This window comes from Desulfobacter sp. (genome assembly GCA_028768545.1).
GTDB lineage: Bacteria > Desulfobacterota > Desulfobacteria > Desulfobacterales > Desulfobacteraceae > Desulfobacter.
In genome coordinates, this window is sequence record CP054838.1 from 2,715,001 (window position 1) to 2,772,671 (window position 57,671).

The following is a 57,671-nucleotide window of genomic DNA, read 5'->3' on the forward strand; positions in this document are numbered from 1 at the left end:
GAAGACTACGAGGTTGATAGGCCAGGTGTGTAAGCATGGTAACATGTTCAGCTAACTGGTACTAATAGGTCGTGAGGCTTAGCCACTTTTTTCCATAAACAAGATTAAACGCTTTAATGCAGACATATTGAATTTACTACAACAGATAACAAATTAGGATTCCTGGGACATGTAGAAGAACATCATTCAGAAGTTCCAAGATCCAGCCATTTTAATCCGGTGGCAATGGCAAGGCGGCCACACCCGTACCCATCTCGAACACGGAAGTTAAGCGCCTTAGCGTCGATGGTACTGCATGGGAGACTGTGTGGGAGAGTAGAACGCCGCCGGATTATTCTTTAAAAGCCCTGATCATAGAAATATGGTCAGGGCTTTTTTAATTTAAATTATTGTATATTTTTTCGATTCTTGCAAATACCTTTTCCCAGGTATAGGCATTTGAAATTTCATTGGCCTGTTCCATATCCGGCTGTCTATTTTTTTTTGCCTTTTTAATACTGTTTGTTATCGCGTTTGAAAGTGTTTGCACCAACGCAGGCATATCTTTATCAAAGGGTTGATCTATTCTCTTTAGAGGCGGTAGTTCTAAAAAATCAACCATTGAGGATTGCGCATGGCCAAAAATTTCCCTGGTTCCTGGAAGGGCCGTGGTCAGAATCCGGCAGCCCGAGGACAATGCTTCCATGAGCACCAGAGGCAGGCCTTCAAAAAAGGAGGGGAGAACAAAAAGATGGGATTGTCTCATCAGACGTGCCAGGTCATTGTGGGGCAAAGGGCCGTGAACAATAACCCGGTCTCCAAGGGACTTTGCAAGGTCTAAGCACTCTTTTTCTTCTCTGCCGTTACCGGATCCGGCCAAATGGAGGCGATAGTTTAGGGACGAAATTTTTTTTAGGGATTTCAGGAGCCATGGCACTCCTTTAGCGCGGCTCAATTTCCCCGCATAAAGAACATCAATCGGTCCTTGGTTCGTCTTAGGTCCCGGGTAAAACAGTTTATTGTCAAATCCTGCGCCAATTAGATGAAGTTTTTCCAAATCCAGCCCTTGGAGGGCTAAAATTTGATGCCTCTGGTGCCGGCTCAGACAAAGGATACCATCACTTTTTGTGATAAATTTTCTTATTTTAGGTTTTAGATCTGGACACAAAGAAACTTGGCGCAGGCAGGTACCGTGACAGGAGGTTACCACGGGTCGGTCATGAAACACTTCTCTAGCAATCATGGAGACAATCCAGAGGTGATGAGTATGAATGATGTCCGGTTTGAATGTATCCCGGGCATTTTGAATAGCCGTTTTAAAGGCTGTTTCATATTTTTTTAGACGTTCTGGTCCCATTGAGGCAAACACCGTGCTTGGGTAGGGCATGATATCGCTCATGCCTGGCAAGGGGAAGTTCAGGGCTTTATTGTTGAACCGGACAAATTTAGTATGGCCCGGTGGAAGTAACGAGTGATCCATTTCAAATTTGTCCTGGATACCGGCGACCAAAAAATTTTTGTGGCCTTTGGCTTCTGCCTGCTTGATGATGGCCTGGGTAGTCTTTCCAGACCCTGTAAAATCTGGCATCTGACTTAAAATATGAAGGATTTTCATAAGGCTGACCCTACCATATGATTTTGCATCTTAAAAGAGGAACCCACTCATTTTGCAGGAGAGATGTTTTTTGGTAATATTTTGTAAATTGTGGAATGATAATTCGACAATGTCTATACATTTTGAAAAAATTCAAAAATGAACACAAGAATAAACTAAGAAAGGCTTTAACCTAAAAGCTGAAAAACCTTGATATCATTGGCGCGCCCGGCAGGATTCGAACCTGCGACCCCCTGATTCGTAGTCAGATACTCTATCCAGCTGAGCTACGGGCGCGCAAAAATACAAACAACCAGACATATATATCAGCCTTTTATGGAGATATCAAGGAATTTTATTGGTTATTTCCAAAGGATATTTTTAGTTCAGGCAATGCCAGAAATATTGATTCATTTGGTCAAGATCAATGGAGCGCCATTGGGAGCAGCGGACCCATTTTTCTCGACGCTCTCCTTGTTCACGCCGTTCTGCTGACCGTCTTTCAGATTTGGGTGAAAGAGCCATATGGCGCCGGTTGATATTGCTTCGCCGGTCAATACCGGATCGTAGAATAGTCAATGGTCTTGAGTCCCTGGATGGTTTGTTTTGTTCAAAGAAGTGTGTTCATAAAATTAACAAACCCAATTTTAAAGTTCAATCAGGGGAAATTGTATTTTATTATTTTTTTCTACCTAGTTGATAATGATTTGACCTCAAGGGAAAAGGCTTATATAAAAGAAGGTTGGAATATGAATGATGAATACTACATGATGCTTGCCATTAAAGAGGCAAAAAAAGCAGAAGCAATTGATGAAGTCCCGGTGGGGGCTGTTGTTGTGGATGAGAGCCAGGGGGTCATTGGTCAGGGGTTTAACTGCCCCATATCAACCCAGGACCCCACAAGCCATGCGGAAATAGTTGCCATACGCCTGGCCTGCGGTCGTGTGAATAATTACCGCCTGACACAGACCAGCATTTATGTGACCATTGAACCTTGTATCATGTGTATGGGGGCCATTATTCATGCCCGAATTGGCCGTGTGGTTTTTGGTGCATCCGACCCAAAGTGGGGGGCCGCCCTTTCTTTATACCAAATGGGATCAGATCATCGGTTAAACCATAACCCTGAGGTGGTTTCAGGCATATGTGAACAAGAAACAAAAGCGCTTATGAAAGATTTTTTTAGAAAAAAAAGGAGACATCGTGACTAATACAGTTGTTGTCGGAACCCAGTGGGGGGATGAGGGAAAAGGAAAAATTGTAGACCTGCTCAGCGAACATGCTGATTGCGTGGTCCGATTTCAAGGGGGGAATAATGCAGGGCATACCATGGTGGTCAATGGAAAAGAAATTATCAGCCACTTGATTCCTTCCGGCATCATCCAGCAGAAAAAGTGTTATATTGGGAACGGGGTGGTTGTTGACCCCTTTGTCCTTTTAGATGAAATTGATTATTTGACCGACAATAATATTGATGTTTCTCCTGAGATGCTTGAAATCAGCAACCGGGCCCACATTATCATGCCCTATCACCAGGAAATTGATAAGGCCAGGGAAGAGAAAAAAGGAAAAGACAAGATCGGCACCACGGGCCGGGGTATTGGTCCATGTTATGAAGACAAGGCCACCCGCAGGGGAATTCGGTTTTGCGACCTTTTGGATCTGGAGTTGTTCAAGGAAAAAGTAAGAACCATAATGGAAGAGAAAAATTTTTACCTTAAACATTATTTTAAAACAGACCCCATGGCGCCTGAACAGGTGATTGATCAGTTCATGGATGTCAGAGAAAGACTTCTTCCCTATATCTCTGATGTCTCTGTTTCCTTGTTTGAAAATATCGGCCAGGGTAAAACCGTGTTGTTTGAAGGTGCCCAGGGAACTCATCTGGACATTGAACACGGCACCTATCCTTTTGTGACCTCCTCTTCAACTGTATCTGGAAACGCGGCCAATGGCTCCGGTGTCGGTCCGGGACAGCTAAACGAAATTATCGGTATTGTCAAAGCCTATACCACACGAGTCGGGGCAGGCCCGTTTCCAACGGAACTCTTTGATGAAATCGGAGACAAAATTCAGAAAACAGGTTCAGAATTCGGTGCCACTACCGGACGTAAACGGCGGTGCGGATGGCTGGACATGGTGGTCTTGAAAAATGCCGCCCGTTTGAACAGCCTGACAGGTCTTGCCATCACCAAACTGGATGTTCTGGATGATCTGGATGAAATAAAAATCTGCACCGGGTATGAAAACAATGGAAAACTCATTGAAAATTTTCCACCTGAAATTAAGGTGCTTGAAAATTGCACCCCGGTTTACGAGACTCACCCCGGATGGAAGCAGGACACCTCAAGCATTACCGAATATGAGAAACTACCTGAAAAGGCAAAGGCATACCTGGATAGGGTTTCAAAATTGGTCAACGTTAAAATTAAGATTGTATCTGTTGGACCCGGCAGGGAGGCAACCATTATAAAAGAAGATATTTTCTAAATTGACTTTTGTAGGATTTTAGTATATTTAAAACTGTCTTTACGTCGGGATGTGGCTCAGTCTGGTAGAGCACTGCGTTCGGGACGCAGGGGCCGGAGGTTCAAATCCTCTCATCCCGACCACGTTAAGATGCTTTTTTTTTGTATTAGAAGGGTTCATCTGTGAACCTGCCCTCATAAATCCGGCCATCCGCAATTTAGGATATCCGGATTTTTTATTGACAGAATTTTGCTGTGTTACTATCCTTCTCTTATCAGTCTCAAAAGAAAAATATTATGGATACATACTTTGCACCTGCCAAAAGAACAGATCGACGAGAATTAAGAAATCAAGTTATCGAGATCAGTCACAGCCCGGTGATGAATGCCCTGCTTGAAACATCCGGCGGGATTCTGGTCGTGCTTAACCAGGATCGGCAGATCGTTGCTTTAAACCATGCCTTTTTGGAAAGTTTGGGAGTTTCTGACATTGCCGATGTCCTGGGCCTTCGTTTAGGGGAGAGCTTACACTGTATCCATGCCCATGATCAGCCGGGAGGCTGCGGCACAACCGAGCATTGTGAATCTTGCGGTGCGGCCATTGCCATGATGTCTGCCATCAGTCATGAAAAGGAAGATGAACAGCTCTGTGCTTTGGTATCTGACAAGAATGGTCAGGTCTCTGACATCTGCCTCCAGGTCAGGGCAAAGCCCTTTGGGGTGGATGGAAACAAATGGATATTGTTTTATGCCCAGGATGTGACGCAGCAGCAATTCTGGCTGAATGGGGACCGGGTGTTTTTCCATGATATCAACAATACCCTTACCGCGCTTTACGGCAATGCCCAGCTTTTGGAAATGAGATGGCCAAATCGGCAGGAAATTACATCCATACGTAAATCCATTAAACAGCTTGTCAGTGAAATTTTCATTCAAAAAGATTTTTCCCACCACAGGGATGCCACATATCGCCCCTCCAATTGCGCCGTATCCTTGAGTCAGGTTAAAAAAAGTCTGGATTCGGTCATTCGTGGGCACAAGGCCTCCTACGGTAAAAAAATCGTGTCGTCCTGGCCGGATTAGGACCATATTCTGGATACCGACCCTTTGCTTTTGTCAAGAATTCTGGGCAATATGGTGATCAATGCACTTGAAGCCACCCCTGAAAACGGAGAGATCAAAATTGAATTAGAGGCAGGCGTCAATGGGCAAATGATCTGGCGTGTCTGGAATCAGTCCCCCATTCCAAAGCCGATCCAAAAACGGATATTTCAGCGGTATTTTAGTTCCAAAGAGGGAAACGGCAGGGGGTTGGGTACCTATTCCATGAAATTGTTCGGGGAATCCTATTTAAAGGCAGTAGTGTCCGGTTAGGTTGTTGCATATAAAAAGCATCTAAAATCATTGAAAAAACAGTCTGTTTTGTGTTGACAAATGTGCGTAAAAATTTTTGTGCGCCTTGAAAACTTAACTCAAGGAGCTCAAATGACGCACATCTCAGTCCCTAAAAAACAACTACGGTCCCTGAACTTTGACAATTTCAGGTGCCCTCTGATAAAGTCACTTTCAAAAGCACCGGAATTACAATCTCGAGGAGACCGCCCTTTAAAAATGACATTCGAAGACCAGATAAATGCTTTGGTTTATTTCCATCTTCAGGAGCACAAGTCTGCCCGACATTTAATTCAGGATCTCAAGGAGAATGTTTTTGCTAAAGAAAATATTGCGCCAGACGGTGGTATCAGCCGTAGTAGTTTCTGTGAAGCCATCAATCACAGGGGACTCGAACAACTGCAATTTATCTTTGAGGATCTTTATAAACAGGCTCTTGAGTGTCATCCGGGTGAACACGCCGAGTTAGGAGAGTTGGTTTCCATTGACGGTAGTCTCATAAATGCAGTCCTTTCAATGCACTGGGCGAACTACAGAAAAGGAAGTAAAAAAGCCAAAGTACATTGCGGATTTGACATTAATCACGGAATCCCAAACAAAATCTTTTTGACTGAAGGCAACGGCGCTGAACGCACCTTTGTTCCCAAAATACTTTCCAAGGGGCAAACAGGTGTTATGGATCGTGGATATCAATCCCATAAAGAATTTGACCTGCTTCAGGAGCAAGGCAAACATTTTGTCTGCCGTATAAAAACCAGGACAACAAGAACAATTATTGATAACCACGAGACCCCTTCCGACAGCTACATTTTTTATGATGCACTGGTTAAACTTGGTACTCCGAATCAAAACCAGACGAAAAGGCCTGTTCGGGTTGTTGGCTATAAAATTGCTGGCGTCAAATACTATGTGGCAACTGACAGGCATGATTTAACAGCGGAACAAATAGCAACAATTTATAAACTCCGGTGGACCATTGAGGATTTTTTCAAATGGTGGAAAGAACATCTGAAGGTATATCATCTCATTGCCCGCAGTGAATACGGCCTTATGGTTCAGATTCTTGGCGGCCTTATCACTTACCTGTTACTGGCAATCCATTGCCAAAAACAGTTTAATGAAAAGGTCACGATCAAAAGAGTTCGGCAGCTGCGAACCGCCATTCTAAATGACCTGTTTGGCTGCGAGGAGCAGGGCTCTCATAGTTCAAACAGGGACAATATTGTCAAAGATCAAAAAATTATTGAGCAAGCAAAAACCTAACCGGACATCACTGATTTAAAGGGAAAGATTTCCTTTGTCTCATCTCAATCCCAGGGAACCACCTTTACTTTTGTTCTGCCTCCTGTAAAATCAAAACAGCCCAAAAGATTAAGTTAAATTTAGGGCAATCGGTTTTGGGCTTTTTGTTCAAGGGCTTGTATCAAATATAATGATTGCCCTGGCAGATGTTCTGCCCTGTTTTGTTCCAGACCGTCATCTGGTCTCTGAAATTTAAAAAGGAGTCATAAACTTTTCTGGTCAAAGGATCAGACGAGGCCATCTGTTCTAATACCTCCAAAGATATTTTTTCCAGATTTTTGAGCACCGGGTCCGGGAATTTTTTGAGTTGAACCTGATGACGGGTGACAAGCTCATGAAGTGCCCGGGTATTTTTGGATTCAAATTCAGAGAGCATCCAGATATTGGATTTGTATGCCGCTGCCTCAACAATGGCTTTTAAATCCTGTGGCAGCAGGTTCCAGGCATCCTGGTTTACCATGGTTTCTATACCGGTGCCGGCCTCGTGCCAGCCCGGGTAGTAATAATACTTGGCTGTTTTGTGAAACCCCATTTTTAAATCATGGAAAGGTCCGAGCCATTCTGCGGCATCCATCGTCCCTTTGGTCAGGCTGGCATATATGTGGTCCCCGGCTGCTATCATTGGTTTTCCGCCGGCTCGCTCAAGCACTTTGGCTCCCAGGCCCGGGATTCTCATTTTTAATCCCTTGAAATCGGCCATGGAATTGATTTTTTTGTTAAACCAGCCGCCCATTTGAACCCCGGTATTTCCAGCAATAAAAGGCTTGAGATTAAATGGGGCATAAATTTCATTCCAGAGCGCCATTCCGCCTCCGGAATAGAGCCAGGCATTCATTTGCTGGGCATTGAACCCAAAGGGGACACTGGCAAAAAATTGGGCTGCCAAAGAGGTCTGGGTCCAGAAATAGGCGGCCCCATGTCCCATCTGGGCATTGCCCTGGCTGACCGTGTCAAATACCTCCATGGGGGCAACAAGTTCACCGCTTCCATAGACCTTGATTTTGAGCCGGCCGCAGCTCATCTCGTCCACCCATCTGGCAAACCGGTCTGCACCCTGTCCGAGGATGGGAAAGTGAGCCGGCCAGGTTGTGACCATTTCCCATTGAATGGATTTTGGTTTGCAGACATTTAAACTTGCCGCCTTTGGTGGCAAGGAAGATTTGGTTTTTGTTTGGCCGCCTAAAACCCCTGCAACACCTGCAACGCCGACTGAAGCTGCCCCAAGGCCTACCTTTTTGATGAATTCGCGCCGTTTGTTTTCTGCTATGAAAATCTCCTTTTTCCGGTTCAGCAGGTTATTTTGCATATTATCCTGGTGCAGATCAACGCCGGCCCAAAATCGCCATATGAATGGGAACGAGCAAATTTTGTGACCTTGTGTATTTTGATACTATGCAAAAAAACCTGGGCAGGTCAAGAGATCTTCTTTTAATACACAGATTATCTGATAGGATCGAAAAAACGGATTTCAGATTTCTGCCTTAAAATGTCCTGGTCAAAAAGAGAATCGAAAAACAGGCCCATGGCTTTTATTTTTAAAGAATCCAGGTCACAGATGAGCAGATCATAATAGGTCTTTATCAAATCATAGGGCAGTGCCAGTTTTTTTTGTCCGGCCCCAATAATTGTTTCCAGGTTTTCATATCCTTTTGTTTTGGATGCCAAAAGCAGATCATGGGCTGCCCTGACCCGTTCAGGATGCTGTTGGGCAAAGGTTTTTCTCACTACCCAAAGGGCAAATACAAATGGCAGGCCTGTCATTTCATGCCAGATACTGCCCAGATCAAGCCTGTATTTGAACCGCTGATCCCATGGCTGGGTCAGGGCGGCATCCCCGATTACCATGACCGCATCAATGTCATCGGGCACCTTGGTGATATCCCCGACATTGCCTATCTTGAACCGGGGAACAATGTTGCGCTGGGCAAATATCATTTTTAGAAATGATGCCCCGGATGCGGATTCATTGGAAAACATGATAGATTTTTCGGTCAATTCATCCAAAGGATAATTGCTGGCGCAGATTACGCTTAAAACCTTACCGTGGCAGGAGATTGAAAGGTTGGGAAGGATCAGAAGATCCTTGTGGTTCATGGCGTAAAAGGCCGCAGATATTGGGCTTATGTCAATTTGTCCGGTTTTGATCTTATGGTTCAAAGCCGCAGGCACATCCGGCACAAGGGTCATCCATGGGGGCTGCATGCCATTGTCAAGGCCGTAGTAAACAGGGGAGGCGTTGATATAGGTAATTTTACCCATTAAAAGTTTAGATTTCATTCCAGGTCAGTCTTTCTAAAAGTTGATTTTTGTTGGGAACATCCATGTCCAGGTATACAAAACAGGACGCTTTTCCCGGGGCAAGGCAGCCAAATTTATGGTCAAGGCCAAGGGCTTTTGCCCCGTTGATGGTTGCCATATTGAAAATGGTTTCAGGTTTGATATTTGGGTAGTGGGTCCTGACAAATGCCATTTCGTCAAATAGGCTCAAGGATGCGCAGGACGCAAGGCTGTCTGTTCCAAGGGCAGGGTCAAGACCTTTTTTCAGCATTTTTTCTATATCCGGGAGCCGTTGATGAAGATTTTCATTGCTTCTGGGGCTAAGACAAATTTGGGTGCCCGTATCTGCCAGGATGTCAATATCTTTGGCATTTAAATGAAGCAGATGCACTCCAAGGGTTGCTGAATCCAGAATTCCAAGTTTATGTAAATAGCCCACCGGAGTGGTATTGCCCACAGGCCAGTTCCGGATGTCAATTTTCCGGGATAATAAAAAATCCGCCCACAATCCTTTTCCTTTATCCAGAAATTCGGATTCCTCGCAGGATTCAGCCAAGTGGATGGAAAAGACAAGGCCCTGGGCCGCGGTTTGGGTTTTTAATCGGCCCAGCAGATCAGGTGAACATGTATGGGGGGCATGACCTGCCATGGAAAAAAAAAGATTGTTTTTGATAAGATCCTGGGCCTTGGGAAGGATATCTTTGGGTATGGCCCCGCCCAAGCATTCTTGAAACCAGATACCGGACAAGCCGTTTTTTTGAACCAAATCCCGGGTAATGCCCAGGGTGGATATTTCCCCGATAATTCCAGTGCCAAGCGCTTTGAGACCTTTGGCTGCCCTATTGGCGGCTTGTCTTAATCTGTTTTCGCCCAAATTATCCCGTTTGTTCAGCAATTGCCGGACCCAGGCAGTAAACCCCTGGTCAAATGCCAGGTCAGTTTCAAGTGCGGATAATTCCAAGTGCACATGGGCATTGACCAGTGCCGGAATAATCACCCCATTGCCAAGCTCTTTTATTTTTCCTTTGGGTTTTGTTGCCAAAACAGACTTGATGCGGTTGTTTTCGATCACAATATATCTGTTTTCAAATATTTTGCCTGATCCCTGGAGTATCCATCGGGAATGAAAGCATCCCTCAACAGGGTTAAAAAAAGATATGAAAGACCCTGGCTGGTTCATAAAAGAGTGTAATAACAGTCCCGCTGACAGGCTTCAAAGCCTGCGGTTTCAATCAGGCGGCGAAGCTCTTGTTCCGGGAGCATGAAATCCACCCCGGCGGATTTCACCACATTTTCTTCAATCATGGTGGATCCCATGTCATTGGCCCCGAAAAATAAGGCCAATTGTGCGATTTTGTCTCCCTGGGTGACCCAGGACGCCTGGACATTATCGATATTGTCCAGAAAGATACGGCTTAGGGCCAGGACCTTGAGGTATTCTGCACTGGTGGTTTTGGGTACATTGATTCGGGTATTTTGGGGTTGAAAGGTCCAGGGGATAAAGGCGGTAAATCCTTTGGTTTCATCCTGAAGCGCCCTTATTTTTGCCAGGTGTTCAATGATGTGGATATCTTGTTCCAGATGACCGAACATCATGGTGGCAGAGGAGCGCATACCCGCCTTATGGGCCTTTCTCATGACCTCAAGCCAGGCCTTAGCCCCGCATTTGTTGGGGGAGGCTTTTTGACGTATCTCATCACACAAAATTTCAGCCCCCCCACCCGGGATGGAGTCAAGCCCGGCCTTTTTAAGGATTTCAACGGTCTGTTCAATGGTCAATTTTGATTTGCGGGCAATAAAATTAATTTCAGGAGGGGAAAATCCATGAACGTGGATGGGATAATTTTTTTTGATAAACTCGAGCATGTCCACATAAAAATCGATCTCCAGGTCCGGGTGCATTCCGCCCTGCAAAAGGATCTGGGTTCCACCCAGATCCAGGGTTTCCTGGATTTTATCCCCAATTTCTTTTTGGCTCAGGATATACCCGTTGTCTGAGCCCGGAACCGCATAAAAGGCGCAGAATCTGCACCCGGAGACACAGATATTGGTATAATTGATATTCCGGTCCACCACAAAGGTCACTTGGTGTTCAGGGTGATGATCAAAGCGTTTCTGGTTGGCCAGTCGGCCCATGGTTAAAAGATCAGCCCCATGAAAAAGGTCAAGGGCCTCCCGGGCGTCTATTCGCTGCCCTGCATTTATTTTGTCAATAATTGGTTCTAGTCTCATCGTTTGCTTCGCTTTTTTTGGGGGTCATCCTTTGACGGGGTTATAAAAGGAATCCCGCTGGACAGGTTCAAATCCGGCGCGCCTGATCATCTTTTCCATCTCTTTTTGGGGCAGGCCTTTGGCTGATTTAGCACCGGCCGTATGGGTAATGCGTTCCTCAATGATGGTGCCGTCCAGGTCATCGGCACCAAAGTTCAGGGCGACCTGGGCCAAGGCTTCTCCGATCATCACCCAATAGGCTTTGATATGATCAAAATTATCCAAAAGCAGCCGGGCAACAGCTATGTTTTTGAGATCGTCCATGGCAGTGGTGGGAGGCAGGTGGTCAAGTTTTGTATTTTGAGAATGAAAGGCCAGGGGAATAAAGGCTGAAAACCCTTGGGTCTCATCCTGGATTTCTCTGAGGGCAAGAAGGTGATCCACCCGTTCCTCCATGGTTTCAATATGGCCGTACAAAAGGGTAGCATTGGTTTTGATACCTGCCTGGTGAACCGTTTTGACAATTTTAAGCCACCTTTTGTGGCCTATTTTTTTGGGGAAAAGGGCATCATGGATTCTGGTGTTCAGAACCTCGGCCCCGCCTCCCGGCATCATGTCCAGTCCGGCCTGCCTTAATTTTTCAACGGTCTGTTCAAGGCTTAATCCGGACAAATTTGATAAATAGTCAATCTCAACACAGGTAAAGGCCTTGATGGTGGCATTGGGACGGACCTGCTTTACGGTTTTGAGCAAGTCTATGAAATAGTTGAAATCAAGGTCTTCGTTAAGGCCGCCCACAATGTGGAGTTCAGACACAGGCTCGTCAATTCGTTCCAGCAGTCGTTTTTTGATCTGTTCTGCAGACCAGATATAAGACCCTTTTTCGCCGTTGTCCTTGGCATAGGCGCAGAATTTACACCGGTTTTTACAGATATTGGTGTAATTGAGATGCTGGTTATAAATATAAAAGGCTTTTTTCCCGTGTCGGGCCTGCCTTGCATGATCTGCGATTTGTCCAAGCCCCAAAAGATCCTGGGTCTCATAAAGACAAATCCCGTCTTCCTTTGAAAGACGGGAGCCCTGCCTGACTTTTGCATAAATATGCCCAAGCCGGTCATCCATAAATGGCATTTCCATTACCGCCTCTTTTTTCTTCTTACGATTTTCTTTTTCTTTTTGGGTTTTGCCGCCTCTGCTGCCGCTGCTATATGCTGGCTGGGTTCCAGCAGGTTGTTTTGGGTATAGGCACAGGCGGCTCTGGGACATTTTAAACCTTTTTCTCCCGAAGGGGTAAGGGTTTCAGTTAAAAATGGATTTTTACACAAGGGGCATTCAAAATGATAGGGCTTTTCCCAGGAAACAAATCTGCAGTCCCTTTGGGTGCATGAGAAGAACACCTTTCCCTTTTCAGTGGTTTTTTCCTCAACTTTTCCAATTTTGCACAGGGGGCAGGGCATGGCCAGATCCTGTTCAAAGGCGGCGATTTTGGATTCAATATCCTCATCTTCTTGTGACGCTTTTGCTTGTTGGCTCTGTTGCTCTGCCTTGAGCTGCTCTTTTTCCTCCATCTGGCGGATCCGCTCTTCCATGGCTTTGAGCTGGGCCTCTTTTTCAGCCATTTGGGCTTCTTTGGCCTCTAATTGCGCTGCCTTTTCCTTTGCCTGCCTGGCCTCTTCTCTGGCTGTTTCTAATGCTTTTTCCTTTTCTTCCAGACGTTTAAGCTGCTGGGCCAGTTCCTGGGCTGCATCCTGGGATTCTTTTATTTTTTCATCTTTTTCAGCCAACTGCCTGGCCAGGTCTGCGGCTTTTTTTGCCTCTTGTTCAGCCTGGAGAATTTCACGCTTTTGAGCTTCTATTTCCTCTTTGCTCGGCCCTTTGTCAAAGACATCCTGAATTTTGAGCTTTTCCCGGTATTCCCCGGTTCTTTTTTTTCTGGTTTTGATCAGTTTTGACAGCCGGTCCAGGTTTTCACCTTTAAGCTTGGCGGAAATTTGTTTTGATTTGGCAGAAGATTCCTGGTGAACGCCTTTGACCATCTCGCTTGCCCGTTTTTCAGCATGGTCGCGGGTGACCGCAACCCCCCGGGTTTTCAGGGAAGTTTCAAAGCTTTGTTTGGCAAGTTCCAGGCTTTTTCGCCCTGAATTGACCTCATGATTCATCTGAAGAACAAAGGCGATCAGGTTCATTCCCTGCATCCCAGGAAACATGGAATCGAGAAATCCTGCCATCATAAAGGCGGCCATTTCCGCCTTGAGTTCTCCAGCCTCATTCGTGCTGATAAATCCTGCGCTCATGCTGCTGGTAATGGCATTTTTAAGGTGATCGTCATTTTCCAGTCCAATATCCACAAGTTCCGAAGAAAAGCTTTCCCGATGATACCGCTCAGGTGGAAAATCTGCGTATTGTTTAATTTCCCTCTCCCGTTCCACAATAATGGTGATGCAGGAAATGGTGGCCAGGTTAAAAGACATCATCGCCATATTGGAATCCACGTCAATAAATGCTGTGATTTCCCTGGCAAGGATTTTATCCAATTGATTTCTGACAAACTCCTGGCTGGCGTCGCTGCCCGGTACGGGTTCCATATCCTTTATTCTCCTTCCTGATTGATTTCAGATACCATGGCTGCAATCTCAGATGCCATTTTGTCTGGCTTGTTTTTTTCTGAAGATATTTGAGGCAGATCTTCAATTGGATCAAAATCGTCTTCCATGGGTGCCATATCATTTTCCAAGGGCTTAACATCATCCCCCTGTGTGGATATTTCCATGCATTCTCCGTTTCGGTTAAAAATAACAGAGAGGGGCACCTTGATTTCAAATTCAAATTTATAGGCAATCTTATTATTGTGAACAATCAGGTTTCCGTCTTTATAGTCGACATCTTCTTGAACAGCAAATCCGTGTTTGTCCAGCAGCATCTGTTCTATGGCATCCCAGTCAAGCTCTGCATTGATGGTATCAATAAACTCTTTCTCACTTTCCTGAATGGATTCTGGATTTGTAAGCTTCAATGGTCACCTCATTTGGGGTTAGGCCCTGATATGATTTCCCGGGCCAGTGCCAGATATGCCTGGGCAGCCGGGGATTTGATATCATAAAGGGCAAGGGGGTTTTTTTGGTCTATGGCTTTTTCAACCGCCCTGTCGCCCGGGATCATGGTGGCATAGACCAAGTCACGGGTGTCTGAAAGGTTCTGATGGGATAATCCAATTTGGAAATCCTTGGTGGCATCACACCGGTTAAACAAGATTCCTGCAATTTTTAAGGGGGTGTCATGGGTGTGCCGGATATACTGAATGGATTTGAGCAGGGCGTAAAAATCTTTGATCCAATTCGGGCGCGGGACCAGGGCTGCAACAAGCCAGTCAGATGCGGTTTGTGCTGCAATGCTTAAAAATCCATAGGAAGAGGGGCAATCCAAAAGAATGAAATCATAATCCATTTGGATCTCTTCCATCAGCAGCCTTAGAATTTTTTCGTTGGCAGCCAGCCTGGACAACTTTAATGATACCCCAAACAGGCTGAATCCGGCCGGTAAAATGTCCAGGTTGTTGAATTCTGTTTTTGAAATGGCCTCCATGAGAGAGGCTTTGCCGTTGAGTACCGAAGCCAGATCAAAGGGATAGTCCGTAGTGTTTACCCCGGACCATTCTGATACGCATCCCTGGGGATCGCAGTCAACCAGCAGTACTTTTTTTTCATATAGTCCCAGGGAAACCGACAGGTTTAAGGCGGTTACGCTTTTACCCGATCCGCCTGTCGGTCCTGAAATTGTCAATACTTTGCTCATATCTGTATATTTTTAGCATATTTTTAAAAAAATTCAACGGAATAGTTTGAAACCGCTGTTTGCACCTGTATTTGACAGGTGCTGTTAAGATATATCATAATAAACCACTTATAACATAAATCATAATAAACCACTTATAACATAAAGATTAAGGAGATTCTCTTTTTTGGGCAATGTAACCATCACATTAGCAGGTATCAGCGAGGTTGTTGAGAATCTTGGCTATAGATCCGGATCTGTCAAGCAAAGGGCCATCCAAGCCATTCAATTCTATTATCGCTCTGAAGAAAGTATCAATGAGGTCGTGTCCATTGATACCGACACCCTGATCCGGCAGATATGGGATGTTGGGGACGATTTTTCTAAAATCAGATCAAAGCGGAGAAATTTTTCCAGTTTAAAGTCTTCAATCAATTCAGACTTAAAAAAACTGGCGAAAAAAGAGCTTAATTCTGAAAATCTGACCCTAACCGAGACCAATACCTTTGACATGACCGAGGAGGCAAAAACCAGCCTGCTCCACTCCTTTACCGATGCCGTCCAGACAGGAGATCTGGATTTGGCCAAGGCCACGGATATTTTAAAGGCCGTGACTGATTTTTTAAAAGATATTGATATTTCCGCTTCCCAGGATGAATCCATTGATATCATTAACCAAATTAAACAGGTCCTTGGTAAACTTGGCACCCGTATTTTAGAAGAAGACCAAGATGTTGAAGAAATTGAGGTGGATGAGGATGCCGAAGAAATTGAGATCGACGAAGATGAAGAGATAGAAGAGGTCGAGATTGACGAGGATGAGGACCTTGAGGAAGTTGATGAGCTGGATGAAGAAGAACTTGAGGCGCTGGAGGCCTTTCGAAATGCCAGGGAGCTTGCCGAACAATTTGATGATACCCTGGGTGAAAGAGAAAAAAAATTCAACGCCTATGTGAAGATTCCAGAGGGGATTTATACCATTGGCACTCAAAAGGCCCTGAAATCCAGCCTCACACTTCAGGAATTTGAGATGCCCCTGGTCTATATGGGAAAATATCCAGTGACCAATGCCCTGTTTGAAATTTTTATCGAACATACCGGATACGTGATCACGGCTGAGAAAAAAGGCTTTGGCGTGGTTTACTACAGCCGTTATGAAAAAAAGGGGGATACGGCATCCTGGAAAAACCAGGCAGGATCCAAAGATGTCAAAGGCGCCTGCTGGTACCAGCCGTCAGGTCCGGGGTCCACACTCCACGATAAAAGAAATCATCCGGTTGTCCAGGTGAGTGTGGAAGATGCCTTTGCCTATGCCTCATGGATCGGGCGCAGGCTTCCTTCCGAGGCGGAATGGGAAGCTGCTGCAAGGACGGATCTGGGGTATAAATATCCCTGGGGAAATCAATTTGATATCAAGGCTTTGAATATTGAAAAAACCGAACGTTCCCAAACAAGCCCTGTGGACTTTTATGATGCCCATGCCAATGAATTCGGCATGACGGACATGCTGGGCAATGTTATGGAATGGACCGCTGATATGGAATTACCCCCCTTTAAAACCAGGGAAAAGCGGCCTTACAACGTCGCCAAGGGAGGGGGCTGGAATGGGTTGGAAAACATTACCATAAGTTCCCGGGGATTATTTGTTCCAGATTTTACCGCCAATACCATCGGGTTCAGATGTCTTTCTGAATTATTTCAATAGAGATGAATATGAATGACTTGATAGACGGGTATATTGATTATCTCATTGTTGAAAAGGGCTTGTCCTCTAACAGTATTGAGGCCTATACCTCAGATTTGGTCTCGTATGTGAATTTTCTTGAAAAAAATAAGATCCAGGATATTGCCATGGCTGAAACCACCCTTATTTTGGCCTGGCTTATTTTTTTGACGAAAAAGGGATTATCTCCCAAATCAAGGGCAAGACACCTCATAACGGTCAGGGGGTTTTATACCTATTTGGCCGGGGAAAAAATGATCGAGAAAAATCCCATCAAGGATGTGGACATCCCCAAAATTGGCCAGAGCCTGCCAAAGGTGATTTCTGTATCTCAGGTCGAGGCCCTTTTGAATGCGGGCAATCCTGAAAACCCTAAGGGGTTGAGAAATATTGCCATGATGGAAATCATGTACGGCGCAGGACTTCGGGTCTCAGAGTTGATTCATTTGAAATTATTGGATGTCAATCTTGATTCAGGTCTTGTGCGGGTGATGGGAAAAGGCGCAAAAGAACGCATCATCCCCATTGGTTCCAAGGCCAGAGAAAGGATTCGCCAATGGATTGAAACTGGGCGGCCAAAGGTGTTAAAACAAATTGTTTCTGAGTATCTTTTTGTGGCAAGGGCGGACCGTCCAATGACACGCCAGGCTTTTTGGAAAATTATCAAACAATATGCCCAAACCGCGGGTATATCGACCCTGGTCACCCCCCACACCCTGCGTCATTCGTTTGCCACCCATCTTTTGGAGGGCGGGGCAGATTTACGATCCGTCCAGACCATGCTGGGCCACTCTGACATTTCAACCACACAGATTTATACCCATATTTCCAGGGATTATCTGGTGAGAATGCACCAAAGATACCATCCGCGAAATTGATTTTCCGGCAAGATTAAACGCCGGGCTTTCCTGGCCACCGGCAAGGGGCCATATTGCGGCGCCAAGCGAGCGACCAATGAGGCGTATAAGTCATACTCCGCAGTGAGGAGCAAACCAAGGCAACCAAGAAGATGGTGCTGAATGGTAGATCAGGGTCATCCAAGTTATGATTTTAAATTGCCTGTAATTATGATATGTTTTATGTTCTTAACTCTATTTTATCCTTGGGTAAACGCTGGTTTTTCTGAAATTTTGGCAGATCTTAATGTCATGAATACGGGCATGGCAAATGACTAAATTTACCGATTATAGATGGCTGGCCCTTTTTTTCGGGGCATTCTTTTTTTTATCCGGGTGCCAGGCTGGCCTGGCAGGAACAGATCAGCGGATATATCCTGAAACCTATGGTCTGCTGGTTTCTTCTTTAGATCAACAAGAAATGACAATGGACCTGGATCTTAACAGCCCCGGCGTCCAGAAGTATGTGTCAGGCCCCTTGCCCCAGGGGCTTGACAACGATGCCTGCTTGTTTTTTTTCTGGGATTTTGACATCCCGGATTTTTTTAAAAATACCCCATTGCTCTTGTTTGTTCCGGCCACCCCATACCCCCTGGAAATAAGGGTCAACGGATATTTGGTTTTCTCAAGCGGTGTGATGAACTCCAACACCCGGCTTGACAAATACTATGGAGAGCGTGAATTTATTTCCCGGACAATTCTCAACCTTGACGGTAGGAACAGATTAACGATTAAGGCTGTTCCAAGAAAAATCAGAACAGCCCTGCCTAAAATTTTTATGGGCAAGGCCACAGACGTATCCTCCAAAACAGTCTGGTACTCCATTGGACAATACAGCCTGCCCTTTGGATTTTCTTTGCTCAGTTTTTTTTCTGGTTCATGCTTATCATCCTCTGGGCCGGAAACAAGTTTAAAAATTTAAGCCATTTTTATTTTTCCCTGACCTGCCTTTTCTTGGGCATGGCTTATTTGCATATGGGGTTGACCTCCCCTGACCGGGACGGACTTTTTTTATGGCAATTATCGCGGTTTAGTTTTTCAGCGGCTGGGGTTTGCATTTGTTTTTTCATTTTGGATTTTATCCAGCTCAAAACATGGACCCGGAAATTTAAAATAAATTTGGCCGTTCTGAGCCTGGTTGCCTTTGCGGGTATCCTTTTTTTTACCCGGGAAAGTATTTATGAGGTTAAGGCGCTGTTTTTTATTATTTCAAAATGGTTTTTGGGGCCGGTGATGATCATCATCCCCTTGATTCTGATTGTTGATTTTTTTAAGAGCAAACGAAAGGAATCTTTCATTATTTTAGTCTCTTTTTCCATCACGGCCATTACCGCGTTTCGAGATTTAAGGTTTGATCAAAATTTTATAGAGGCAGAGTTTTGAATGATTCCCTTGGGATTTATGGCCATGGAAGTCGGGGTTATCCTGGTGTTGGTTCTTGAACAAAAAAAAATGTTTACCACCATTGCCTCCCAGAAAAAAAATGCCGAAGCCATGAACCAGCAGTTAATTCAGGCCAAGGAAAGGGCGGAAACCGCCAATGCGGCCAAAAGCCGGTTTCTGGCAACCATGAGTCATGAGATCAGAACGCCCATGAACGGTGTCATGGGAATGAACCGGCTGCTTTTGGACACCGCCCTGACCTCTGAACAGGCCGGGTATGCCATGGCAGCGAAGGAGAGTAGCGAATCCCTGCTGACCCTGATCAATGATATTCTTGATTTTTCAGAAATAGAAGCCGGAAAAATGGATTTGGAAGAGGTTGAGTTTAACCTTCACACTCTGTTGAATAATTTTATTTATACCATGGGATATCGGGCCCGTGGGAAAAAACTTCAGCTTATATTTGAACCGGATTCTAAAAATCCTGTTTTTGTCAAGGGCGATCCGGGCCGCCTGCGACAGGTCTTGACCAATCTTGTGGACAATGCCATTAAATTTACCCCAAAGGGCCATATCCGGGTGGGCACAAAACTCCAAAGCCAAACTGCGACCCACCTTGAGATGAAGTTCACCATCCAGGATACTGGCATTGGTATCCCCCAAGAAAAGCAGGGGATGCTGTTCAAGGATTTTACCCAGGTGGACTCTTCTGATTCCAGAAAATACGGGGGAACAGGCCTGGGGCTTGCCATCTGCAAACAATTAACAGAACTCATGGGCGGATCTATTCAGGTCAAGAGTGAAGAAAAAAAAGGCGCTTTGTTTTCTTTTACAATTCAGTTGAAAGCATCTCACCCAAAGCCCTCCTTTAAATCTCCCGATGGGGTGGTCGGATTTAAGGTGTTGGTCATGGACCCTGTTGGCCACTCGGGCAAACTCATGAAGCAGACCCTTGAATCCTGGTCTTTGCCTGTATGTCTAACCCAGGATGCTGCCGGGGGGATTGAAGCTCTAAAAGAGGCTGCTGCCGCAGGTGAGCCCTTTGAGCTTGTCATTTTTGATCCTGACCTTCCTGATATGGACGGCCATGCCCTGGTGAGCATCCTCAAACAAGTGCACGAGATTTCCACGCTTTCCCTGGTGGTTGTCTCTGCCGCGGGACAGCGGGGCGATGCTGTTTTATATCATGAGATGGGGGTATCTGCTTATTTTACCCGGCCTGTTATCAATTCCGACCTGTACAATTGCCTGGTCATGATCAAAGAGCAGAAGGAGAAAACAAAAGCAGATCCTTCCGGCCTGATCACCCGTCACAGCCTTCAGACCCGTAAAAATGCCCGGTATAAGCTGTTGCTGGTGGAAGACCACCCCATCAATCAGCAGGTGGCAAAAGGAATGCTCAAAAAGTTGGGATATGATGCCGACCTTGTTTTTGACGGGGCCCAGGCTGTCCGGGCGCTGAAGGAAACCTCATACACCCTGGTGCTCATGGACGTTCAAATGCCGGTCATGGGCGGATTTGAAGCCACCCGGATCATCCGGGAATCTTCTCCTGGCATTTTGAATCCTGATATCCCCATTATTGCCATGACAGCCAATGCCATGGCAGAAGACCGGCAAAAATGCCTGGATGCCGGCATGGATGATTATATCCCCAAACCCATCCGGCCTGAAATGCTCTCTGCGGTTCTTGAAAAATGGATTTCAAAAGTCCCGTCCTAACGGATTTCTTTTTGTATCTTTACAAGAATCTCCATGAATATTGATTCCTTGCATTGATTTATGATACAAGTGCGCCAAATCAATAACCCGAAAATGAGCAGGAATCAGCAAACTTAGGGGGATGGCCCCCTCTTTTTTTGCCATTAAAAAAATATGACAATTCAATCTGTTTTACACAAGATCATTTCCCAGGTCGGAAGATCTGGATTTATTACAGAATCCAATGGGGAAATCTTTTTTTCCGAAGAAAAAACAATTTCCCTTCCCTTATCTGCCAACCAGGCGTTTTTGCCTGGGATTGCGCCCCAGGACCTCGGAGATTCGGAGTTTAAAAAGCGTCATGGCCTGATCTATCCCTATGTGGCCGGTGCCATGGCCAATGGGATCTCTTCAGCAAGTCTTGTCAAAACCATGGCTGAAAACGGGATGGTCGGCTTTTTCGGGGCAGGGGGATTAGGCCTGGGGCAGATTGAGTCAACCATTTTGGACCTTAAGTCAAGTCTTAAAGACACCCCTTTTGGGTTTAACCTGATTCACAGCTTGGGGGATCCCGACCATGAGATGGCAACGGTCCGCCTTTACCTGGCCCACGGGATTCGCTTGATTTCCGCTGCCGCCTTTATGCGGATGACCCTGCCCCTTGTCTACTATCGGGTCAAGGGAATCCACAGGAATGAAAATAATGAGATTGTGGTCCCCAATCAGATCATTGCCAAGGTCTCCAGAATTGAAATTGCAAGGCAGTTCTTTTCACCCCCGCCTGAAAAACTGGTGAATAAGTTAAAAGAACTCGGGTGGGTGACTTCCGAAGAAGCCCAATTGGCAACCCAGATTCCCATGGCCCAGGATCTTACGGCAGAAGCGGATTCAGGCGGGCATACAGACAATCGTCCTGCCCTGGCCCTGTTGCCGACCATGATTGCCTTAAAAGAAGAATATATGGAAAAATTTAACTATGATTCTGCCTTGTGTGTGGGTCTGGCAGGCGGCATTGCCACCCCTGAATCCACGGCAGCAGCCTTTGGCATGGGCGCGGCCTATGTGCTGACAGGGTCGGTGAATCAGTCCTGCGTGGAAGCAGGGGTTTGTGAGGATATCAGGCGACTGCTTGCCCAGGCGGAACAGGCAGATGTTGCCATGGCCCCGGCAGCGGATATGTTTGAGATCGGAGCCAGGGTCCAGGTGCTCAAGCGGGGCACCTTGTTTGCCGTGAGGGCGGAAAAACTCTATCAATTGTACAAAACCCATGGGCGGTTTGAAGATATTGATATAAAATTAAGAAAAGAGATCCAGGAAAAATTTCTTTTGACCACCTTTGAAGAGGCCTGGCAGTCCACCCAATCGTTTTTCCTTGCCCAGGGCAATGAAAAAGAGATTCTCAGGGCCCAGGCGGATCCCAAGTATAAAATGGCCCTGGTGTTCAGATCCTATCTGGGCCAGTCCTCCAGGTGGGCCATTCAAGGCGATCCCAAGCGGCGCATGGATTACCAGATCTGGTGCGGACCTGCCATTGGCGCGTTTAATCAATGGACAAAGGGGTCTTTTCTGGAGTCTCATGAAAACAGATTTGCCGCTGAAGTGGGCCTTAATCTGCTGTACGGCGCCTGTGCCTGTACCCGGGCCTCTTTTCTCAGGGCCCAGGGCATGAGTCTTCCCCCGGGCGCCACAAGAGTTTTTCCCATGAAAAAACAAGAGATTCTCTCTTTGATTTAAGGGCTTGGTTGAATGTAAAACTTTTGTCAATTCCCCTATCAATGGGTGATTTCAGGGGTTTTGACCGGTATATTTGGCCCTTAACGTATAAACATTAATTACAAATCTAAAATTGTATCTATGGCACCCAAAAAAACAAATATGATTACCCAGCCCATCGCCATCATCGGCATGGGCTGTATTTTTCCGGAATCCAGGAATCTTAAGGAATACTGGCATTTGCTTTTCAACGGCATTGATGCCATCAAGCCCATTCCCGAAGACTCCCACTGGCAGTTAAAAGACTATTATGATTCTGATCCTGCCTGTCCTGACCATACCTATTGCACCCGGGGCGGATTCATTCCGCCAGTCGCCTTTGACCCCCTGCGCTACGGCATGCCCCCTAAAAATATCCAAGCCACAGACACCTCCCAGCTTCTCGGGCTTGAGGTGGCCAGGATGGCATTGGCAGACGCCGGATACCCGGTGGGCAATTCAGATATTCAAGATAAGAAAGTCAATGTGATTCTGGGGGTTACAGGGACCCAGGAGCTGGTGATTCCTCTGGGGGCAAGGCTTGGGCATCCTGTATGGAAAAAGGCAATGGAGGATGCCGGCATTGATCCTGCCAAGACCCGGGAAATCCTCCAGCGTATGGGCAACGGCTATGCCCAGTGGCAGGAAAATTCATTTCCCGGGCTTTTGGGGAATGTGGTTGCCGGAAGGATTGCCAACCGTCTGAACCTTTCGGGCACCAATTGCGTTTCAGATGCGGCCTGCGCAAGTTCCCTGTCAGCGGTTCATATGGCCATTATGGAACTTGAGTCCGGCCGGTGCGACATGTCCATCACCGGAGGGGTCGATACCCTGAATGATATTTTCATGCACATGTGTTTTTCCAAAACCGGGGTGCTTTCCCATACCAGTGATGCAAAACCCTTTTCCAAGGATGCCGACGGTACGGTTTTAGGGGAAGGAATCGGCATGCTGGTCTTGAAACGGCTGGCAGATGCTGAAAAAGATAAAGACAGAATTTATGCGGTCATCAGGGGGATGGGCACCTCCAGTGACGGTAAAACCTCTGCCGTGTATGCGCCCGAGGCAAAAGGACAGGTCAGGGCCCTTAAAGAGGCCTATGAAACATCCGGGATTGATCCTTTTTCCGTTGGGTTGATCGAAGCCCACGGTACAGGAACCCGGGTGGGAGACAAGGTCGAATTTACCGCATTAAAAACCTATTTCAGCGATGGGGCCAGGCACAATACCACGGCAGTGGGATCTGTAAAATCCATGATCGGTCACACCAAGGCCTCGGCTGGTGCGGCAGGCCTTATTAAATCTGCCCTGGCCCTTCACCACAAGGTGATTCCCCCCACACTCAAGGCGGAAGTGCCTGACCCTGAACTGGATATCAATAACTCCGCCTTTTATCTTAATTCAAGTTCAAAACCCTGGATTCAGGCGGGTAAATCTTCTGAGCCCAGACGTTCAGGCGTTTCCGCCTTTGGGTTTGGCGGATCAAATTTTCATGCCGTGCTTGAAGAATACCAGCCTGAAAAAAGACATGTTTCCTGGGACGGGGCCGTCCAGATTATTGCGGCTTCAGCAGATGATCTTCAGACCCTCTCCCAAAAGCTTGGGCGTATAAGGGACAAGGTTGCAGCCCATGATGCCGGGGATGAGGTCGAGTATTCCCAGGCCCTGGCCTGGCAGGCAGGTGAATCCAGACATCAATTTTCCAGCCAGGATGAGTATAGGATCCTGATTCTGGTCTTAAAAAAGGATTGTTTTTCAGATCTCATGGACCAGGCCCTTGAGGCCATAGACAAACAAGAAGCCCCCATCCCCCCTGTCTTTTTCGGCAAAGGAAAGCCTGACGGGAAACTGGGCTTTGTTTTTCCGGGGCAGGGAAGTCAGTACACAGGCATGGGAAAATCGCTGATCTCTTTTTTCCCCGAGGCCATGGACGCCTTGAAACTGGGTCAGTCCTGTATGGAAAAAATTAATCTGGAACCTGAAACCCGGCCCTTATCCGAGTACATTTATCCTCTGCCTGAACATGTGCAGGATAAAAATGAGGCCCAAAAGGCCCTTCGCAAGACCCAGATTGCCCAGCCTGCCATTGGCGCCGTATCCCTGGCCATGATCCAGATTCTCAAACGGTTTAAGATCGCCCCGGAGATGACATGCGGCCACAGCTTTGGGGAATTGTCCGCCCTTTATGCCGCTGGCTGGATGGATCAAAAAAGTTTTCTTGAGCTTTCCGCAGCCAGGGGCTATCAGATGGCCCAGGCCGGTAAACAAGGGGAGGACCCCGGCAGTATGCTGGCGATCCAGGCCCCCATTGAAACCATCCAGGCTCTTGTTGAAAAACATGGACTGGATCTGGTGCTGGCCAATAAAAATTCTCATACCCAGGGTGTGTTGTCCGGCAGTACAAGTCAGATCGATAGGGCAAAAAAAATCTGTAAACAGGAAAAGGTCCGGGCTGTGAAACTTCCTGTGGCAGCCGCCTTTCACAGCGCCCTTGTTGAAAAGGCAACAGGTCCGTTCAAGGATTTTCTGTCCAAAAAGATATTAACCCCCACCCATGTTGATGTATTGTCCAATACCACGGGCAAATCCTATCCCCGGAATAAAAAAGAGAGCAAGGATCTGCTTGGCAACCAGCTCATGCATCCGGTAAATTTTATTGACGACATTGAATACATGCATGAAAAAGGGGTTTCCACATTTCTTGAAATTGGCCCTAAAACCGTTCTTTCAGGTCTGATCCGGTCCATTTTAAAGGATGAAAAAATTCAGGCCTGGGCCCTGGACAACGCGTCGGGCAAAGATTCAGGTCTTCATGACCTGGGCACAGCCTTGTGCCGGGTGGCTGCCAGTGGATACGGTGTTGATCTTAGGTGCTGGGAAGATCCCGCACTGGAACCTGAAATTCAAAAAATGAAACTCATGCTCAGCGGTGCCAATCCAAAGCCTGAGGAAAAAAGTATCCCCCCTGTGGCTCAGCCCTTGGCCCCTGAGGCACAGCCCTTACCCCTTGAGGTAACCCAAGATAAAAATCTGGAAGAATCAGGTCCTTGCCCGGATGTTCAAAACAATCTCCCATTGGATCTGTCTGACAAACAAGGAAATATTATGACACCCTCTTCACATCCCCATACAACTAACCCTCAATCTTCTTTGGGCCCTCAAAATGTGGACCTGCTTCAAAAGGGTCTTGAAACCATGCAGCAGCTCCAGGCCCAGACGGCCCGGGCCCATGAAAAATTTTTGGAAACACAGGTCCAGGCCAGCCAGACCCTGGCTGCCATGATGGAACAGACCCGGGGCATTGCACCGGACAATTCATATCCCAAGGCGCAATATCCGGCCCCTGTAACACCGGTGCCAGAACCCGTTGTGACCGAGGAAAGACCACGTTCGCAAATGCCCACGCCCCTGGAGAGCGATATTCCCCAAACAGCCGTACCTTCTGCTAAGGCCTTTGTCCCTGAAACACCTCAGATGCCTTTAACGGATTCTGAGCCGCCAATGTCTGTAAAGCCGATTTTGTTTGAGATCGTCAGCAGGTTAACCGGGTTTCCCCAGGAGATGCTTGAACCGGACATGGACATTGAATCTGATCTGGGCATTGATTCCATTAAAAAAGTGGAAATTATTTCAGAACTTGAAAAACAGATGCCGGCCGGTCAGACATTATCTTCGGACCATCTGTCTTCCGTTCGTACCCTCAAAGATATCTATGGGGCCATGGCAGGGGACGATGCATCAGAAACTGAGACCGTTATACCGAACAAAGGGGCTGAGCCCACCCCTGCCGAGAACGCGTCAGAAAAAGCGCTCCGGACATTGGAGGTGCTTGTGAATATTATCAGTGATCTGACTGGGTTTCCAACACAGATGCTGGAACCTGAGATGAATCTTGAGTCAGATCTCGGCATTGACTCTATCAAGCGGGTTGAAATTTTATCCCAAATGGAACAGGAGCTGCCCGGGATTCGAACCATATCACCCGATGACATGGGGAGACTCAAAACCATCCAGGACATTGTCCAATTCCTTATTCCGGCTGAACAAACGGGGGTCTCCAACCCTCCTAAAAAAAAAACTTCGCCTGATGCCGTAAAAGAGGAGGCTCTTCCCTTAAGGTCGGCCCCGGGCGGAATTGTTCGCCAGGAGATTGTACTCAATCAATATCCCACAAATCAGATCCGGTTCTACAATGGATCCCGGATTGAACTGCCATGGGACAAAACAGTCTACCTGACCCGGGACAAGGCCGGCATTGCCCAAGCCTTTAAACAGGAATTTGAAAAACTGGAAATTAAGGCCGCGCTTATTGATATCAGCGGGGAAACAATATCTGACCTTCCTGACGCCGCAGGCCTTGTCCTTGTGCCAAACGCCTTTGATCCTCTGGATGATGCCCCGTCTTTTTTGGTGTCTGCCTTTGGACTTGCCAGTAAAAATTGTGGGTTTCTGGAAGCGTCTGCAAAGAAAAAAGGCAGCTTTTTTGCCACAATCAGTTTTTCAGGCGGCAGTTTCGGGTTTGACGGGGGGGCGCCTGGAATAAATCCAATGTACGGGGGCCTGGCCGGTTTGACCAAAACGGCGGACCTTGAATGGAAAACCGTATTGTGCAGGGCTCTGGATATGCCGGCAAGCATAGAAAAAGTCAAGGAAAATGCAGAGGCCGCCGTTGCCCTGATGCTGACCCATGGTGGTGTTGAAATGGGGCTTGACGGAGAACAATGCGCTATTCCTGCTCTGCAAATAAAAAAAATACCCTCTGAACCCTTATCTTTAGGCCCCCGTGATGTTGCCGTGATCACGGGCGGGGCCAAAGGGGTGACCGCTGAATGCGCCCTGGCCCTGGCCAAAGCCTGTTCCCCGCGCATTGTGCTTTTGGGCCGTTCTCCCTCTCCTTTTAAGGAGCCTGAATGGATCCAGGATCTCACAGACCCAGGCGAGATGAAAAAAGCGATTCTGGCCCAGGGAGCCGCCGGCGAAAAACCCACCCCCGCCCAAATTGAAAAAGAGTATCAGGCCATTCTTTCAAACCGGTGCATCCAGGAAAATATTGACCGTATCAAGGCTTGGTCCCCCCAGGTTGAGTATTATTCGGCTGATATCCGGGACAAGGGCCAGGTGGATAAGATTTTTACCCGAATCACCTCTGCTTTAGGACCTATCGCCGCCGTTATTCACGGGGCAGGCGTGGTTGAAGACAAACGGATTGCCGAAAAAAAGATGGACCCGTTTAAACGGGTCTTTGAGACAAAAGTGACAGGGCTTGATGCCATTTTAGGGGCAATCAATGATCAAACCCTTCGTTATCTTGTTTTATTCTCTTCGGTTGCGGCCAGAATGGGAAATCCCGGGCAATGCGACTATGCCATGGCCAACGAGGTCTTGAATAAAAAAGCCCAGACCTTGGCCAAGGAACAGCCTCAAATACGTGTGTTGTCGCTGAACTGGGGGCCCTGGGACGGCGGCATGGTCAATGACAGCTTAAAGCGCGAGTTTGCAAGGCGGGGAGTGGATCTTATTCCCCAGACCCTGGGTGCCGATCAGATGGTCCGGGAAATGGGTAATCCGGATCACCATTGTGTTGAGGTGGTCATCGGTGGGGGGATGAACCCTGAGCCGTCTGAAAAAAAAACGGTGTTGAACAGGGCCATGACCCAGATCCTGGGACCCAGCGCAAGTCCGATTATCAATGATCACAGAATCAATCATGACCCTGTTGTTCCCTTTGCCATGATAACAGACCTTTTGGCCTGTGCCGGGGAAAAGAATAATCCAGGCCTGAAATTTTCAGGGATGGAGGAGATGAGGCTTTTAAAGGGGATTGTGCCGGGACGAGACGAGTTTTTAGTTCAGGTGGATCTGGGCAAATGCATACCCAAGCAAAACATGTATTATGCGCCGGCAGCCCTGTCATCCGGGGACAAGGGGGAGATTGTCCATGCCAGGGCCAAATTGCTCTTGGAAAATACCTTGCCTGAGCCTCCGGTGTTGTCCAAGGCTGCTTTCATGGATTTAAAACCCTATGCCCTGTCTGTTGAACAGGCATATGATCAGGTTCTTTTTCATGGCAAAAAACTTCATGGCATTGTGAGTATTACAGGGGTCTCCTCCAAGGGGATCGAGGTTCTTTCACGCCAGGCCAAAGATATGGATCAATGGTATGACAGTCCTTACAGCAAACATTGGACAATTGATCCCATGATGATAGATGCGGCATTCCAGGCCGCTATTTTGTGGACCTATCATACCCGGAATCAAGTCTGTCTGCCCAGCTTTTTTGAAAGCCTAAGGCTCTATTCATACTATTCTGAGAAAAAGGGCAAGATCAGGATTTTGTTTACGGTTAACCATCAGACCGAATATAAGGTTCAGGGATATTTTACCTTTTTGGATGAAACCGATACCGTGATTGCCAGTATCATGGGGTTTGAAGCGGTGATTGATTCAGGACTTTTAGATAAGTTCAAACCCGAGCCGTTGTTTAGCCGAAAAAAAATCCTTGCCTTTGCCCAAGGCAACCCTTCGGACGCCTTTGGCCAGCCCTATGAGATCTTTGATGAAAAACGGCAGATCGCAAGACTGCCAAAACCCCCCTATTTTTTCATGGACAATGTGGTTCGTGCAGACCATACCCCATGGGAAATGAGACCCGGGGGCTGGATTGAAACCACCTATGAGATTCCTGATAATGAATGGTATTTTGCGGCCAATCGAAGTGATTGTCTTCCGTTTTGCATTCTTTTGGAAATCGCCCTTCAGCCCTGCGGGTGGCTTGCCGCCTATGCCGGTTCCGCCCTGCAAAGCAATGAGCGGCTACATTTTAGAAACCTGGGAGGACGGGCAACCTATCGTCGTAATTTAACCCGAACCTCGGGCCAGGTGATGGTCAGGGCAAAGATGACCGATGTATCCAAAGCCGGGGGCATGATTATCCAGGATTTTGAAATGGAAGTCTTAAATCAGGGCCAGGTGGTATACCAGGGTACAACCAATTTTGGTTTTTTTACCCAACAGGCCCTGTCCAACCAGGTAGGGATTCGGGAGAGCCGTTTTTTTGTCGACCTTCCGGCCCATACGGGGGGTCCTATCCCAAGGTTTAAAGATGATGCCCCTGTGACCCCGGCAGACATAGACTTGAGCCCGGATTCAGGCATGCCGTCCAAAGCACTGAGAATGATTGATTGTATTGATTATTTCGATCCCCAGGGCGGGGTGTATGAAAAAGGGTGTGTTCAGGCCGTAAAAAAGGTGGATGCCAATGAATGGTTTTTTGATGCCCATTTTTACCAGGACCCGGTATGTCCGGGCTCTTTAGGTGTTGAATCCTTTCTTCAGATGCTTCGTTTTGTTTTGATTGAAACTTATGAAATCGACCTGGAGGATTATGAGTCTGTGATACTGGAGGAAAATGCCCATGAATGGATATACCGGGGGCAGATTATTCCAGCCAATAAACAGGTTATAATCCAGGCCCATATCAAGGAAATCTCCCATGATAACACACATTATACGGTTGTTGCAGACGGCGCCCTCGGGGTGGACGGAATTTGCATCTATGAAATGAAAGATTTCGGGATTCAGTTTTCACCGGCAGTTAAAGAGAAGCGTTCTTCTAAGTCTAAAACCATGTCCCAGAACCGATAACGGTGGACGGGCCTTTTCAGGGGCCGCACCCATCTGATCCTTAAAGATGAAACAGCCTTTGGCATTAGGATTGCCAAAGGCTGTTTTTAACTGTCAGTTTCTGACCTTCAGGTTATGAAATATTTGGGTTAAATGTCGGCCAGGCGCTGGTCATACATGGATCCGATTCCGTACTCAGCCCTTCGCATGAACTTGTCCAAAGAGGGTCCGATGAGCTGCATTTCCGGGTTTTTTTTCTGGACATCCTGGGCAATGCGCATTTCTTTGGTGCACCCGGTGCTGTAAGTGGCATCCTTTCCAATCCATTCCGGGGGGACTTTTTTCTTCATCAGGGCAAAACTTTCTGCAATATCCTCTGAGGTCTGAAACCGCCAGATATCGATAAAACCGCTTCTTTGGACAATTTCCCACATATACATCAGATCGTCAGCATCCATGCCCGGCTCATAGTATAATGAGGGGTTGATGATGAACAGGTCCGATGCCTGGCCAAAGAGATGGTCAATAAAACAGCTCATGATTTTTTTGGCCACATCAATTTTGCCTGGAATGGATCCGATAATGCCGCTGTAAAACATAACTGTCATGTTTTTGGCTTTGGCTGATTTCATCTGGTCAATGATCCGGTCCGCTTTTTCTTCCAGGTCGGTGTGGGCAAAATTGATGAATTTAGGATGCCTGGGTTTGAAGGTGATGGAAAGATCTCCATCTGTTTTACTGATATTTATGATATCCCGGGTAAACTTAAAATGGGTGTCAATCAATCGTTTTTTTTGTTCCTCCCCCCTTGAGATCACGCAGTCCACCTCTTTAAAAATTCTGGAAAATGTGGTGGAGACCAGCAAAAGATTGAGGTTTTCCTGGGTGCCGTCCGAGACCACATAAAGATTTTCATCCTGCTTGAACCGCTGGACCAATTTGTTTTTGCTGATGGTTTTGTCATGGATAAAGTGGGCATTGCCAAGGGCCTTTGCCAGGGTGGGGTCGGTACGGATGTCGGTGAGGGATAGTTTTTTAAAAAAAGGGGTTTCCTTGACCGCTAAAACCACCACATGCCCCAGTTCTGCCAGGAATTTGGCAATGGAGATATCCACCACAGCATCTCCGGATCCATCGGTGATCCACAAAAATTTTGATTTGGGCTGGTGGACAAGGCCTAAAAGTTTTTTTAAACCGTTCCCTGTGATTTTTTTTCTGAACAAGGCGTTTATCTCGGACAAGGAGGGAACTTTGAATTTTGGGTCCTGCCAGAGGTGGCCGGATGCCAGCAGGCTGAGCAATCGCTTTAATTCAATCTCTTTTATTTTTTCCCTGAGTTCCGAAAGTCCTAACTCTTCCATATTGTCAATGCTGCCGTTGATATGGTTCAAGGCCTTTTTAAAGGTTTCTGAGGCCAGGAATCTGTGGGCTCTCTGGTTTTCTTTTTTTTTCCGGCCAGAATAGGGATCTTCAATGTGGGTCCTGCTTAAAAAGATTTTATACAATCGTTTTTCAAGGCGAGAGGGGATAAGCAAACGGCTTTCAACCTCATGGTCAAATTTGATTTTAATCAGGGCAGTTAAAAAATTTTTATCATAGTCTAAATCAATAAGATCATCCACCAGCTGGATTATTTTGTCATAGACCTCCTTGTACCTGGTCTTGAGAAATTCTGTGTTTTTTCTGGACATGATGGCTGAAAACATGGGGTCGGAACAGGGATAATACCGTTCATTTTTTTCAGGAAAGACCATGAATTCGACTTGTTCCACGGTACCGACCTTTGTGGGATAGGCAAAGGGATCAATGTGGTTTTCAAGGAAAAATGAAGTAAACCAGGCATCCTGGTCCGGGTTTTTGCCATTGCTGAGATTGGGGTGTGCTGCTGCCGCCATAAGGCCTCCTGTTTAAGATTCAGACAGGGATATTACCATTTCGGACCGGGTTTTTCAAATCAATGAGTTGCCCCTGATCCACCATACAGAACAATCTTCGTCGTTGCCTGCGTTTGTTCCTCCCTGCGGAGTATGATTTATACACCTCACTCGTCGCTCGCTTGGCGCCGCAATATGGTACCGCCTGGTGGCCAGGAAAGCACGGAACATCCTCATATTTAAATAAATATGAAATTAGGCGGTGGATTTGAGTTGCCCGGGCCTTGACCTGAGAAAATACCCGTCGTATGGTCATGGGTATGGACAAAAAACAGGCATTCCAGATTTTAGGCATTGGACCGGGAACAACCCAAAAAGAGGCTAAAATTGCGTTCCGGGCTCTGGCAAAGACCTGTCATCCGGACCGGTATCGATTTACAAATTCTTTTCCAGGGGAAATTGCCGCCCAGGACCGGATGAAAGAGATAAATCTGGCCTTTGATTTTATTTTGCCTTTGCTGCCCATGACCCCTGCCAATGAAGTGCCTAAAAATGAACCTAAAGATGAGCCTAAAATTAAGACGGAGAATAGACCCGGACCTGGCTTTTTTTCATCCATTAAAAAAAAGTTTAAACCAGGGTCCCGCCCCCGGCAGGCGTTTAAATCCCGTCCGGATCAAAAAAAATCGTCCGGCCCAAGGCCCAAAGCCCGACCCGTTGAAAAAACGGGGTTTGCCTCTGTATTGAACGCCCTTGAGCCGGGAATCAAGCCCGCCCTTTTAAACGGGTCTGGGCTCCGGTCTTGTACACAGCCCTATGAAAATTATTATCGATATATGGCCTTTAAAAAAAAGATAAAAGATGCAAAGAAAAAATCCCGGACTATGGGGGGAGATTCCGTGGGAAAGATCAGCCCTGTTCAGCGGATTAAACCCATAGGTCACGACTGATATCCTGATTGTGAGTTAAGAAAAAGAAATTGAGGCCAGTGGTTTTCCTGTTTTCAGTGCCAGGAGGGATATCCCTTTTTCGTCTATGCTGGCGTAGGTGGCTAAATTATTTCTGGGCAGGGCAATGCTGCCGGGATTCAGGAAAATTTTGTTTTGTTTTTTTTCAAGGCTGCACAGATGGGTATGGCCCTGGATGATGATATCCGCCCGGGTATGATCAATTCCTGTCTTGTGGCCATGATGGAGGAGAATGGTTTTTCCGAAAACTAAGAATTGTTTTTCATGACTCTGCCCGGGATAATAGGATTCAACATCACAGTTTCCATATACATAATAAAAGGGATGGTCAAAGGATTTTAAGTCTGAACGAATATGGTCGGGTTGAAAATCCTGGGATCCATAGTTGCCGTACCGGGTGTCAAACAGGTCTCCTGCAACCACGAGGCTGTCTTGTTCCGACATCAGGGCTTGAACTGTAAGCCATGCGGCCATGCTGCCGTGGATATCTGCTGTGACCAGAATTTTTGCCATTTATATCCTAGGTTGTTTAAGATTTTTCCAGGGCTGAAATCCGTTCTATGATCGGCGGATGGGAATAGTTTAAAAACACATAAAATGGATGGGGGGTCAAATTGGACAGGTTATGGGCGCTCAGTTTTTTCAAGGCTGAGATCAGTGCCTGTGGGTGGTTTGTGGTGTCCGCGGCAAACCGGTCTGCCTCGTATTCATCCCTCCGGGAAGAGATCTGCATGGCAATGGAAATGATCAGGTCAATGGGGGAAAAGAGAATGGAAAAAAAGACAAGTCCTGCGTACACAGAAGGGGTGTCCACAAAAAAGGCATGGAAAAGACTTTCCTGGGAAATAAACAAAGATATTAAATAAAAGAGAATGCCGGTCTGAACAATGCCCAACACCATTCGGCGCTGGATATGTTTTTTTTTGAAATGGCCCATTTCATGGGCCAATACCCCAACCAGCTCTTTTTCATCCTGTTCTTTGATCAGGGTGTCATACAGGACGATGCGCTTATTTTTGCCGAATCCGGTAAAAAACGCATTGGATTTTGCACTTCGTTTGGACCCGTCCATGACAAAAATCTGGGTTAAAGGAAAGTCAATGGATCGGGCATAGGTGAAGATGGCTTTTTTCAAGGGGCCTGATTCAAGGGGGGTAAACCGGTTGAACAACGGCATGATCCAGGTGGGAACAATATATTGGACCCCGAGAAGAAAGAGGCTTGTGGCAATCCAGCAAAGCATCCAGGCCCAGGATCCTGCAGACTCGAAAAACCATAAGATCAAAGAGAGAAGAGCGGATCCCAATACCGTTGAAATGAGAATTGTTTTGATCAGGTCCAGCACAAAGGTTTTCCCCGTGGTTTTATTAAAGCCGTACCGCTCTTCAATAATAAAGGTGGAGTAGACGGAAAAGGGTAGGGAAACCAATAATTTCAGCCCTCCAAGGATACCGATGAACAAAAGTCCTGTGACAATGGGGTTTTGTCCAAGACTCCTGACAAGGCTGTCCAGAATTCCGAATCCGTTGCAGAACCAGAAGATAAGGATCAGCCCCAGATCAACGCTTGCAGAGACCATCCCGAATCGGGTGGTCTCTTTAAGGTATGCTTGGGATTTGTCATACCGATCTGAATCATAAACATCACAAAACGCGTTGGGCAGTGGGGAATTTAAATTGCCCAGATTCAGGTAATCGGCAAGATTATTCATCAGGTAACTGCCCACAAGGGAGACCAGAATAATGGCGATAATTATTTGTTCTGATAAAAACATCGTGGCAGGCGTCAGGAATTGATTTGGTCTCGAAGTTTTCCTGAGCATTTAAAGGTGACGACGCGTCTGGCCGGCAGGGTCATTTCTTCATCTGTTGCTGGGTTTCTTCCCTTTCTGGCTTTTTTTTCGTTAACACAGAATTTTCCAAAGCCGGATATCATGATGTCTTCGCCGTTTTCAATGGTTTCTTTGATAATTTCGAGAAACTCTTCCATGACCTCATAGGTCGTTGTTCTGGACAGGTTGAGTTTGTTTTGTATCTTTTCTGCAATAATGGTTTTGGTTAAGGCCATAAAATTTTACTCCTGCAACACAAAGGGCGCCAAAATGATTAAAAATAGAGTGCTAAAATACTTTAAAACCCGGGCCCTTGTCAAGTCAGGATGCATTAAGATTCAGGGGGAATCAATTTAAATGAGTTTAACCGGCCCCGGGGGTCGGCATGGGCCGGGTCATGGGGGGAATTATTGAAAATTTGCCCATGTTTTTTTAAAAAAAATGATATTTGATTTTTGGTGTGACAATCTAAAGCGTATAGACCCCAGGGAGTGGAAAAACCAAATTAGAATTCATACGGGTTTATCCGTTATTTCAAATTATTGTGCAATCTTGGGCATCACCTGGGGCTCAAATGGATCTGTCAGGACCAACGCCGAGCTTGAACCCTGTCATGGCACTTGTTTTTAGATTGTTAATTGTTTCATAGTTTGTTATTTGTATGGGGAAAAATGCGAATCGCTCTATTGGGATTGATTTGAAATGTCAAATAAAAATAATCGTTTGGCCTGATTTGAATATTGGGTTTTCACATGGAGAGGGTATGACAAAGGTTTCATCAATTACACCGCTGGACGGGCGCTATGCACGCCTGATAGAAGAACTTGCGGAAATTTTCAGCGAATTCGGGCTGATCCGTCACCGGGTAAAAGTAGAAATAGAGTGGCTTGAATTCATTATCACGGATTTAAAACTCAATCAGATTCAAGGCCAAAACCAGGATTTGGATTTATCCTTGCTAAAAGGGATAGTTGACCGATTTTCAGTGGAAGACGCCCTTCGGGTCAAGCAGATAGAAGCCAAGACCAATCACGATGTCAAGGCCGTGGAATATTTTATCAAGGAAAAGATGGAAACGGCCGGGCTTTCATCCATAAAGGAGTGGGTCCATTTTGCCTGTACATCCGAGGATATCAATAACACGGCCTACGGGCTGATGCTCAAACAAGGCAAAACCCTTGTCCTTGGTTTTTTAAAGGAGCTTGTTCGTTCGTTTGAAGAAAAGGCCAAAGCCTACAAAGCCGTGCCCATGATGTCCAGAACCCATGGCCAGCCGGCCACCCCCACCACAGTGGGCAAGGAATTTATCAATTATGCCTGGCGGATGAACCAGGAAATTGAGTTTCTTGAAAGCAAGGCGGTTCAGGCCAAAATAAACGGGGCCACCGGTAATTATAATGCCCATTGGTTTGCCTTTCCCGATGTGGACTGGATTGATGCTTCCCGCAGATTTATCTGCAATCATCTGGACCTGGACCCCATTTTGTTTACCACCCAGATTAACCCCAACTCTGCCCTGTCCCAGATCCTTCATTCCCTGGTCAGGGCGGCTGCCACCATGATTGATTTTGACCGTGACATGTGGGGATATATCAGTCTGGGCTATTTTACTCAGCGGGTGAAAAAAGGGGAAACCGGTTCTTCCACCATGCCCCACAAGGTTAATCCCATTGATTTTGAAAACAGTGAAGGCAATATGGGGATCGCCATTTCCATGATGGAGCATTTGGCTGTTAAACTTCAGAAATCCAGGTTTCAACGGGATTTGAGCGATAGTACGGTCTTGCGAAGCCTTGGGTCGGCCTTTGGTTATTTTTCAATCGGGATCAAGAATGCATTAAAAGGCCTTTCCAAAGTAGACCTGAACACTGCAGCCCTGGCCCTGGATCTTGACGATAATCAGGCGCTTCTAGCTGAACCTTTTCAAACGGTGATGCGGGTTTATGGAGAAAAAAATCCCTATGAGCGGCTCAAGGATTTAACCCGGGGACAGAAAATCGGTAAATCAGACCTGACCGCGTTTGTGACGGATCTGGAAAAGGTGCCTGACCACGTAAAGGCCCGTATGGAAACATTGAGCCCCGCCACCTATGTCGGATTAGCCGAATCATTGGTGGATACCTATTTTAAAGAAAAAAAATAGGGAGGATACCTGCAAATGCGGGATAAATATCAGACCGTAATGGACGGCCCCCTTGTTTTTGCCGGAGAGGAGAGCCAGGGGGCACAGGATTTGTTGACGCCGGAACTCAAAAAGGGAACCTGGAAGATTCTGGTTGTCGACGATGAAAAAGATATCCATGAAATTACCCGGATTACTCTCAAGGGGTTTGTGTTTGAAGGGCGAACCGTCTCTATAATCAGCGCATTTTCCGGGCAGGAGGCAAAAGAAATTTTCAAGACCCGGTCTGATATTGCCATGATTCTTCTGGATGTAGTCATGGAAGAAGAAGACTCGGGACTCAAACTGGTGGAGTATATCCGGGAAGAGATGAACAACAGCACAGTCCGTATTGTTTTGCGTACGGGCCAACCGGGAAAGGCCCCGGAACACACCATCATTTCCAGGTATGACATCAATGGTTACCGGACCAAGCCCGAGTTTACCGCCCATCGGTTGTTTACCAGTGTCACCGCATGCCTCAGGGCCTATAAAAGCCTGAAAATTATTGAACGCAATCAACAGGGGCTGGAATCCATTATCAAGTCCACCTCTGAAGTGTTTAAAACCAAATCCTTTAATGCCTTCGGTATTCAGGTCCTTGATCAATTGGGGGCTATCCTCAATTTACAGACTGATTCAGGGGTTTGCGGCGGATATTTTATCGGTTTTCCCATGGGAAGATCCCTGATGATTGCAGGTACCGGCGAATTCGCCGGAATGGACGGAGTGCCCATTGAGCAGGTCTTGTCTGATTTTGGGGTTGACGAGTATGAGCGCTTGTTTGACCAGGGCGGGGAAGCCTTTGTTTTTGGCATGTATATTGGTGTGTTTAAAACCAAGGAAGGATTTACCAGCACCCTTTTTCTCAAGGGGGCGGACCTGCTCTCTTCCGAAGAGCATTACCTGTTAAGGATTTATGCCAACAATGTATCCATCGGGTTTGACAATATCAGTCTGGCAAGGGAAATTATCAACACCCAAAAAGAGGTGATACTGATTCTCGGGGAGGTTGTGGAAACCAGATCCCAGGAGACTGCAAATCACGTTACCCGTGTGGCAGAAGTATGTTATCTGCTGGCCAAATTATACGGCATGGACGATGAGCAGGCAGAGCTTCTCAGGCTTGCATCTCCCATGCATGATGTGGGTAAGATCGGCATACCCGAAGCCATTTTGAACAAACCGGGCAGGTTAAGCCCGGAAGAGTTTAGTACGATCAAAGGGCATGCCCGCATCGGGTACGAAATTTTGAACAAATCAAATCGTTCCATCATGAAAGCGGCAGCCATTACTGCCCTTGAGCACCATGAACGCTGGGATGGAAAAGGGTATCCAAGGGGGCTGAAAGAAGAGCAGATTCATATTTTCGGCAGGATCGCCGCTGTGGCAGATGTATTTGATGCCTTAAGCCACAAGCGGTGCTACAAAGATGCCTGGCCAGTTGAAAAAATCATTGATACATTTAAAAAAGATGCAGGACCCCATTTTGATCCAAAACTTGCCGCCCTGTTTTTAGATCATATTGATCAGTTCTACGGTATCAACCGCCGGTTTCCTGAGTAGGGTATTTTATTTTTAGCGGGTAAGGAAAGCGGTCCTGGTTTTGAAATGGGGGACATGTCCTTGAAGCTGCTGACATACCAGGGCGCTGATTTGTATTTCAACTGTTTGAGTCCCTTGGTCTCAAGTGCATTAATGGCCAGGGAAAAGGTGTGGTAATCAATTTCAATCTCTTCCCATCCCAGGTATTTAAGCCGTTTGTTGGCCTGGCAATGGGACATGCTCGGATTGATCAAAAAGGCATTGGCAAGGCTTCTGATGAAACCGGGGATCATTGATGATTCAACCTCGTTTTCAATAAGTTTGTGCACAAGTTTTTGATCAATCATCGTCATAAGTTACCAAATTATAAAAGAGAAATTTTGAGATAAATCCATCCAGCCGAGTTTCAAGTGTAATAAAGAATGAGAACCGAGTCAAATCCGGTGAGTTATGATTAAAAATGAATTTACAATGTTTTGCCGGTCAATTCAATGGTTTCACGATTTTTATCCGTTGGGCAAAAAGATTTTTGATAAATTCCATTGAATTTCTTTAAAAAGCGTCTGTTTTTGAAATCAAGGCCTATGAACTCCGTGAAATGGCACAGGAGAAAACTTTGTCTTTTATTCTCTATTTGGGGATGATATCCTTTGCCATTGTTTGAGTTTTGGAGGAAGGGTATGACAGGTCAATTATGTCAAGGTGAGGGCAGGCTGCTTTTAAAAATGGCCAGGGCCAGTATTGGTGAAAAATTAGGGATTCAATCTTGCGATCCAAAAGACGGTGACCAGGACCTGGGTTTTTTGAAAGAAAAGCGGGGCCTTTTTGTCACCCTTCATAAAAAAGGGCATCTTCGCGGGTGTATCGGTACCATTGAACCTGTGAAACCCCTGGGATCCGGTATTTGTGAGAACGCGGTGTGTGCGGCTTTTAAAGATTACAGGTTTCCCCCGTTGACCGAAGATGAGTTTTCTTGTATGGACATTGAGATCAGCCTGTTGTCAATACCTGAAATGCTGGAGTATAAAAGCCCGGAGGACCTGGTCCAAAGGCTTGTACCCGGTCGCGACGGGGTGATTGTTGAAAAAGCGGGGTGCCGGGCCACGTTCTTGCCCCAGGTATGGGAGCATCTCCCCCTTTGTGATGCATTTTTAAGCCAGTTGTGCACCAAGGCGGGACTTGGGGCCGATGCCTGGCAAAAAGAGGACTTGACCATATATACCTATGGTGTTCAGTCTTTTGCAGAGGGCTGCCCGCCTGATCTTTAACCGGGGGTTTTGGGCCGGAAAAATCATGGGATCAGCCCGGTTTTTTAAAATTGATAATACTGATGGAATTGATATGAGTGTTGACAAAGAATTGTTGGAAGTTGTTTTGGCCATAAAAGACGTGGATGAACTCATGGCCTTTTTTAAAGACATCTTCACCCCGGCAGAACTGGATGATATTTCCCTGCGCTGGAAATTACTCAAAGACCTTCACCAGGGGGTGACCCAGCGGAAAATTGCTGAAAAATACGGGATCAGCCTCTGCAAAATCACCCGGGGATCCAAAGTCCTTAAGAACAAGGATTCTGTTGTATTAAAGGTGTTAAACTCTTAGGCGGTTTACACTCTTTGTCTTTCTTCGGCCTTGACAATTTGTGACGCCTCAGGGCTTCACTTGGGCGATCAATTCCAATGCCAGTTCAGACCAGAGTTCCATATTCAGATTTAAAAGATGGCTGGTGGGCGTCCATGTAAATTGATTCAGCTCCGGGCCAGGGACATAGGCATGGGGGGAGGCGGTTTGAATCCTGAATACGGCACCCAGGTGAACCCTGCCCACAGGGGTGATGTCTTCACTGATAATTCCTGCAAATTCAGTAGGCCCTTCTTGGGGTTGCCGGACAAGTTCTTCATCCAGTTCCCGTGCCATGCCAGACATTAAAATCTGCCTGAAACTAGATTGGTCGCAGGATCGGTCAATGGGGTTGATATGGCCGCCAATGCCTACAGACCAAAGGTTATGAAGGCGTGTTTCACTTCCCTGGCGGTTGTACGCGGCAGTTTGGCTGCCATCTTGGGTCTGAAGCAGGATATAGGGAATAACTTGTTTTTGTCCGGGATCCTGTTCTGCCTTTTGCCGGTCCACAAAGGCAAAACCGCTTTGGGTGCACTGATTGACAAATGCAGACAGATCCATTGGCAGGACGGTTCTTTTTTTCATCCATGTTTCGGGCAAAGACTGCCGGTTAATGCACAATACTTGTTCTTTGAGGTCTGGCATATTGATTCCTTATCTTTGTTTTTCTGCAGCACTGCCCGGATTTGTATCATATTTTAAAGTGGAATGCATGTCAGTTGGGGTTTTCATGGCCATTTTTTTTTGCCTGTGGTATGGGAAAACATCTGTTAACAGACTGGAGAGAACCTTATGCTGTTTTTAAACAAAGAAGATCTGGCTCAAATGGATCAACATCGGATTCAAAATGCTGTTCTCACTGCATACGAGTTGATGAATTCCAAAAAATTTAATATGCCGGACCGTATCCATGTCCAGGACAAGGAAAATACCCTGCTGCTCATGCCTTGTTTTGGTGAGCAATATTTTGCCACCAAGCTGGTCTCTGTCTTTCCCAATGCAGCACAAAAAGGACTGCCTGTGGTCAACGGGCTCATGACCCTGGCCGATAATGGCAGTGGAATCCCGCTGGCTGTTATGGATGGTGCCGCAGTGACCGCAGAAAGAACCGGGGCTGTGGGGGGATTGGGGGTCAGATTGTTAACAGATCCCCAAATCAAGACCGCCGGGATTTTTGGTGCCGGAGTTCAGGGCTTCAGTCAGGTTCGGTATCTGATGCTGAATCGGGATATCCAGACTTTGCTGATTTGTGATATCAATACAGAGGCGGCTCAGACCATGGCAGACAATCTTTCAGCCACATTCAAGGATGTGGATGTCAAGGTGGTAAAACAGCCGGATGACCTGGTTGAACTTTCAGAGTTGGTCATTGCCGCCACCACCAGCCCTCAGCCGTTATTCAGCGATGACCATGACCTGGTCAAAGGAAAAACCTTTATTTCCATTGGTTCTTTTCGGCCGGAGATGAAGGAATTTCCCGATGCCGTGATCACCTGCGCGGACAAGGTGTTTGTGGATACCCTTTTTGCTGCAAAAGAGTCTGGCGATATTTGTCAGCCCCTTGAAAAAAAAATCAAAACAATCGAGGATATTTTGCCTTTTGCCGGTCTGGTCGGGGCCGGGAGATCCAGGGAAAATACCAGGGGAAATGATCAAACCCTGTTTTTTAAATCCGTGGGTATGGCGTTGTTTGATTTGACCGTGGCTTCTGCGATCTACAATCTTGCCCTGGAAACAAAAACAGGTACGGCTCTTGATTTTTAACAGGGCTTAAATTTAAACGGCCTTGGATTAAATGAGATTGATCAGAAAGAAAGTGGAGCGGGAAACGGGATTTGAACCCGCGACTTCGACCTTGGCAAGGTCGCACTCTACCACTGAGTTATTCCCGCTCAGCAAAAGACGAGGTATTTTTATAGCAATGGGGCTGTCTTGTCAAGCATAGTTTGGCATAAAGCCGGGGCTAAATATTTAACCTGTTGATAAAAGAAGGAAAATGGAAACAAAAAAAGTCATGGTTACCGGAGGCGGGGGATTCTTAGGCAAGGCCATTGTCCGCAAATTATTAGAAAAAGAGGTCACGGTTTTTTCTTTTTCACGCCATTATTATCAGGATCTTGCTGATATGGGGGTAACCCAGATCCAGGGAGACCTGGGAAACCGTGAATGTGTAATCTCTGCTTTCAGGGGAATGGACACGGTGTTTCATACCGCGGCTAAACCCGGTCTGTGGGGGGATTATGACCTCTACTATCAGGTCAATGTACAAGGCACCATCCATGTGATCGAGGCCTGCCGGGAAAACAAGGTCCAGCAACTGGTTTACACAAGTTCCCCGTCTGTAATTTTTGATGAATTTGACATGGAAAATGTGGATGAGTCTGTGCCCTATCCTGCCACCTATCTTGCCCCTTATCCCCAGACCAAGGCTCTGGCAGAAAAAGAAGTGGTTCAGGCAGCAGCCAAGGGGCTTAATGCCATTATCCTGAGGCCCCACCTTATTTGGGGACCCCATGACAATCATCTGGTGCCCGGGATTATTGCCAGAGCAAAACAATTGAAAATTATTGGGCGGGATGATGACCTGGTGGATACCATTTACGTGGACAATGCCGCTGATGCACACATCCTGGCGGCTGAAAAACTTGAAACCCGGCCCAGCCTTTCAGGTAATATTTATTTTATCAGCCAGAATGAACCCATTTCTAAATGGAAAATGGCCAATGCCTTTTTGTCGGCAGCTGGACTGCCTCCCATAAGGGGACGGGTTTCGGCTGGAACGGCATATGCCGCCGGCTGGATATTTGAAAAAGTTTTTACCCTTTTCAGAATTCAGAAGGATCCGCCCATGACCCGGTTTGCCGCCAAGGAGCTTGCCACCTCGCATTGGTTTAATATTTCCCGGGCCCAAAAAGACCTGGGATATCTGCCCAAAGTATCCACAGAAACAGGGCTTAAACGGTTAAAAGAATGGCTTTCTTCAGAGGGATAAAATAGGTTCTGTTGCAAAAAATATTTCCAGGACAAAGAGATCGTTCAGGCGTAAAATTTACGCAGCATAAGAAAACAGATTTTCGACGAATTTTTTCTGCTTTAAAATTTCTCCCTTCCTGATATTTTTAACTTGTCCTTTTCTGATCATGTTCATAATTTCATAGCCTTTTAGCGTCCGCCAGGCAGAATGAAATGTCTTGAACCCCATACCAGCTCTGACAAGCTTTTTGATAAACCGGTGGTCTTGCTCAATAATATTGTTCAGATATTTATTCTGTCTTAGGATACAGTCCTTATTCAGAAGCTTTTTTTCTTTCAAAGCCTTTACAGCCGGAGGATATGCAGGATTTCCGTCAACACTCAGAACCCGAGGTCTGGAGCTATTGGAAGCTCGCAGCATCTTTTTAAAAAATCGTTTGGCAGATTCCATATTACGTCTGCTGCGAAGAAGAAAATCGATGGTATTTCCACGGGAATCGACCGCTCGGTAAAGATACTTCATTTTCCCCCGCACCTTGATATATGTTTCATCAATACGGTAAGAATCATTTGATTGCCGCAGATACTTCCTGCTTCGCTTTTCCATTTCAGGAGCATAGCGCTGAACCCATCGGTAAATGGTACTGTGATCCACAGACAAGCCCCGTTCTTGCATCATCTCTTCCAGATTCCTGTAACTCAGTTGATATCTCAGATACCAGCGAACATTCAACAGGATGATTTCTTTTTCATAATGACGCCACTTGAAAGGGTTTTCATTTTTCATACTATCTCTCTGCAAATAAATTAGTGCCAAAACGGACTTGTATCAGACATTAATAATTTTTTGCAACAGAACCCAAAGAATACTGGAAAAAGAAAAACAACCCCAAAACCAGGGATATGGAAATGGATGCCGCCTCTGCCCTGGATGTGGATGAAAAAATTTTTGAATAGCCCCATATGCCTGCAGCCCGCCTTAACCATTGGCAGCCATTTTTTTCCTGCCCGTTCCGGACAGATTTGGATTGACAATCATGGCAGGTGAGGTATACTGTCTGGCGTTCGTTTTGATGCGGAAGCACGCGGCTCACTGGTGGGGCCCTCGGACTTCAAATCCGATGTGGGGAGTTAATACCTTCCCGGGTAGGTTCGATTCCTATGTGCTTCCGCCATTTTTTTTGTAAAATCAAACACTTCACTTTTCGGTTTTCGTTCCAAAACATTCTAACTCGTTCCAAGGATTTTAACGAAATCTTTTCGGTTGTCCTAGGCCACAACATTTTTAAAAAACTTTTTCCTTGTTCAAAGCATTTTTTGACTGAACCCCTCATGGGTTGGAATGACAAAAGCATTGTGGGGCAAAAGCTATTTCAAAATGCTTATCGTCCCCTGACATCCTTATGGTTCCTCTGATATAAAAATGAACAGGAAAGGTCCGGGCTTGTCGGCCTGCAAAATTTTGAGTATAGATATACCCAAAAAAGATTCAACCCTTGTAGTGTTCGTGAATACAAACCCCAAAAAGGATTATAATGACTCAATTTGGTTCTGTTGCAAAAAATTATTAATGTCTGATACAAGTCAGTGATGTCCGGTTAGGTTTTTGCTTGCTCAATAATTTTTTGATCTTTGACAATATTGTCCCTGTTTGAACTATGAGAGCCCTGCTCCTCGCAGCCAAACAGGTCATTTAGAATGGCGGTTCGCAGCTGCCGAACTCTTTTGATCGTGACCTTTTCATTAAACTGTTTTTGGCAATGGATTGTCAGTAACAGGTAAGTGATAAGGCCGCCAAGAATCTGAACCATAAGGCCGTATTCACTGCGGGCAATGAGATGATATACCTTCAGATGTTCTTTCCACCATTTGAAAAAATCCTCAATGGTCCACCGGAGTTTATAAATTGTTGCTATTTGTTCCGCTGTTAAATCATGCCTGTCAGTTGCCACATAGTATTTGACGCCAGCAATTTTATAGCCAACAACCCGAACAGGCCTTTTCGTCTGGTTTTGATTCGGAGTACCAAGTTTAACCAGTGCATCATAAAAAATGTAGCTGTCGGAAGGGGTCTCGTGGTTATCAATAATTGTTCTTGTTGTCCTGGTTTTTATACGGCAGACAAAATGTTTGCCTTGCTCCTGAAGCAGGTCAAATTCTTTATGGGATTGATATCCACGATCCATAACACCTGTTTGCCCCTTGGAAAGTATTTTGGGAACAAAAGTGCGTTCAGCGCCGTTGCCTTCAGTCAAAAAGATTTTGTTTGGGATTCCGTGATTAATGTCAAATCCGCAATGTACTTTGGCTTTTTTACTTCCTTTTCTGTAGTTCGCCCAGTGCATTGAAAGGACTGCATTTATGAGACTACCGTCAATGGAAACCAACTCTCCTAACTCGGCGTGTTCACCCGGATGACACTCAAGAGCCTGTTTATAAAGATCCTCAAAGATAAATTGCAGTTGTTCGAGTCCCCTGTGATTGATGGCTTCACAGAAACTACTACGGCTGATACCACCGTCTGGCGCAATATTTTCTTTAGCAAAAACATTCTCCTTGAGATCCTGAATTAAATGTCGGGCAGACTTGTGCTCCTGAAGATGGAAATAAACCAAAGCATTTATCTGGTCTTCGAATGTCATTTTTAAAGGGCGGTCTCCTCGAGATTGTAATTCCGGTGCTTTTGAAAGTGACTTTATCAGAGAGCACCTGAAATTGTCAAAGTTCAGGGACCGTAGTTGTTTTTTAGGGACTGAGATGTGCGTCATTTGAGCTCCTTGAGTTAAATTTTCAAGGCGCACAAAAATTTTTACGCACATTTGTCAACACAAAACAGACTGTTTTTTCAATGATTTTAGATGCTTTTTATATGCAACAACCTAACCGGACACTACTGGATACAAGTCCGTTTTGGCACTAATTTATTTGCAGAGAGATAGTATGAAAAATGAAAACCCTTTCAAGTGGCGTCATTATGAAAAAGAAATCATCCTGTTGAATGTTCGCTGGTATCTGAGATATCAACTGAGTTACAGGAATCTGGAAGAGATGATGCAAGAACGGGGCTTGTCTGTGGATCACAGTACCATTTACCGATGGGTTCAGCGCTATGCTCCTGAAATGGAAAAGCGAAGCAGGAAGTATCTGCGGCAATCAAATGATTCTTACCGTATTGATGAAACATATATCAAGGTGCGGGGGAAAATGAAGTATCTTTACCGAGCGGTCGATTCCCGTGGAAATACCATCGATTTTCTTCTTCGCAGCAGACGTAATATGGAATCTGCCAAACGATTTTTTAAAAAGATGCTGCGAGCTTCCAATAGCTCCAGACCTCGAGGGCGTTCAAAATTCTGTGTCAGTTGAATGAAAGCTGATATACTCAGCTAAATAAGGAGAACTGACATGACCGAAGAAAACACCGAATTTGATTTTCAAAAAGCCCTTAAAGGCATCCAGGAAGGTAAACCCTTCACAGGTAAGGGCGGCGTCCTTACATCATTAATCAAAAATCTTGCTGAAGCTGCTCTTGAAGGAGAGTTGGAGTCCCATCTCGGGCAGGAAGTTTCTGCCAACCGCCGTAATGGAAAAAGCAAAAAGACCATTAAATCCCTGGATGGTAAATTTGAGCTGGAAACCCCGCGTGACAGGGCCGGAACCTTCTCTCCACAGATCGTCAAAAAACATCAGACAACGCTCAGCGATGAAATTGAAAGAAAGATAATAGCCCTTTACGGCCTGGGCATGAGTTATAATGATATGGCTTCCCATTTACAGGAAATCTATGGACTTGAGATTTCAAATGCCACTCTGAGCACCATTACCGATAAAATCATCCATACCGTCAAAGAATGGCAGGCCAGGCCGTTGGAAAATGTGTACCCAATCGTATGGCTTGATGCCATACATTATAAAGTACGAGAAAACGGAAAGGTCGGCAGCAAGGCCGTTTACACAATTCTTGGGGTGAATATCGAGGGCCGCAAAGAGGTTCTTGGGCTGTACATATCCGAGAATGAGGGTGCGAACTTCTGGCTGCAGGTGTTAACAGACCTTTCAAACCGAGGGGTAAAAGATATCCTAATTGCCTGTGTTGATGGTCTAAAAGGTTTTCCCGAGGCCATTGAGACCATATTCCCGGACACAGAAGTTCAACTCTGCGTAGTCCACCAGATCCGAAATTCATTGAAATACGTTGGTTCCAAAAATAAAAAGAAATTTATGGCAGATCTAAAACGTGTTTATAAAGCGGTCAATAAGGATCTGGCCGAAGAAGAACTGGATATCTTGGAAAATAAATGGAATGACAAATACCCGATTGTGATAAAATCCTGGCGGAACAACTGGGAACGCCTCAGTCATTTCTTTAAATATCCAGAAGAGATTCGACGGATAATATACACCACAAATACCATTGAGGCTGTGCATCGACAGTTTCGAAAACTGACCAAAACAAAGGGATCATTCCCGAACCAGGACAGCCTGTTAAAGCTGCTTTACATGGGGATCCAGAACGCCAGTAAAAAATGGACAATGCCGATTCAAAATTGGTCACTGACAATTTCCCAGTTGGCAATTTTCTTTGAAGGCCGGCTGGATAAAGAGCTGGGAATTTGATAGGGATTTATTTACAGATGGAAAAGATGGTTCCAGGAACTCCACTCCAGCAAAAGTCAACTCCTCCGACGTGGCTGATTGAAGGCCCATTCTCGGACCTGACTTTTACTTCCGCTGGCGCTGAGGCAGATCCGGGAACCGAAACCGTGACACAGAATTCTGAACATTCCCCAGACCTCGGGTTCTGAGTGTTGACGGAAATCCTGCATATCCTCCGGCAGTAAAGGCTTTGAAAGAAAAAAAGCTTCTGAATAAGGACTGTATCCTAAGACAGAATAAATATCTGAACAATATTATTGAGCAAGACCACCGGTTTATCAAAAAGCTTGTCAGAGCTGGTATGGGGTTCAAGACATTTCATTCTGCCTGGCGGACGCTAAAAGGCTATGAAATTATGAACATGATCAGAAAAGGACAAGTTAAAAATATCAGGAAGGGAGAAATTTTAAAGCAGAAAGAATTCGTCGAAAATCTGTTTTCTTATGCTGCGTAAATTTTACGCCTGAACGATCTCTTTGTCCTGGAAATATTTTTTGCAACAGAACCTCCAGCAGGATCCAAGTCCAAGGTCGGCGGCTGCCAGGTGGATGAAAGTCGAGGCAATGGCGGCATCTTCAACGCAGACATCCGAAATGGTCGTGTCGGCGCAGACCACGATGCCCAAAGGGGCATTTTTTAAAAAAGATGCGCCGTGGGGCTTGGACCTGGAAAGGCGGTCCAGGAGTTTGGGATCGTCCACAGCGATGAATCTCCAGGGATTCAACCCCCGGGAAGAGGGGGACCTTAAGGCCGCTTCGAGAATCTGCGCCCTTGTATTCTCATCAATGGGGCGGGATGTGAATTTGCGTACACTTCTGCGCGCTCTGATCAAATCTAAAAACATGGATGATTCCTTAAAAAAAGTATGGGTCTTAAAATGGCAGGACCGGTTTTGCAGGGTCTAGTGAAACCGGGTAATGTTGATATCTCCTTTGGCGCTCATCTCGTCAAATTTTTTTCTTAAAAATTGTTTAAATTTGTTTCGGGTTATCGGCCATAAGAGCATGAGCCCGAAGGTATCGGTCATCAGGCCCGGGGTAATCAAAACAAGACCGGCCACCAGGATGATCAGGGCATCAATGAGTTCTTCTGCCGGCATCAGGCCTTGATTCAGGTTCTGCTGGACTTTTAACATGGTGTTCAGCCCTTCCATTCGGGCCAGCCAGGCCCCGGCAAAACCGGTGAGAATAACCAGAAGTACGGTATTGAGTCCACCGATGACCGTTCCGACCTTGATCAGAAGGTAAAGTTCAACAACCGGGATAAGGGTGAAGCATAAAAAAAGTTTAAGCAGCATGGAATGACTCCTAAATTATTAATATCTTAAAGCATAATGGAGATGAAACCGGATTTGTCAAGGGCTCTTCTTGGTACTGGAGCGGGGGTATGAAATAAGACTGGTCCCTGCTATAACCATGAGGCTGCAAAGAATTTGCCCCATGGTCATGCCCCATGGCAGCGGGCTCAGGTGGGCATCGGGTTGGCGCACAAATTCAATGCAAAACCGGATGACCCCATATCCGATGAGATAAAAGCCGGCCATTTTATTTTTGGCCCATGGCGTCTTTCTCATGGCCATGAGAATAAAAAACAAACAAAGGCCTTCAAAACAGGCTTCATACAACTGGGAGGGATGGCGCAGGGTTTGTGCGGGATCCTGGGGAAAGATCATGCCCCAGGGCAGGGAGGTGGGCCTGCCGTACAATTCTCCGTTTAGAAAATTGCCCAGCCGGCCAAAGGTATACCCAAGGGGAATCACCGGGCAGATAAGATCTGAAAATGACCATATATTGATCTTTTTTTTCTTGCAAAAGATGACAAAAACCAGGGCAACACCTAAGAGTCCTCCGTGAAAGGACATGCCCGTGATGCCGACAAACCGTATGCCGTTGGAAAAATCAAAGGGCAGAAAGATTTCCCAAGGCCGGGAAACATAGAAAGAAAAATTGTAAATCAGTACATAGCCGAGCCGTCCCCCCAAAATGACCCCAAAGGCAGCCCAGGTAAAAAATTCCTGAATGGTGCTGATATCATAGGGAAAAGATTCACGGCTCAACCTGAATTTAATGACCAGGTAAACCATGATAAAGGCAACAAGGTACATCAGGCTGTAATAGCGGATTCCAAATCCGTTGAACTCGATAAGATACGGGTTGATCCGAAAGGGTAGGGTCTGCCAACAGGTCATATGGGATCAGGACCTTGTTGTGTATAATCGCGCCAAAAACTCTTTGAGCAGCTTGGCTGCCGTCATGGCGGTCATGGACATAATATCCCGGTCTGGATTGTACTCCACAATATCCCCGCCGATGATATTGCCCTTGAGGGTCTGGATGATGTCAAGCACCTGACGTGTGGTCATTCCCCCGGGTTCATGGTGGGAAACACCTGGAGCAAAGGCCGGATCCAGGCAGTCCATGTCAATGGAGAGATAAACAGGACCGTTAAATTCCAATGTTTCAAGCCAGTCCATGCCGTGGCGCATCTCATGGACTTGAACCCCGAATTTTTCAGCCTGGCGTCTTTGGTGGCCGTTCATGGTCCGGATGGGCGTCCAGGTGGAGGATATTCAAATCGGGATATCTGTCGGCATGGGCCTGGATGACAGGATAGGTCACAGAGTGATCGCCCCCAAGGCAGATGATCTTATTGTTTTTTTCCAGAAGTTCTCTTACCCTGGCTTGTATTTTTTCAAAGGCCGGGCCGGCACAGTCCACATCTCCTGCATCAACGAGAGTGTCCAGACTGCCAAGGTCAATGCCGGATTCGGTCCAGAGATTGGCAGAATCGCAAAAATAGCCTTGCTGGATTTTGGCCGGTGCCAGGGCTGGACCTTTTCTAAAAGAACTGTTTTCATCCAAAGGAAGCCCGAGGATGCACAGGCTGTCTGACGGGGTTTGATTTGAAGGGCAAAGGATCAAAAGGGCACCTTATGTTATTTCGGGGGCAAGATCAATATATTGGCCGGGTTCCCAGACGTCTTGGGGAACGTTTTCTTGAGTACAGGTGTTGAGAATGTCAAGGAAAGTATCCCTTGACATTTCTTTTGCCCCCATGCGCACTAGATGATCTGTGGTCACCTGGCAGTCAATGAGATTAAAGTGGTAACGGTCCAGGTGGCGGGCAAGAGCCACCAGGGCCATTTTTGAGGCATCGGGTTTCCGGCAGAACATGGATTCTCCGAAAAAGGCTGTGCCCAAACTCACCCCGTAAAGGCCGCCGACCAGGGTTTGGCCCTGCCAGGCCTCTATTGAATGGGCCATTCCCATTTTATGGAGGTTGATATAGGCCTCTATCATTTCTTCCACCAGCCAGGTGCCGTCTTGGCTGGCTCCCCTTGGCGCAGAACAGGCCAAAATGGTCTGTTCAAATGCCGTGTTGATACGGATGGTAAAAGGGTGCTTGCGTATTTTTTTTTTAAGGCTCCGGGAAATCCGAATTCCGGATGGACACAGCACCAGCCTGGGATTCGGCGACCACCAGAGAATGGGCTCCTGGTCTGAAAACCAGGGAAAAATCCCGTTTTCATAGGCCAGGATCAGCCGTTGGGGGCTTAAGTCTCCTCCGATGCAGAGCAGACCGTCAGATCTGGCAAGCCAGGCCGGGGGAAAATCAATTTTCTCGGACAGTCTGAACAGGGGCATCAGCTGGATTTAAAATTAAAGGTCAACTCATCATTTTTCAGGCCTATGGATAATTTGCCACCTTTTTCCAGCCTGCCGAACAAAATTTCATCGGTGAGCTTGTCTTTGATGGTCGACTGGATCAGCCGTGCCAGGGGCCGGGCGCCAAATTTGGGATCATACCCTTTTTGGGCCAAATGGGTCCGGGCTGCGGCAGAATAGGTCAAGGAGATATCCTTGGCTTTGAGCATGGTTTTAAGCTCTCTCATATTCTTGTCAACAATGAGTTTCATCACGGTTTCAGACAGATGGTTAAACTGGACAATTCCGTCCAGACGGTTGCGAAATTCCGGGCTAAAGGTTTTTTCAACGGCTTTGAACCCCTTGGAATCGGCATCTGCGGTCTGGGAACCGAATCCAATGGAATTGGCGCTCATCTCCCTGGCCCCGGCATTGGAGGTCATGATGAGGATCACATTTCTAAAATCAGCCGCTTTGCCGTTATTGTCCGTGAGCGTGGCATAGTCCATGACCTGGAGCAGAATATTGTAAAGGTCCATGTGGGCCTTTTCAATTTCATCAAGCAACAGCACGCAATGGGGATGTTTTCTAATGCTGTCCGTGAGAATACCGCCCTGGTCAAACCCCACATATCCGGGAGGTGCGCCGATGAGGCGGGATACGGCATGCTTTTCCATATATTCGCTCATGTCAAAGCGTATGAATTCAATACCCATATTCTCGGCCAGCTGTTTGGCCACCTCGGTTTTACCCACCCCTGTGGGGCCCATGAACAAAAAGGATCCAATGGGACGGTCAGGCGCAGCAAGGCCTGCCCTGGAGCGTTTTATGGCTGTGGTCAGGGTGTGAATGGCGTCATCCTGGCCGTAAATCACCCGGAATAATTTATCCGGCAGACTTTCCAGGCTGGACTTGTCAGCCGAGGTCACGTTGGATACCGGGACCTTGGCAATTTTAGCCACAATATTTTCTATATCCTTGGGGCTGACATTTTTGCGCTTGCCCTCACCCTTGAGCCTTAAAAAAGCCCCGGTTTCATCCAGAACATCAATGGCCTTGTCCGGCAGAAAACGGTCATTGATATATTTATCAGACAGATAGGCAGCCGCTTCTATGGATTTGTCCGGATACTTTAAACCATGGTGTTCTTCATAATAGGGACGAAGTCCTTTGAGAATCTCATAGGTCTCATCCACACTGGGTTCTGCCACCTCTATTTTTTCAAACCGCCGGGAAAAGGCCCGGTCTTTTTCAAAATGGTTTTTATACTCTTCATAGGTGGTGGTGCCGATGCACTTGATATCACCTGAGGACAGGGCCGGTTTTAGAATATTGGAGGCATCCATGGAACCTGATGTGGTGGCGCCTGCACCGACCACGGTATGGATTTCATCAATGACCAGCAGGGCATTTTCCTTTTTTTCAAGGGCATTGATCACGTCTTTGAGGCGTTGTTCAAAATCCCCCCGGTATTTGGTGCCGGCTAATAATGCCCCCATGTCCAGGGAGTAAAGCTCACAATCTTCTAAAAGATCGGGCACGGATTTATCATTGATTTTCAGGGCCAGGCCTTCGGCAATGGCCGTTTTACCCACGCCGGGATCCCCCACCAGAATCGGGTTGTTTTTTCTGCGGCGGCACAGCACCTGCATCACCCGGTCGGTTTCAAGTTCCCTGCCGATCAAAGGATCAATTTTTTGGTCCTGGGCCCGTTTTAAAAGGTTGGCTGTAAAAGACTCCAAGGGATCATTTTTTTTCTGGCGCTTGGGTTTGGGTTCAGCCTGGCGGAAAAGCTGTTGCCCAGGGTCTGTATCTGGGGCACCTTTTTTTTCCATATCGACCTCATGGGAGATATGTTTGAGTACATCCAGCCGGGTAATCCCTTCGGCTTCCAGATAAAAGGCGGCATGTGAATCTTTTTCCTGGAAAATGGATGCCAGAATATCTCCCAGGTTCACCTCGGGTTTTTCAGCACTTCTGGCATGGTTGATTGCCCGTTGGATCATTCGCTGGAAGCCGATGGTCTGTTGAAGCACATATTCTTCCTTTGAATCTATTTTGCTCAGTTTTTCATCAAAGAAATGTTCAAGCTCCTCTTTGATCTGATCCGGACTTCCGCCACATTTTTCAATGGTTTCAAGTCCTGTTTCATGGTTAAGGATGGCGTAAAGAACGTGTTCAACACATACATACTCATGCCTTCTTTTTTTTGCTTCCCGAACGGCAAAACCGAGAGCTGTACTGAGTTCTTTGCTGATCATATCTTCCTTACTCCTTTTCCATTGTACTTTTTAAGGGAAACCCTTTGTTGCTGGCCAGGTTATGAACGGTTTCAACTTTGGTTTCTGCAATCTCTCTAGGATAAATTCCGCAGATTCCTTTGCCCTTATTATGTACATTAAGCATTGTTTGGTTGGCTTTTTCAAGTGATTTTCCGAATACGCCGACCAGAATATCCACCACAAACTCCATGGTTGTATAATCGTCATTGTGAAGAAGAACTTTATACATGGGCGGGCGATCTTCTTTTGTGGTCGATGAAATCCCTGGCTTGGTTCTCGAATCCGTGGATGTCATAGCGTTCACCTATTTCATACAACATTTTTTGTATTTTTTACCGCTCCCGCAGGGGCAGGGATCATTCCTCTGTATCTTCTGGGATGAGCGTTTTACCGGCTGTTTCATGCTGGGCTCGTCAGAATGGGAAAAGGTCAAATCCTGTTGTTCTTCCTTTTTCATCTCATCCACCTGGTCAGGGGATGCCAGCTGGATTTTAAAGAGAATATCCACCACCTCTTCTTTGATCCGGTCCATCAGGGACTGGAACATTTCAAACCCTTCTTTTCTGTAAATCCGCAAGGGATCCTGTTGTGCATAGCCCCTCAGGCCGATTCCCTCTTTAAGGTGATCCATGGACAATAAATGCTCTTTCCACCTTGTATCAACGGTCTGGAGAATGATGAACCGTTCAAGCTGGCGCATCTGTTCTGTGCCGATGAGACTTTCCTTGGCCTGGTAATTGCCGGTTGCGGCCTTGAACAAGGTGTCGGCCATTTCATCCTTTGATAGATTTTTTTCCACAGGCGCATCCAGATCCAGGGCCATGTTAAACGACTTTTTAATGGCCGTATCCAGCCCTTTGAGATCCCAGTCCTTGATGGGGGTTTTTTCCGGTGCAAAGCTGTCAACCAGGTCATAGGCAAGATCTTCCATCATATCCAGAACGGCCTGTTTGAGATCCCCCTGTTCAAGGGCCTGGCGCCTTTGGCGATAGATCACTTCGCGCTGCTGGTTCATGACATCGTCATATTCCAGAAGATGCTTTCTGATTTCAAAGTTGTGGCCTTCTACCTTGGACTGGGCATTTTCAATGGCCTTGGAAATAAAGCGATGTTCAATATGTTCGCCTTCTTCAATGCCCAGACGGTCCATGACCGCATGAATCCTTTCCCCGCCGAATATCCTGAGCAGATCGTCTTCAAGGGAAAGGTAAAACCTGGAACTGCCCGGATCGCCCTGGCGGCCGGACCGTCCCCGCAACTGGTTGTCAATCCGCCTGGATTCATGGCGTGAGGTGCCCAGGATATGAAGGCCGCCCAACTCTTTGACCCCTTCTCCGAGCTTGATATCCGTACCCCGGCCCGCCATGTTGGTGGAGATGGTCACGGCCCCTTTTTGGCCTGCATTGGCCACAATTTTGGCCTCCGCCTTATGGTGCTTGGCATTGAGCACATTGTGGGGCACTTTCTTTTTCTTGAGTTGTTTGCTCAAATCTTCGGACACATCAATGGATATGGTCCCCACCAGAACCGGCTGACCTGTTTGATGAAGATGGATAATCTCTTTGATGGCAGCATCATATTTTTCTTTCTGGGTTTTATAAATCAGATCGGCATTGTCGATTCTGACCATGGGCCGGTGGGTGGGAATGACCAATACATCAAGGTCATAGATTTTTTTAAACTCAGGCGCCTCGGTCTCGGCCGTACCGGTCATACCGGAAAGCTTGTCATACATCCTGAAAAAGTTCTGAAAGGTGATGGAGGCCAGGGTCTGGTTTTCATTTTCGATTTTTACGCTTTCCTTGGCTTCCAGGGCCTGGTGAAGTCCTTCACTGTAGCGGCGGCCGGTCATAAGCCGTCCTGTGAATTCATCTACGATCACCACCTGGTCATTTTTGACAATATAGTCGGTATCCCGCTTGAACAGGGTGTGGGCCTTTAGGGCCTGATTCAAGTGATGAAGAATTTCAATATTGACCGGATCATAAAGGTTGTCCACCTTGAGCAGGCTTTCCCCTTTGGCAATCCCTTCTTCTGTCAGGGAAACGGATTTGGCCTCTTCGTCCAGGGTGTAATCAGTCTCGTTTTTAAAGGCAGGGATAATGGTATTGACCTGGGTGTAAAAATGGGTGGATTTTTCTCCGGGACCTGAAATAATGAGCGGGGTTCTGGCCTCGTCAATGAGGATGGAGTCCACCTCATCCACAATGGCAAAGTTGAGGTGGCCCTGGGCCAGGTTTTCCTGTTCGAATTTCATATTGTCGCGAAGATAGTCAAACCCGAACTCATTGTTGGTGCCATAAGTGATGTCTGACCCGTAGGCCTCTTTTCGCTCCTGGTCGGTCATGTCGTGGAGGATGACCCCCACGGAAAGTCCTAAAAAATTATAAATTTTGGCCATCCAGTCCGCATCCCTTTTGGCCAGGTAATCATTGACCGTGACAATGTGGACCCCTTTGCCGCTCAAGGCGTTTAAGTAAGCGGGCAGGGTGGACATAAGGGTTTTTCCCTCACCGGTTTTCATCTCTGCAATGGTGCCGTTGTGAAGGGCGATCCCGCCGACCAGCTGCACGTCAAAATGCCTCATTTCAAGGATTCTGACAGAGGCTTCCCTGACCAGGGCAAAGGCCTCAGGTAAAATATCATCCAGGGTTTCCCCCTTGGCCAGTCGTTGTTTAAAGATTTCGGTCTTTTGGGCCATCTGGGTATCGGACAAGGCCTGGGTTTCAGATTCAAGTCCGTTGATTTGATCAATAACAGGTTGTAATTTCTTAAGGATCCGGTCATTGTTCGACCCAAATACTTTTGTGAAAAATTTGAATACCATGTAAGTCTTACCTATCTAAATCCTGAAGGTTAATTTAGGGAATATCCAACTTGCCTGTACAACATATAAGCATTATTCAAAGAAAGAAAATAAAAAAAATAAAATTATTAATACATTAATAATCTTAGGATGGATGCAAGAGAATGGGGCAGGCTTAATTGAGGATATATTTCAGGGGATTAACCGGGGCCCCGTTAATGCGGACTTCGTAATGAAGGTGGGGACCGGTGCTCTGCCCTGTGTTTCCCACGGTGGCAATCACCTCTCCGCGTTTGACCTTCTGTCCCGGTTTAACCATGATTTTTTTTAAATGGGCATATTTGGTCATTTTGCCGTAGCCGTGATCGATGACAACCAGGTTGCCATAATACATTTTAGCGGCAGCATAGGTGATTTTTCCATTTGCCGTGGCAATGATTTTGGTGCCGGGCCGGTTGGAAATATCAAGTCCTGAATGGAAGCTGCGTTTGCCTGTAAAGGGGGATTTTCGATAGCCGAACCTGGAAGTGATCCATCCGTTGACCGGTTTGATGGACGGGGTGGATGCCAAAAGATTTTTCTTTTTTTCCAGTTTGTCGATTAAATCTTCAAAATCAAGTTTTTTCTGGGTGGTGGCCATGTTGACCTGGGTCACCTGGTGGTGCATTTCCCGGATCAGGTTGTTATGGCGGGCTTTAAGGGGAATATCATGGCCAAGATTATTTTCAGGAATGCCGCCGATGCCGATGAGGCTTGAAGAATCCGAGGTTTTCTGGATATCTGCAATCAGCCTGACCTGGTCTTCAAGCCGGGTCAGATCGCGAACCTGCCCTTTAAGGACTTCGATTTCCTTGGCAAAGGTCTGGACCTGTTTTCTCTGGCTGTTCAACTCTCCGGTCTGGGATGCAATGGTCCGGTTGAGCCGGCCATTGTCAAAGGCGGTTTTTTTCAGGTTATAATAATCGTATCCTAGAAAAGAGATCCCCCCAACTACACCTAAAAACAGGAAAAACAAAACCAGAGCCACGGGCTTGAGCAAGGAAAATTCCCTGATATCTGAACTGTCTCCAGAATGAAACCAAATTTTGATTCGTTTTTTCATCTTTACTCTCTTATAAGTTATGTCCCTGCGATGTCAAGCAATAATTCTTATTTATAAAGGGGCTTGGACTTCGTCCAGTCCTGTGCTTTCCTCGATATTGAACATGAGATTCATATTTTGAACTGCCTGACCTG

49 protein-coding genes, 4 tRNA genes, 2 rRNA genes and 1 pseudogene (2 of these 56 only partly in view) are annotated in these 57,671 nt (G+C 46.5%); 26 read left to right on the forward strand and 30 right to left on the reverse strand.

Annotated elements, in window-relative coordinates:
• Both HUN05_13110 and rrf read left to right on the forward strand, forming a co-directional pair.
• Positions 1–93: ribosomal RNA gene (locus HUN05_13110) — 23S ribosomal RNA — on the forward strand (it extends 2,894 nt beyond the left edge of the window).
• A 122-nt stretch (positions 94–215) separates the two neighbouring features.
• Positions 216–332: ribosomal RNA gene (gene rrf / locus HUN05_13115) — 5S ribosomal RNA — on the forward strand.
• A gap of 44 nt (positions 333–376) precedes the next feature.
• On the opposite strand, the gene HUN05_13120 is transcribed toward rrf, so the two are convergent.
• The 3 genes from HUN05_13120 to HUN05_13130 all read right to left on the reverse strand — a co-directional run bounded on the left by HUN05_13120 (position 377) and on the right by HUN05_13130 (position 2,152).
• The gene (locus HUN05_13120; protein ID WDP85959.1) at positions 377–1,594 is read right to left on the reverse strand and encodes a glycosyltransferase family 4 protein; all 1,218 of its coding nucleotides are present in this window, start codon (positions 1,592–1,594) and stop codon (positions 377–379) included.
• Between the two features lie 199 nt (positions 1,595–1,793).
• Positions 1,794–1,870 (reverse strand) — tRNA-Arg (locus tag HUN05_13125).
• 84 nt (positions 1,871–1,954) lie between these two features.
• Positions 1,955–2,152, reverse strand: coding sequence for a hypothetical protein (locus HUN05_13130; protein WDP85960.1), 198 nt, complete (start codon positions 2,150–2,152; stop codon positions 1,955–1,957).
• 170 nt (positions 2,153–2,322) lie between these two features.
• Between HUN05_13130 and HUN05_13135 the strand changes: the two genes are divergently transcribed.
• From HUN05_13135 to HUN05_13160, 6 genes are all read left to right on the forward strand, one after another.
• Positions 2,323–2,784, forward strand: coding sequence for a nucleoside deaminase (locus tag HUN05_13135; GenBank protein ID WDP85961.1), 462 nt, complete (start codon positions 2,323–2,325; stop codon positions 2,782–2,784).
• The gene (locus HUN05_13140) at positions 2,777–4,063 is read left to right on the forward strand and encodes an adenylosuccinate synthase (GenBank protein WDP85962.1); all 1,287 of its coding nucleotides are present in this window, start codon (positions 2,777–2,779) and stop codon (positions 4,061–4,063) included. The genes HUN05_13135 and HUN05_13140 overlap by 8 nt, the downstream gene beginning before the upstream one ends.
• Before the next feature lie 45 nt (positions 4,064–4,108).
• Positions 4,109–4,185 (forward strand) — tRNA-Pro (locus tag HUN05_13145).
• Positions 4,186–4,338: 153 nt separating this feature from the next.
• Positions 4,339–5,124 (forward strand): PAS domain-containing protein, encoded by a 786-nt coding sequence (locus HUN05_13150; GenBank protein WDP85963.1) that lies wholly within the window; start codon positions 4,339–4,341, stop codon positions 5,122–5,124.
• A gap of 30 nt (positions 5,125–5,154) precedes the next feature.
• Positions 5,155–5,415, forward strand: coding sequence for a sensor histidine kinase (locus HUN05_13155; protein WDP85964.1), 261 nt, complete (start codon positions 5,155–5,157; stop codon positions 5,413–5,415).
• A gap of 111 nt (positions 5,416–5,526) precedes the next feature.
• Complete coding sequence (locus HUN05_13160; protein ID WDP88054.1) at positions 5,527–6,696, forward strand: IS4 family transposase; 1,170 nt, start codon at positions 5,527–5,529, stop codon at positions 6,694–6,696.
• A 160-nt stretch (positions 6,697–6,856) separates the two neighbouring features.
• On the opposite strand, the gene HUN05_13165 is transcribed toward HUN05_13160, so the two are convergent.
• The 8 genes from HUN05_13165 to HUN05_13200 all read right to left on the reverse strand — a co-directional run bounded on the left by HUN05_13165 (position 6,857) and on the right by HUN05_13200 (position 15,015).
• Positions 6,857–8,041: a TRAP transporter substrate-binding protein gene (locus tag HUN05_13165; protein WDP85965.1), complete on the reverse strand. Its 1,185-nt coding sequence runs from the start codon at positions 8,039–8,041 to the stop codon at positions 6,857–6,859.
• A gap of 134 nt (positions 8,042–8,175) precedes the next feature.
• Positions 8,176–8,994: a menaquinone biosynthesis protein gene (locus HUN05_13170; GenBank protein ID WDP88055.1), complete on the reverse strand. Its 819-nt coding sequence runs from the start codon at positions 8,992–8,994 to the stop codon at positions 8,176–8,178.
• A 7-nt stretch (positions 8,995–9,001) separates the two neighbouring features.
• Entirely contained in the window at positions 9,002–10,084 is a 1,083-nt protein-coding gene (locus HUN05_13175) for an amidohydrolase family protein (protein WDP85966.1), read from the reverse strand.
• Between the two features lie 104 nt (positions 10,085–10,188).
• Positions 10,189–11,244, reverse strand: coding sequence for a dehypoxanthine futalosine cyclase (gene mqnC, locus HUN05_13180; GenBank protein WDP85967.1), 1,056 nt, complete (start codon positions 11,242–11,244; stop codon positions 10,189–10,191).
• 24 nt (positions 11,245–11,268) lie between these two features.
• Positions 11,269–12,360: an aminofutalosine synthase MqnE gene (mqnE, locus tag HUN05_13185; GenBank protein WDP85968.1), complete on the reverse strand. Its 1,092-nt coding sequence runs from the start codon at positions 12,358–12,360 to the stop codon at positions 11,269–11,271.
• On the reverse strand, positions 12,360–13,808 hold the full coding sequence (locus HUN05_13190; protein ID WDP85969.1) for a DNA topoisomerase I: 1,449 nt from the start codon (positions 13,806–13,808) through the stop codon (positions 12,360–12,362). The genes mqnE and HUN05_13190 overlap by 1 nt, the downstream gene beginning before the upstream one ends.
• 5 nt (positions 13,809–13,813) lie before the next feature.
• Entirely contained in the window at positions 13,814–14,236 is a 423-nt protein-coding gene (locus tag HUN05_13195; GenBank protein WDP85970.1) for a hypothetical protein, read from the reverse strand.
• An 8-nt stretch (positions 14,237–14,244) separates the two neighbouring features.
• Positions 14,245–15,015: a ParA family protein gene (locus tag HUN05_13200; protein ID WDP85971.1), complete on the reverse strand. Its 771-nt coding sequence runs from the start codon at positions 15,013–15,015 to the stop codon at positions 14,245–14,247.
• A 166-nt stretch (positions 15,016–15,181) separates the two neighbouring features.
• On the opposite strand from HUN05_13200, the gene HUN05_13205 reads away from it, so the two are divergent.
• The 7 genes from HUN05_13205 (at position 15,182) to HUN05_13235 (ending at position 30,093) form a co-directional block, all read left to right on the forward strand.
• Positions 15,182–16,699 (forward strand): SUMF1/EgtB/PvdO family nonheme iron enzyme, encoded by a 1,518-nt coding sequence (locus HUN05_13205; GenBank protein ID WDP85972.1) that lies wholly within the window; start codon positions 15,182–15,184, stop codon positions 16,697–16,699.
• An 8-nt stretch (positions 16,700–16,707) separates the two neighbouring features.
• Complete coding sequence (gene xerD, locus HUN05_13210) at positions 16,708–17,595, forward strand: site-specific tyrosine recombinase XerD (GenBank protein WDP85973.1); 888 nt, start codon at positions 16,708–16,710, stop codon at positions 17,593–17,595.
• A 289-nt stretch (positions 17,596–17,884) separates the two neighbouring features.
• Entirely contained in the window at positions 17,885–18,535 is a 651-nt protein-coding gene (locus HUN05_13215) for a hypothetical protein (GenBank protein WDP85974.1), read from the forward strand.
• Positions 18,536–18,732: 197 nt separating this feature from the next.
• Positions 18,733–18,996, forward strand: a complete 264-nt coding sequence (locus HUN05_13220; protein WDP85975.1) for a hypothetical protein — start codon at positions 18,733–18,735, stop codon at positions 18,994–18,996.
• A complete protein-coding gene (locus HUN05_13225) occupies positions 18,997–20,718 on the forward strand; it encodes a response regulator (protein ID WDP85976.1) in 1,722 nt (573 codons plus the stop codon).
• Positions 20,719–20,871: 153 nt separating this feature from the next.
• On the forward strand, positions 20,872–22,431 hold the full coding sequence (locus HUN05_13230; protein ID WDP85977.1) for a PfaD family polyunsaturated fatty acid/polyketide biosynthesis protein: 1,560 nt from the start codon (positions 20,872–20,874) through the stop codon (positions 22,429–22,431).
• 120 nt (positions 22,432–22,551) lie between these two features.
• Complete coding sequence (locus HUN05_13235) at positions 22,552–30,093, forward strand: SDR family NAD(P)-dependent oxidoreductase (GenBank protein WDP85978.1); 7,542 nt, start codon at positions 22,552–22,554, stop codon at positions 30,091–30,093.
• Between the two features lie 128 nt (positions 30,094–30,221).
• Here HUN05_13235 and HUN05_13240 read toward each other — a convergent pair whose 3' ends face one another.
• A complete protein-coding gene (locus HUN05_13240; GenBank protein ID WDP85979.1) occupies positions 30,222–31,967 on the reverse strand; it encodes a DUF89 family protein in 1,746 nt (581 codons plus the stop codon).
• A gap of 299 nt (positions 31,968–32,266) precedes the next feature.
• Between HUN05_13240 and HUN05_13245 the strand changes: the two genes are divergently transcribed.
• On the forward strand, positions 32,267–32,896 hold the full coding sequence (locus HUN05_13245) for a DnaJ domain-containing protein (protein ID WDP85980.1): 630 nt from the start codon (positions 32,267–32,269) through the stop codon (positions 32,894–32,896).
• 15 nt (positions 32,897–32,911) lie between these two features.
• Here HUN05_13245 and HUN05_13250 read toward each other — a convergent pair whose 3' ends face one another.
• The 3 genes from HUN05_13250 to HUN05_13260 are packed head-to-tail and all read right to left on the reverse strand — an operon-like array spanning position 32,912 to position 34,981.
• Positions 32,912–33,427, reverse strand: coding sequence for a YfcE family phosphodiesterase (locus HUN05_13250; GenBank protein WDP85981.1), 516 nt, complete (start codon positions 33,425–33,427; stop codon positions 32,912–32,914).
• A gap of 16 nt (positions 33,428–33,443) precedes the next feature.
• Entirely contained in the window at positions 33,444–34,688 is a 1,245-nt protein-coding gene (locus HUN05_13255) for a M48 family metallopeptidase (GenBank protein ID WDP85982.1), read from the reverse strand.
• 11 nt (positions 34,689–34,699) lie between these two features.
• Positions 34,700–34,981, reverse strand: a complete 282-nt coding sequence (locus HUN05_13260) for an integration host factor subunit alpha (protein ID WDP85983.1) — start codon at positions 34,979–34,981, stop codon at positions 34,700–34,702.
• A 527-nt stretch (positions 34,982–35,508) separates the two neighbouring features.
• Between HUN05_13260 and purB the strand changes: the two genes are divergently transcribed.
• Positions 35,509–36,888, forward strand: coding sequence for an adenylosuccinate lyase (gene purB / locus HUN05_13265; protein WDP85984.1), 1,380 nt, complete (start codon positions 35,509–35,511; stop codon positions 36,886–36,888).
• A 15-nt stretch (positions 36,889–36,903) separates the two neighbouring features.
• Positions 36,904–38,472: a DUF3369 domain-containing protein gene (locus tag HUN05_13270; protein WDP85985.1), complete on the forward strand. Its 1,569-nt coding sequence runs from the start codon at positions 36,904–36,906 to the stop codon at positions 38,470–38,472.
• On the opposite strand, the gene HUN05_13275 is transcribed toward HUN05_13270, so the two are convergent.
• Entirely contained in the window at positions 38,442–38,744 is a 303-nt protein-coding gene (locus tag HUN05_13275) for a hypothetical protein (protein WDP85986.1), read from the reverse strand. The two genes, HUN05_13270 and HUN05_13275, sit on opposite strands and share 31 nt — an antisense overlap.
• A 387-nt stretch (positions 38,745–39,131) precedes the next feature.
• On the opposite strand from HUN05_13275, the gene amrA reads away from it, so the two are divergent.
• Both amrA and HUN05_13285 read left to right on the forward strand, forming a co-directional pair.
• Complete coding sequence (gene amrA, locus HUN05_13280) at positions 39,132–39,719, forward strand: AmmeMemoRadiSam system protein A (protein WDP85987.1); 588 nt, start codon at positions 39,132–39,134, stop codon at positions 39,717–39,719.
• Between the two features lie 73 nt (positions 39,720–39,792).
• The gene (locus HUN05_13285; protein ID WDP88056.1) at positions 39,793–40,053 is read left to right on the forward strand and encodes a transcriptional regulator; all 261 of its coding nucleotides are present in this window, start codon (positions 39,793–39,795) and stop codon (positions 40,051–40,053) included.
• A 48-nt stretch (positions 40,054–40,101) separates the two neighbouring features.
• Here HUN05_13285 and HUN05_13290 read toward each other — a convergent pair whose 3' ends face one another.
• Entirely contained in the window at positions 40,102–40,719 is a 618-nt protein-coding gene (locus tag HUN05_13290) for a phosphoesterase (protein WDP85988.1), read from the reverse strand.
• A 147-nt stretch (positions 40,720–40,866) separates the two neighbouring features.
• Between HUN05_13290 and HUN05_13295 the strand changes: the two genes are divergently transcribed.
• A complete protein-coding gene (locus HUN05_13295) occupies positions 40,867–41,838 on the forward strand; it encodes an ornithine cyclodeaminase family protein (GenBank protein WDP85989.1) in 972 nt (323 codons plus the stop codon).
• A gap of 53 nt (positions 41,839–41,891) precedes the next feature.
• Here the strand turns inward: HUN05_13295 and HUN05_13300 are convergent.
• Positions 41,892–41,966, reverse strand: a tRNA-Gly gene (locus tag HUN05_13300).
• Between the two features lie 122 nt (positions 41,967–42,088).
• On the opposite strand from HUN05_13300, the gene HUN05_13305 reads away from it, so the two are divergent.
• The gene (locus HUN05_13305) at positions 42,089–43,066 is read left to right on the forward strand and encodes an NAD-dependent epimerase/dehydratase family protein (protein WDP88057.1); all 978 of its coding nucleotides are present in this window, start codon (positions 42,089–42,091) and stop codon (positions 43,064–43,066) included.
• 57 nt (positions 43,067–43,123) lie between these two features.
• Here HUN05_13305 and HUN05_13310 read toward each other — a convergent pair whose 3' ends face one another.
• On the reverse strand, positions 43,124–43,834 hold the full coding sequence (locus tag HUN05_13310; GenBank protein WDP85990.1) for an IS6 family transposase: 711 nt from the start codon (positions 43,832–43,834) through the stop codon (positions 43,124–43,126).
• A gap of 290 nt (positions 43,835–44,124) precedes the next feature.
• On the opposite strand from HUN05_13310, the gene HUN05_13315 reads away from it, so the two are divergent.
• Positions 44,125–44,222 (forward strand) — tRNA-Sec (locus HUN05_13315).
• Between the two features lie 423 nt (positions 44,223–44,645).
• Here the strand turns inward: HUN05_13315 and HUN05_13320 are convergent.
• Positions 44,646–45,815: an IS4 family transposase gene (locus HUN05_13320; GenBank protein ID WDP88058.1), complete on the reverse strand. Its 1,170-nt coding sequence runs from the start codon at positions 45,813–45,815 to the stop codon at positions 44,646–44,648.
• A 172-nt stretch (positions 45,816–45,987) separates the two neighbouring features.
• On the opposite strand from HUN05_13320, the gene HUN05_13325 reads away from it, so the two are divergent.
• The 3 genes from HUN05_13325 (at position 45,988) to HUN05_13335 (ending at position 48,157) form a co-directional block, all read left to right on the forward strand.
• The gene (locus HUN05_13325; protein ID WDP85991.1) at positions 45,988–46,413 is read left to right on the forward strand and encodes an IS6 family transposase; all 426 of its coding nucleotides are present in this window, start codon (positions 45,988–45,990) and stop codon (positions 46,411–46,413) included.
• Between the two features lie 39 nt (positions 46,414–46,452).
• Entirely contained in the window at positions 46,453–47,664 is a 1,212-nt protein-coding gene (locus HUN05_13330; GenBank protein ID WDP85992.1) for an IS256 family transposase, read from the forward strand.
• Positions 47,665–47,848: 184 nt separating this feature from the next.
• The gene (locus HUN05_13335) at positions 47,849–48,157 is read left to right on the forward strand and encodes a DDE-type integrase/transposase/recombinase (protein ID WDP88059.1); all 309 of its coding nucleotides are present in this window, start codon (positions 47,849–47,851) and stop codon (positions 48,155–48,157) included.
• 3 nt (positions 48,158–48,160) lie between these two features.
• On the opposite strand, the gene HUN05_13340 is transcribed toward HUN05_13335, so the two are convergent.
• The 10 genes and pseudogenes from HUN05_13340 to HUN05_13385 form a co-directional block, all read right to left on the reverse strand.
• Positions 48,161–48,547, reverse strand: coding sequence for a nitroreductase family protein (locus HUN05_13340; protein ID WDP85993.1), 387 nt, complete (start codon positions 48,545–48,547; stop codon positions 48,161–48,163).
• A gap of 57 nt (positions 48,548–48,604) precedes the next feature.
• The gene (locus HUN05_13345; GenBank protein WDP85994.1) at positions 48,605–49,000 is read right to left on the reverse strand and encodes an FxsA family protein; all 396 of its coding nucleotides are present in this window, start codon (positions 48,998–49,000) and stop codon (positions 48,605–48,607) included.
• A 57-nt stretch (positions 49,001–49,057) separates the two neighbouring features.
• Entirely contained in the window at positions 49,058–49,891 is an 834-nt protein-coding gene (locus tag HUN05_13350) for a prolipoprotein diacylglyceryl transferase (GenBank protein WDP85995.1), read from the reverse strand.
• A 6-nt stretch (positions 49,892–49,897) separates the two neighbouring features.
• Positions 49,898–50,621: pseudogene (locus HUN05_13355) on the reverse strand (arginase family protein).
• A 12-nt stretch (positions 50,622–50,633) separates the two neighbouring features.
• Positions 50,634–51,347: a leucyl/phenylalanyl-tRNA--protein transferase gene (locus tag HUN05_13360; protein WDP85996.1), complete on the reverse strand. Its 714-nt coding sequence runs from the start codon at positions 51,345–51,347 to the stop codon at positions 50,634–50,636.
• Positions 51,347–53,608, reverse strand: coding sequence for an ATP-dependent Clp protease ATP-binding subunit ClpA (gene clpA / locus HUN05_13365; protein ID WDP85997.1), 2,262 nt, complete (start codon positions 53,606–53,608; stop codon positions 51,347–51,349). Before clpA ends, HUN05_13360 begins: the two co-directional genes overlap by 1 nt.
• A gap of 7 nt (positions 53,609–53,615) precedes the next feature.
• Positions 53,616–53,924: an ATP-dependent Clp protease adaptor ClpS gene (locus HUN05_13370; protein ID WDP85998.1), complete on the reverse strand. Its 309-nt coding sequence runs from the start codon at positions 53,922–53,924 to the stop codon at positions 53,616–53,618.
• Between the two features lie 9 nt (positions 53,925–53,933).
• The gene (secA, locus tag HUN05_13375) at positions 53,934–56,456 is read right to left on the reverse strand and encodes a preprotein translocase subunit SecA (GenBank protein WDP85999.1); all 2,523 of its coding nucleotides are present in this window, start codon (positions 56,454–56,456) and stop codon (positions 53,934–53,936) included.
• 154 nt (positions 56,457–56,610) lie between these two features.
• Complete coding sequence (locus tag HUN05_13380) at positions 56,611–57,537, reverse strand: M23 family metallopeptidase (GenBank protein WDP86000.1); 927 nt, start codon at positions 57,535–57,537, stop codon at positions 56,611–56,613.
• A 51-nt stretch (positions 57,538–57,588) separates the two neighbouring features.
• A protein-coding gene (locus HUN05_13385) for an N-acetyl-gamma-glutamyl-phosphate reductase (GenBank protein ID WDP86001.1) crosses the window boundary here: on the reverse strand, positions 57,589–57,671 show its final stretch. The gene runs 955 nt beyond the window's last position; the window shows 83 of its 1,038 coding nt (coding positions 956–1,038); its start codon lies off the right edge, out of view; its stop codon occupies positions 57,589–57,591.

Coding starts and splice junctions, on each gene's coding strand:
- HUN05_13120 (WDP85959.1), bottom strand. CDS start 1,594: ATGAAAATCCTTCATATTTTAAGTCAGATGCCAGATTTTACAGGGTCT.
- HUN05_13135 (WDP85961.1), top strand. CDS start 2,323: ATGAATGATGAATACTACATGATGCTTGCCATTAAAGAGGCAAAAAAA.
- HUN05_13150 (WDP85963.1), top strand. CDS start 4,339: ATGGATACATACTTTGCACCTGCCAAAAGAACAGATCGACGAGAATTA.
- HUN05_13160 (WDP88054.1), top strand. CDS start 5,527: ATGACGCACATCTCAGTCCCTAAAAAACAACTACGGTCCCTGAACTTT.
- HUN05_13165 (WDP85965.1), bottom strand. CDS start 8,041: ATGCAAAATAACCTGCTGAACCGGAAAAAGGAGATTTTCATAGCAGAA.
- HUN05_13170 (WDP88055.1), bottom strand. CDS start 8,994: ATGGGTAAAATTACCTATATCAACGCCTCCCCTGTTTACTACGGCCTT.
- mqnC (WDP85967.1), bottom strand. CDS start 11,244: ATGAGACTAGAACCAATTATTGACAAAATAAATGCAGGGCAGCGAATA.
- mqnE (WDP85968.1), bottom strand. CDS start 12,360: ATGGAAATGCCATTTATGGATGACCGGCTTGGGCATATTTATGCAAAA.
- HUN05_13190 (WDP85969.1), bottom strand. CDS start 13,808: ATGGAACCCGTACCGGGCAGCGACGCCAGCCAGGAGTTTGTCAGAAAT.
- HUN05_13200 (WDP85971.1), bottom strand. CDS start 15,015: ATGAGCAAAGTATTGACAATTTCAGGACCGACAGGCGGATCGGGTAAA.
- xerD (WDP85973.1), top strand. CDS start 16,708: ATGAATGACTTGATAGACGGGTATATTGATTATCTCATTGTTGAAAAG.
- HUN05_13215 (WDP85974.1), top strand. CDS start 17,885: ATGACTAAATTTACCGATTATAGATGGCTGGCCCTTTTTTTCGGGGCA.
- HUN05_13225 (WDP85976.1), top strand. CDS start 18,997: ATGATTCCCTTGGGATTTATGGCCATGGAAGTCGGGGTTATCCTGGTG.
- HUN05_13230 (WDP85977.1), top strand. CDS start 20,872: ATGACAATTCAATCTGTTTTACACAAGATCATTTCCCAGGTCGGAAGA.
- HUN05_13235 (WDP85978.1), top strand. CDS start 22,552: ATGGCACCCAAAAAAACAAATATGATTACCCAGCCCATCGCCATCATC.
- HUN05_13240 (WDP85979.1), bottom strand. CDS start 31,967: ATGGCGGCAGCAGCACACCCCAATCTCAGCAATGGCAAAAACCCGGAC.
- HUN05_13245 (WDP85980.1), top strand. CDS start 32,267: ATGGACAAAAAACAGGCATTCCAGATTTTAGGCATTGGACCGGGAACA.
- HUN05_13250 (WDP85981.1), bottom strand. CDS start 33,427: ATGGCAAAAATTCTGGTCACAGCAGATATCCACGGCAGCATGGCCGCA.
- HUN05_13255 (WDP85982.1), bottom strand. CDS start 34,688: ATGTTTTTATCAGAACAAATAATTATCGCCATTATTCTGGTCTCCCTT.
- HUN05_13260 (WDP85983.1), bottom strand. CDS start 34,981: ATGGCCTTAACCAAAACCATTATTGCAGAAAAGATACAAAACAAACTC.
- purB (WDP85984.1), top strand. CDS start 35,509: ATGACAAAGGTTTCATCAATTACACCGCTGGACGGGCGCTATGCACGC.
- HUN05_13270 (WDP85985.1), top strand. CDS start 36,904: ATGCGGGATAAATATCAGACCGTAATGGACGGCCCCCTTGTTTTTGCC.
- HUN05_13275 (WDP85986.1), bottom strand. CDS start 38,744: ATGATCCCCGGTTTCATCAGAAGCCTTGCCAATGCCTTTTTGATCAAT.
- amrA (WDP85987.1), top strand. CDS start 39,132: ATGACAGGTCAATTATGTCAAGGTGAGGGCAGGCTGCTTTTAAAAATG.
- HUN05_13285 (WDP88056.1), top strand. CDS start 39,793: ATGAGTGTTGACAAAGAATTGTTGGAAGTTGTTTTGGCCATAAAAGAC.
- HUN05_13290 (WDP85988.1), bottom strand. CDS start 40,719: ATGCCAGACCTCAAAGAACAAGTATTGTGCATTAACCGGCAGTCTTTG.
- HUN05_13295 (WDP85989.1), top strand. CDS start 40,867: ATGCTGTTTTTAAACAAAGAAGATCTGGCTCAAATGGATCAACATCGG.
- HUN05_13305 (WDP88057.1), top strand. CDS start 42,089: ATGGTTACCGGAGGCGGGGGATTCTTAGGCAAGGCCATTGTCCGCAAA.
- HUN05_13310 (WDP85990.1), bottom strand. CDS start 43,834: ATGAAAAATGAAAACCCTTTCAAGTGGCGTCATTATGAAAAAGAAATC.
- HUN05_13320 (WDP88058.1), bottom strand. CDS start 45,815: ATGACGCACATCTCAGTCCCTAAAAAACAACTACGGTCCCTGAACTTT.
- HUN05_13325 (WDP85991.1), top strand. CDS start 45,988: ATGAAAAATGAAAACCCTTTCAAGTGGCGTCATTATGAAAAAGAAATC.
- HUN05_13330 (WDP85992.1), top strand. CDS start 46,453: ATGACCGAAGAAAACACCGAATTTGATTTTCAAAAAGCCCTTAAAGGC.
- HUN05_13340 (WDP85993.1), bottom strand. CDS start 48,547: ATGTTTTTAGATTTGATCAGAGCGCGCAGAAGTGTACGCAAATTCACA.
- HUN05_13345 (WDP85994.1), bottom strand. CDS start 49,000: ATGCTGCTTAAACTTTTTTTATGCTTCACCCTTATCCCGGTTGTTGAA.
- HUN05_13350 (WDP85995.1), bottom strand. CDS start 49,891: ATGACCTGTTGGCAGACCCTACCCTTTCGGATCAACCCGTATCTTATC.
- HUN05_13360 (WDP85996.1), bottom strand. CDS start 51,347: ATGCCCCTGTTCAGACTGTCCGAGAAAATTGATTTTCCCCCGGCCTGG.
- clpA (WDP85997.1), bottom strand. CDS start 53,608: ATGATCAGCAAAGAACTCAGTACAGCTCTCGGTTTTGCCGTTCGGGAA.
- HUN05_13370 (WDP85998.1), bottom strand. CDS start 53,924: ATGACATCCACGGATTCGAGAACCAAGCCAGGGATTTCATCGACCACA.
- secA (WDP85999.1), bottom strand. CDS start 56,456: ATGGTATTCAAATTTTTCACAAAAGTATTTGGGTCGAACAATGACCGG.
- HUN05_13380 (WDP86000.1), bottom strand. CDS start 57,537: ATGAAAAAACGAATCAAAATTTGGTTTCATTCTGGAGACAGTTCAGAT.